The organism is Pseudotabrizicola sp. 4114, from assembly GCF_031457365.1.
GTDB lineage: Bacteria > Pseudomonadota > Alphaproteobacteria > Rhodobacterales > Rhodobacteraceae > Pseudotabrizicola.
This window is the reverse complement of the sequence record NZ_JAVDWP010000004.1, coordinates 339,405-395,423: the sequence shown is the minus strand read 5'-3', so window position 1 is coordinate 395,423 and position 56,019 is coordinate 339,405. Positions and strand designations below refer to the sequence as shown.

Annotated in this window: 54 protein-coding genes and 1 tRNA gene (2 of these 55 running past the window's edge); 38 read left to right on the top strand and 17 right to left on the bottom strand. The window is 63.8% G+C overall.

Annotation, left to right across the window (positions count from 1 at the left end; genetic code table 11):
- Positions 1–633: the 5' portion of a carotenoid 1,2-hydratase gene (crtC, locus tag J2X53_RS12135; RefSeq protein WP_349037744.1), read on the bottom strand. The gene continues 210 nt to the left of window position 1, outside the view; only the first 633 of its 843 coding nucleotides appear in the window; it begins with the start codon at positions 631–633; the stop codon falls past the left edge of the window.
- The gene (crtD, locus tag J2X53_RS12130) at positions 630–2,180 is read right to left on the bottom strand and encodes a 1-hydroxycarotenoid 3,4-desaturase CrtD (protein ID WP_349037743.1); all 1,551 of its coding nucleotides are present in this window, start codon (positions 2,178–2,180) and stop codon (positions 630–632) included. Before crtD ends, crtC begins: the two co-directional genes overlap by 4 nt.
- 125 nt (positions 2,181–2,305) lie before the next feature.
- Here crtD and J2X53_RS12125 point away from each other — a divergent pair, with 125 nt between their 5' ends.
- The 17 genes from J2X53_RS12125 to J2X53_RS12045 all read left to right on the top strand — a co-directional run bounded on the left by J2X53_RS12125 (position 2,306) and on the right by J2X53_RS12045 (position 18,711).
- On the top strand, positions 2,306–3,175 hold the full coding sequence (locus J2X53_RS12125) for a polyprenyl synthetase family protein (RefSeq protein ID WP_349037742.1): 870 nt from the start codon (positions 2,306–2,308) through the stop codon (positions 3,173–3,175).
- Positions 3,176–3,251: 76 nt separating this feature from the next.
- Positions 3,252–4,295 carry a methyltransferase gene (locus J2X53_RS12120; protein ID WP_349037860.1) on the top strand — a complete coding sequence of 348 codons (1,044 nt, stop codon included), beginning with the start codon at positions 3,252–3,254 and terminating at the stop codon, positions 4,293–4,295.
- A gap of 153 nt (positions 4,296–4,448) precedes the next feature.
- Positions 4,449–5,393 carry a chlorophyll synthesis pathway protein BchC gene (bchC, locus tag J2X53_RS12115; protein ID WP_349037741.1) on the top strand — a complete coding sequence of 315 codons (945 nt, stop codon included), beginning with the start codon at positions 4,449–4,451 and terminating at the stop codon, positions 5,391–5,393.
- Complete coding sequence (locus J2X53_RS12110) at positions 5,390–6,394, top strand: chlorophyllide a reductase iron protein subunit X (RefSeq protein WP_349037740.1); 1,005 nt, start codon at positions 5,390–5,392, stop codon at positions 6,392–6,394. Before bchC ends, J2X53_RS12110 begins: the two co-directional genes overlap by 4 nt.
- 63 nt (positions 6,395–6,457) lie before the next feature.
- The gene (gene bchY, locus J2X53_RS12105) at positions 6,458–7,978 is read left to right on the top strand and encodes a chlorophyllide a reductase subunit Y (RefSeq protein ID WP_349037739.1); all 1,521 of its coding nucleotides are present in this window, start codon (positions 6,458–6,460) and stop codon (positions 7,976–7,978) included.
- Positions 7,979–8,102: 124 nt separating this feature from the next.
- Positions 8,103–9,593 carry a chlorophyllide a reductase subunit Z gene (bchZ, locus tag J2X53_RS12100; RefSeq protein WP_349037738.1) on the top strand — a complete coding sequence of 497 codons (1,491 nt, stop codon included), beginning with the start codon at positions 8,103–8,105 and terminating at the stop codon, positions 9,591–9,593.
- Positions 9,586–9,798: a cytochrome PufQ gene (pufQ, locus tag J2X53_RS12095; RefSeq protein ID WP_349037737.1), complete on the top strand. Its 213-nt coding sequence runs from the start codon at positions 9,586–9,588 to the stop codon at positions 9,796–9,798. The genes bchZ and pufQ overlap by 8 nt, the downstream gene beginning before the upstream one ends.
- A gap of 160 nt (positions 9,799–9,958) precedes the next feature.
- Positions 9,959–10,108: a light-harvesting antenna LH1, beta subunit gene (pufB, locus tag J2X53_RS12090; protein ID WP_100198094.1), complete on the top strand. Its 150-nt coding sequence runs from the start codon at positions 9,959–9,961 to the stop codon at positions 10,106–10,108.
- 13 nt (positions 10,109–10,121) lie between these two features.
- Positions 10,122–10,298 (top strand): light-harvesting antenna LH1, alpha subunit, encoded by a 177-nt coding sequence (gene pufA / locus J2X53_RS12085; protein WP_349037736.1) that lies wholly within the window; start codon positions 10,122–10,124, stop codon positions 10,296–10,298.
- A 129-nt stretch (positions 10,299–10,427) separates the two neighbouring features.
- Positions 10,428–11,276: a photosynthetic reaction center subunit L gene (gene pufL / locus J2X53_RS12080; protein WP_349037735.1), complete on the top strand. Its 849-nt coding sequence runs from the start codon at positions 10,428–10,430 to the stop codon at positions 11,274–11,276.
- The gene (gene pufM / locus J2X53_RS12075) at positions 11,269–12,192 is read left to right on the top strand and encodes a photosynthetic reaction center subunit M (RefSeq protein WP_349037734.1); all 924 of its coding nucleotides are present in this window, start codon (positions 11,269–11,271) and stop codon (positions 12,190–12,192) included. Before pufL ends, pufM begins: the two co-directional genes overlap by 8 nt.
- 9 nt (positions 12,193–12,201) lie before the next feature.
- Positions 12,202–12,444: an RC-LH1 core complex protein PufX gene (gene pufX / locus J2X53_RS12070; RefSeq protein WP_118152686.1), complete on the top strand. Its 243-nt coding sequence runs from the start codon at positions 12,202–12,204 to the stop codon at positions 12,442–12,444.
- A gap of 195 nt (positions 12,445–12,639) precedes the next feature.
- Entirely contained in the window at positions 12,640–14,565 is a 1,926-nt protein-coding gene (dxs, locus tag J2X53_RS12065; RefSeq protein ID WP_349037733.1) for a 1-deoxy-D-xylulose-5-phosphate synthase, read from the top strand.
- A gap of 239 nt (positions 14,566–14,804) precedes the next feature.
- A complete protein-coding gene (locus J2X53_RS12060) occupies positions 14,805–15,470 on the top strand; it encodes a hypothetical protein (protein WP_349037732.1) in 666 nt (221 codons plus the stop codon).
- A 148-nt stretch (positions 15,471–15,618) separates the two neighbouring features.
- Complete coding sequence (locus tag J2X53_RS12055) at positions 15,619–16,272, top strand: protein-L-isoaspartate O-methyltransferase (RefSeq protein WP_349037731.1); 654 nt, start codon at positions 15,619–15,621, stop codon at positions 16,270–16,272.
- An 86-nt stretch (positions 16,273–16,358) separates the two neighbouring features.
- Positions 16,359–17,720: a TolC family outer membrane protein gene (locus J2X53_RS12050; RefSeq protein WP_349037730.1), complete on the top strand. Its 1,362-nt coding sequence runs from the start codon at positions 16,359–16,361 to the stop codon at positions 17,718–17,720.
- A 202-nt stretch (positions 17,721–17,922) separates the two neighbouring features.
- Positions 17,923–18,711: a hypothetical protein gene (locus J2X53_RS12045; protein WP_349037729.1), complete on the top strand. Its 789-nt coding sequence runs from the start codon at positions 17,923–17,925 to the stop codon at positions 18,709–18,711.
- A gap of 84 nt (positions 18,712–18,795) precedes the next feature.
- Here J2X53_RS12045 and J2X53_RS12040 read toward each other — a convergent pair whose 3' ends face one another.
- Positions 18,796–19,122: a DUF6280 family protein gene (locus J2X53_RS12040; RefSeq protein WP_103333163.1), complete on the bottom strand. Its 327-nt coding sequence runs from the start codon at positions 19,120–19,122 to the stop codon at positions 18,796–18,798.
- A gap of 216 nt (positions 19,123–19,338) precedes the next feature.
- On the opposite strand from J2X53_RS12040, the gene efp (J2X53_RS12035) reads away from it, so the two are divergent.
- Positions 19,339–19,902, top strand: a complete 564-nt coding sequence (gene efp, locus J2X53_RS12035; protein WP_349037728.1) for an elongation factor P — start codon at positions 19,339–19,341, stop codon at positions 19,900–19,902.
- A 112-nt stretch (positions 19,903–20,014) separates the two neighbouring features.
- On the opposite strand, the gene J2X53_RS12030 is transcribed toward efp (J2X53_RS12035), so the two are convergent.
- A complete protein-coding gene (locus tag J2X53_RS12030; protein ID WP_349037727.1) occupies positions 20,015–20,788 on the bottom strand; it encodes a folate-binding protein in 774 nt (257 codons plus the stop codon).
- 191 nt (positions 20,789–20,979) lie between these two features.
- On the opposite strand from J2X53_RS12030, the gene J2X53_RS12025 reads away from it, so the two are divergent.
- On the top strand, positions 20,980–22,221 hold the full coding sequence (locus J2X53_RS12025; RefSeq protein WP_349037726.1) for an aminotransferase class V-fold PLP-dependent enzyme: 1,242 nt from the start codon (positions 20,980–20,982) through the stop codon (positions 22,219–22,221).
- Between the two features lie 89 nt (positions 22,222–22,310).
- On the opposite strand, the gene J2X53_RS12020 is transcribed toward J2X53_RS12025, so the two are convergent.
- Positions 22,311–22,682, bottom strand: a complete 372-nt coding sequence (locus tag J2X53_RS12020; protein WP_349037725.1) for a DUF305 domain-containing protein — start codon at positions 22,680–22,682, stop codon at positions 22,311–22,313.
- A gap of 219 nt (positions 22,683–22,901) precedes the next feature.
- Here J2X53_RS12020 and J2X53_RS12015 point away from each other — a divergent pair, with 219 nt between their 5' ends.
- Positions 22,902–23,693 (top strand): gamma-glutamyl-gamma-aminobutyrate hydrolase family protein, encoded by a 792-nt coding sequence (locus tag J2X53_RS12015; RefSeq protein WP_349037724.1) that lies wholly within the window; start codon positions 22,902–22,904, stop codon positions 23,691–23,693.
- 83 nt (positions 23,694–23,776) lie between these two features.
- The gene (locus J2X53_RS12010) at positions 23,777–24,463 is read left to right on the top strand and encodes a D-lyxose/D-mannose family sugar isomerase (protein WP_349037859.1); all 687 of its coding nucleotides are present in this window, start codon (positions 23,777–23,779) and stop codon (positions 24,461–24,463) included.
- A gap of 70 nt (positions 24,464–24,533) precedes the next feature.
- On the opposite strand, the gene J2X53_RS12005 is transcribed toward J2X53_RS12010, so the two are convergent.
- The 3 genes from J2X53_RS12005 to kynU form a co-directional block, all read right to left on the bottom strand.
- Positions 24,534–25,622 (bottom strand): L,D-transpeptidase, encoded by a 1,089-nt coding sequence (locus J2X53_RS12005; protein WP_349037723.1) that lies wholly within the window; start codon positions 25,620–25,622, stop codon positions 24,534–24,536.
- 142 nt (positions 25,623–25,764) lie between these two features.
- Entirely contained in the window at positions 25,765–26,253 is a 489-nt protein-coding gene (locus J2X53_RS12000; RefSeq protein WP_349037722.1) for a GNAT family N-acetyltransferase, read from the bottom strand.
- Positions 26,250–27,446 (bottom strand): kynureninase, encoded by a 1,197-nt coding sequence (gene kynU, locus J2X53_RS11995; RefSeq protein ID WP_349037721.1) that lies wholly within the window; start codon positions 27,444–27,446, stop codon positions 26,250–26,252. The genes J2X53_RS12000 and kynU overlap by 4 nt, the downstream gene beginning before the upstream one ends.
- Positions 27,447–27,728: 282 nt before the next feature.
- On the opposite strand from kynU, the gene J2X53_RS11990 reads away from it, so the two are divergent.
- The 3 genes from J2X53_RS11990 (at position 27,729) to J2X53_RS11980 (ending at position 32,206) form a co-directional block, all read left to right on the top strand.
- Positions 27,729–29,306, top strand: coding sequence for a Re/Si-specific NAD(P)(+) transhydrogenase subunit alpha (locus tag J2X53_RS11990; RefSeq protein WP_349037720.1), 1,578 nt, complete (start codon positions 27,729–27,731; stop codon positions 29,304–29,306).
- 12 nt (positions 29,307–29,318) lie between these two features.
- Complete coding sequence (locus tag J2X53_RS11985) at positions 29,319–30,752, top strand: NAD(P)(+) transhydrogenase (Re/Si-specific) subunit beta (protein ID WP_349037719.1); 1,434 nt, start codon at positions 29,319–29,321, stop codon at positions 30,750–30,752.
- A gap of 170 nt (positions 30,753–30,922) precedes the next feature.
- Positions 30,923–32,206 carry a DUF3422 domain-containing protein gene (locus tag J2X53_RS11980; protein ID WP_349037718.1) on the top strand — a complete coding sequence of 428 codons (1,284 nt, stop codon included), beginning with the start codon at positions 30,923–30,925 and terminating at the stop codon, positions 32,204–32,206.
- A 196-nt stretch (positions 32,207–32,402) separates the two neighbouring features.
- Here the strand turns inward: J2X53_RS11980 and J2X53_RS11975 are convergent, their stop codons facing one another.
- The 6 genes from J2X53_RS11975 to J2X53_RS11950 form a co-directional block, all read right to left on the bottom strand.
- Positions 32,403–33,380: an ABC transporter substrate-binding protein gene (locus J2X53_RS11975; RefSeq protein ID WP_349037717.1), complete on the bottom strand. Its 978-nt coding sequence runs from the start codon at positions 33,378–33,380 to the stop codon at positions 32,403–32,405.
- Positions 33,381–33,426: 46 nt separating this feature from the next.
- Entirely contained in the window at positions 33,427–34,272 is an 846-nt protein-coding gene (locus tag J2X53_RS11970; RefSeq protein ID WP_349037716.1) for an ABC transporter permease, read from the bottom strand.
- Entirely contained in the window at positions 34,269–35,135 is an 867-nt protein-coding gene (locus tag J2X53_RS11965) for an ABC transporter permease (protein ID WP_349037715.1), read from the bottom strand. Before J2X53_RS11965 ends, J2X53_RS11970 begins: the two co-directional genes overlap by 4 nt.
- Before the next feature lie 96 nt (positions 35,136–35,231).
- On the bottom strand, positions 35,232–36,029 hold the full coding sequence (locus J2X53_RS11960; protein ID WP_349037714.1) for an ABC transporter ATP-binding protein: 798 nt from the start codon (positions 36,027–36,029) through the stop codon (positions 35,232–35,234).
- A gap of 5 nt (positions 36,030–36,034) precedes the next feature.
- Positions 36,035–37,489: a dihydropyrimidinase gene (gene hydA / locus J2X53_RS11955; RefSeq protein WP_349037713.1), complete on the bottom strand. Its 1,455-nt coding sequence runs from the start codon at positions 37,487–37,489 to the stop codon at positions 36,035–36,037.
- A 69-nt stretch (positions 37,490–37,558) separates the two neighbouring features.
- Positions 37,559–38,809, bottom strand: a complete 1,251-nt coding sequence (locus J2X53_RS11950; protein WP_349037712.1) for a Zn-dependent hydrolase — start codon at positions 38,807–38,809, stop codon at positions 37,559–37,561.
- A gap of 125 nt (positions 38,810–38,934) precedes the next feature.
- Here J2X53_RS11950 and J2X53_RS11945 point away from each other — a divergent pair, with 125 nt between their 5' ends.
- Entirely contained in the window at positions 38,935–39,582 is a 648-nt protein-coding gene (locus J2X53_RS11945) for a TetR/AcrR family transcriptional regulator (protein WP_349037711.1), read from the top strand.
- 88 nt (positions 39,583–39,670) lie between these two features.
- Here J2X53_RS11945 and epmA read toward each other — a convergent pair whose 3' ends face one another.
- A complete protein-coding gene (gene epmA, locus J2X53_RS11940) occupies positions 39,671–40,711 on the bottom strand; it encodes an EF-P lysine aminoacylase EpmA (RefSeq protein WP_349037710.1) in 1,041 nt (346 codons plus the stop codon).
- Positions 40,712–40,838: 127 nt separating this feature from the next.
- On the opposite strand from epmA, the gene efp (J2X53_RS11935) reads away from it, so the two are divergent.
- The gene (gene efp, locus J2X53_RS11935; RefSeq protein WP_118152855.1) at positions 40,839–41,405 is read left to right on the top strand and encodes an elongation factor P; all 567 of its coding nucleotides are present in this window, start codon (positions 40,839–40,841) and stop codon (positions 41,403–41,405) included.
- 86 nt (positions 41,406–41,491) lie between these two features.
- Here the strand turns inward: efp (J2X53_RS11935) and J2X53_RS11930 are convergent, their stop codons facing one another.
- On the bottom strand, positions 41,492–44,122 hold the full coding sequence (locus tag J2X53_RS11930) for a methyl-accepting chemotaxis protein (RefSeq protein ID WP_349037709.1): 2,631 nt from the start codon (positions 44,120–44,122) through the stop codon (positions 41,492–41,494).
- A gap of 54 nt (positions 44,123–44,176) precedes the next feature.
- The gene (locus J2X53_RS11925; RefSeq protein ID WP_349037708.1) at positions 44,177–44,749 is read right to left on the bottom strand and encodes a hypothetical protein; all 573 of its coding nucleotides are present in this window, start codon (positions 44,747–44,749) and stop codon (positions 44,177–44,179) included.
- 189 nt (positions 44,750–44,938) lie between these two features.
- On the opposite strand from J2X53_RS11925, the gene tgt reads away from it, so the two are divergent.
- The 12 genes from tgt to J2X53_RS11865 form a co-directional block, all read left to right on the top strand.
- Positions 44,939–46,069, top strand: a complete 1,131-nt coding sequence (gene tgt / locus J2X53_RS11920) for a tRNA guanosine(34) transglycosylase Tgt (RefSeq protein WP_349037707.1) — start codon at positions 44,939–44,941, stop codon at positions 46,067–46,069.
- 292 nt (positions 46,070–46,361) lie between these two features.
- The gene (locus J2X53_RS11915; protein ID WP_349037706.1) at positions 46,362–46,952 is read left to right on the top strand and encodes a hypothetical protein; all 591 of its coding nucleotides are present in this window, start codon (positions 46,362–46,364) and stop codon (positions 46,950–46,952) included.
- 224 nt (positions 46,953–47,176) lie between these two features.
- Positions 47,177–49,585 carry an endopeptidase La gene (lon, locus tag J2X53_RS11910; protein ID WP_349037705.1) on the top strand — a complete coding sequence of 803 codons (2,409 nt, stop codon included), beginning with the start codon at positions 47,177–47,179 and terminating at the stop codon, positions 49,583–49,585.
- Positions 49,586–49,768: 183 nt separating this feature from the next.
- Positions 49,769–50,173, top strand: coding sequence for an HU family DNA-binding protein (locus tag J2X53_RS11905; protein ID WP_349037704.1), 405 nt, complete (start codon positions 49,769–49,771; stop codon positions 50,171–50,173).
- Between the two features lie 13 nt (positions 50,174–50,186).
- Positions 50,187–50,261 (top strand) — tRNA-Val (locus tag J2X53_RS11900).
- A 53-nt stretch (positions 50,262–50,314) separates the two neighbouring features.
- Positions 50,315–51,916, top strand: a complete 1,602-nt coding sequence (locus tag J2X53_RS11895; protein WP_349037703.1) for a DUF6538 domain-containing protein — start codon at positions 50,315–50,317, stop codon at positions 51,914–51,916.
- A 77-nt stretch (positions 51,917–51,993) separates the two neighbouring features.
- Positions 51,994–53,205: a phage portal protein gene (locus tag J2X53_RS11890; protein ID WP_349037702.1), complete on the top strand. Its 1,212-nt coding sequence runs from the start codon at positions 51,994–51,996 to the stop codon at positions 53,203–53,205.
- Entirely contained in the window at positions 53,198–53,524 is a 327-nt protein-coding gene (locus J2X53_RS11885; protein WP_349037701.1) for a gene transfer agent family protein, read from the top strand. Before J2X53_RS11890 ends, J2X53_RS11885 begins: the two co-directional genes overlap by 8 nt.
- The gene (locus J2X53_RS11880) at positions 53,521–55,020 is read left to right on the top strand and encodes a phage major capsid protein (protein ID WP_349037700.1); all 1,500 of its coding nucleotides are present in this window, start codon (positions 53,521–53,523) and stop codon (positions 55,018–55,020) included. Before J2X53_RS11885 ends, J2X53_RS11880 begins: the two co-directional genes overlap by 4 nt.
- A gap of 10 nt (positions 55,021–55,030) precedes the next feature.
- Positions 55,031–55,633, top strand: coding sequence for a phage tail assembly chaperone (locus J2X53_RS11875; RefSeq protein ID WP_349037699.1), 603 nt, complete (start codon positions 55,031–55,033; stop codon positions 55,631–55,633).
- Complete coding sequence (locus J2X53_RS11870; protein ID WP_349037698.1) at positions 55,633–55,977, top strand: HNH endonuclease signature motif containing protein; 345 nt, start codon at positions 55,633–55,635, stop codon at positions 55,975–55,977. Before J2X53_RS11875 ends, J2X53_RS11870 begins: the two co-directional genes overlap by 1 nt.
- A protein-coding gene (locus J2X53_RS11865; RefSeq protein ID WP_349037697.1) for a hypothetical protein crosses the window boundary here: on the top strand, positions 55,967–56,019 show its beginning. The gene runs 673 nt beyond the window's last position; 53 of the gene's 726 nt are visible here — the first part of the coding sequence; the start codon lies at positions 55,967–55,969; its stop codon lies beyond the right edge, outside the window. Before J2X53_RS11870 ends, J2X53_RS11865 begins: the two co-directional genes overlap by 11 nt.

Genomic DNA, 56,019 nt, shown 5'->3' with positions numbered 1-56,019 from the left:
GGTTTCGCGGTTCACCTGCCACAGGCTGCGGGCAAAGCGGGTGCGGGGCGGGGCGGTGGTCTCGCGCACCGCGCCTGTGGCGTCGATCTCGACCGCAAGGTCGAGCGTGCTGCCGTCGCGGCGGGTGGCGTCGTAGATGCACAGCGCGCGGCCCTGCATCGGAAAGCGGCCCCAGGTCCAGAAATCGAAATCATCCTCCAGCGCGCGGCTGCCGGAATTGGCGTCGAAATAGCCGTGGCCCTGCCACTGGTGGCCCTGGGTCAGGTTCACCGAGATGTGGCAGGTCGGCGCAAAGGGGCGCCAGATATGGGCGGCGTCTGGGGTCAGCAACACCTCGGTCTGCGTGACCGCCTGCGGGGTCAGGATGATCTGGCCGCGCACCGGGGTGACCATCGGCGGCGCGCCCCATTCGTTGATGTCGATGATCAGCTGGCTGCCGGTCCAGTGCATGCGGCTGGGGCCGACTTCAAAGGTGTCGGCGCTGCGCCGCAAGCCACTGCGGCCCCGGTCGGTCATGGTAAAGCGACTGCCGGGGCCATAGGTGGCGACATTGATGCAGCAGTGATTCTCGGGGTCGCGGCGGCCTGACCAGCGATACCACGGCGAGAACACCGAGCCGATGAAGCCGATCACCGAGACGGCGCGCGTGCCGTCGGTGCTGACCCCGTCGATGTACCACCAGGCATAGCCATTTGGGGCAACGTGGACCCGGAAGTCCGGTCCTGCCAGATCGCCGCGACCGCGTGCCGGGCGGAGAGGGCTGCCATCGGCACCCCCGCCCCCGGATGCGCCCCGCCCCCTGCCAGTATCAGGCCCGGCAGGCGGGTCTGCGCTGTCGGACGCTGGAACGCCGCCAGCATTCCCTCGGGCGAGCGGCCGTAGATCGCGCCCAGTGACGCCGGGTACAGGCTGGCCAGTTGGCCGGGCGTGGTCAGGGCTGTGGCGGGCGGGTCCGGAGAGAAGGTCAGGCCGAACTCCTTCAGCCGGGGGAAGGTGCGCTGGCGGCATCGGGGTTCCTCATCTGGGGTGGGGGCAAGGTTGGGGGGGGCGTTCAGGATGATTTCAAACCGTTCAAGACCCGGCGGGGCGGTGGGGGTGCGGTCCTGCGCACAAAGGTAGAGCGTGGGCTTTTCGGGGGCGTGGCCCTGACCGATGGGGCCGAATTCCGCCTGCGGGTCATCGGTGAAAAAGACATTGTGATGGGTCAGATCAGCGCCATGGGGTTTGGCAGCAAAGGCCCAGACATGGGCCGAAAGGCTGCGCGGGGTGGTTTTGCTTTTTGGGATCGCGCGTTGCGCCTCGGGGCCAAGGTGGCCTTCGGTCAGGGCGGCTGGATCGCCATTGAAGACGCACATGTGGCAGGGCAGCAGATGGCCGCCTTCGGTCTCCACGCCTGAGACGCGGCCATTCCGGGTGACGATGCGGCGGGCGCTGGTAGCGTAGTGGAAGCGGACGCCCATGCTGGCGGCAAGGCCGGCGAGGGCGGCGGCGAGGCTGTGCATGCCGCCCTCGACCGCCCAGACGCCCTGCGCTTCGGCGCGCCAGATCAGGGCGAGCACGCCGGGGGCGTGGCGTGGGCGGCCGCCGACGTAAGTTGCGTAGCGGGCGAATAGCTGGATCAGGCGGGGGTCGCGGAAGTGCAGGCTCAGCAGGCGCTCCAGGGTCATGCCGGGCAGCAGCGCGGGCCAGAGCCGGGGCCGGGTCGCGGCGGCGCGGGCGATCTGCACCGGGTTCGGTCTGGCGGCGCGCATCACCGGGGCGTCGAAGGTGGTGAGCAGCGATTGCGCGAGTCGGTCAAAGCGGGCGAAGGCGGCGGCCTCCCGCGGGCCGGCAAAGGCGTGGATGGCGGCGATATTGGCCTCGGCCTCGGGGGAGAGGTCGAGCGTGGGGCTGCCCTGCCACCAGTGGCGGGCGAGGATGGGTTGCGCGATCAGGCGGATGTGATCGTCGAGGCGCTGACCGGCGAGCGCGAACAGGGCGTCAAACTCGCTGCGCATTGTCAGCACCGTGGGGCCGGTGTCGACCGGGCCGGCGGGCGAGGGCAGGGCACGCGCCTTGCCGCCGGGGGTGTCGGCGCGCTCGATCACGGTGACGGCCAGTCCCATGGCCCGGAGCCGGATGGCGGCGGCGAGGCCACCAAAGCCGGCGCCGATGATGACCACTGTGTCGTGCTGTTCCATGCCCGACATGATGGCGGGCTTGGGGCAGTTGTCCAGAGAGAATGACGTAAAGGTGTAAGTTTTAGTTTACACATGCGCTGTCCGCTGCCACGATGGCGACAAGAGGCGTCAGGAAAGGGCGGCAGATGGCACTGGACGTGCGGGTAGAGGCGGCGATGCTGCGGGCGATGGCTTTGGTGCAGTCGGGTGCGGCTCCGCCACGCCTTGGCGCGGCGCTGCCCTATGCGGTGTTTCCGGGCGGCGCGCGGATCAGGCCCACGATCCTGTTGTCGGTGGCCCTCGCCTGCGGCGATGACCGGCCCGGGCTGTCGGATGCGGCGGCGGTGGCGCTGGAACTGATCCATTGCGCCAGCCTTGTGCATGATGACCTGCCCGCGTTTGATGATGCCGATCTGCGGCGCGGCAAGGCGACGGTCCACCGGGCCTTTGGCGAGCCGCTGGCGGTGCTGGCGGGCGATTCGCTGATCGTGCTGGCGTTCGAGGTGCTGGCGCGTGCGGGGCGTGATTCGCCGGAGCGGGCCTTGCGGCTGGTGAGCGCTTTGGCGCAGCGCACGGGGATGCCGCATGGCATCTGTGCCGGGCAGGGTTGGGAGAGCGAGGCGCAGATTGATCTGGACGCCTATCACCGGGCCAAGACCGGGGCGCTGTTCATTGCCGCCACCCAGATGGGCGCGCTTGCGGCGGGGCAGGATGCCGAGCCGTGGGAGGAGTTGGGCGCGCGGATCGGGGCTGCGTTTCAGGTCGCGGATGACCTGAAAGACGCGCTGCTGGGGGTTGAGGAAACCGGCAAACCGGCGGGGCAGGATGCGGCGCATGGCCGCCCGTCCGCCGTGGCAGAGCTGGGGGTTTCGGGCGCGGTGGCGCATCTGCGCGACATCTTGGGCGGGGCGATTGCCTCGATCCCGGCCTGTCCGGGTGAGGCGATGCTGGCGCAGATGGTGCGGGCCTATGCCGAAAAGATGACCCCGGCGCGGCTGACCGCCGCAAGGGGGTAGGGACATGGCCGATGTGCCGCTGACCGGGCCGGAGCGCTTGCGCAAAGCCGGACCCGGCTGGCTGACCCGCATCGCCATGTCGCCGCGGTTTCATGCAATTGCTGAACGTATTCCCGGTCTTAGGCTTAAGTCGCGGGCCGAGGGGCGTGCGCTTTTCGATGTGGTGTCGGGCTTTGTGCAATCGCAGGCGCTGCTGGCGCTGGTGGAATTGCGGGTGCTGCACCGGCTGGTGGAGGCGCCTTTGACGACCGCCGCATTGGCCCAGGGGGCAGAGGTGCCGCCGGAGCGGATGGCGATTCTGTTGCAGGCCGGGGCGGCCATGAGGCTCGTGCGCCACGCGCGCGGCCTGTGGCATCTGACCCCGCGCGGCGGCGCGTTTCTGACCGTGCCTGGGCTGGAGGCGATGGTGCGGCACCATGATGTTTTGTACCGCGATCTGGCCGACCCGGTGGCGTTCTTCCGGGGGCAGACCCAGCCGGAGCTGGCGCAGTTCTGGCCCTATGTCTTTGGCGCGGGGGGGGCTGCGGACCCGGCCCTTGCCGCGCGCTACAGCCGGTTGATGAGCGACAGTCAGGCGCTGGTGGCGGCCGATACGCTGCGGCTGGTCAGCTTGAACGCTACGCGCCATCTGATGGATGTGGGCGGCGGCACTGGCGCATTTCTGCGCGCGGTGGCGGCGGCCTATCCGGGGCTGCGGCTCACGCTGTTTGACCTGCCCGCCGTGGTGGCGGGGGCGGCGGCGGTGCCCGGTCTGACCGTGCATCCGGGCAGTTTTCGTGACGATTCGCTGCCGCAGGGTGCGGATATGATCAGCCTGATTCGGGTGCTCTATGACCATTCCGACGACACGGTGGCGAAGCTGCTGGCGGCGGTCTTGCAGGCATTGCCGCCCGGCGGGCGGCTCTTGATCTCGGAACCGATGTCAGGCGGGGCGCGGCCTGACCCGGCGACGGATGTCTATTTCGCGATCTACACTCTGGCGATGCAGACTGGCCGGACCCGGTCAGCGGCAGAGATTTCGCGCCTGCTGGCGGCCGCAGGCTTTGCCGATATCCGGGTTTTGCCCGGCGCGCGACCCTATGTCACCTCGGTCGTGACCGCGCAAAAGCCTGCGGCGTAAGGCTGGCAGGGGCGTTTCCAACCCGCCCCACAGCTATCTGCCGAAAAAGTGTCCATTTAAATTGACACAGGCGAATGTAAGTTTAAACTTACACATAACGCAACGGCCCCAAAGGATCGCGACTCTGTGATCAAGGGGAGGGGAGGAGACCACGTGAGAACATCTGCCGTCATCCTGTCCGGGCCGCGCGATCTGGGGCTTGCGACTTTGGGCCTCTGCGCTCCGACGGTCGGGGATCTGGTGGTCGAGGTTTCGCATTCCGGCATTTCGACTGGCACGGAAAAGCTGTTCTGGTCCGGCACGATGCCGCCGTTCCCCGGCATGGGCTATCCGCTGGTACCCGGCTACGAGTCGTTTGGCGAGGTGGTGGAAGCCGCCCCGGAAAGCGGCTTTCGCATCGGTGAGCATGTGTTTGTGCCCGGGGCCAACTGTTTTCAGGACAATGTGCGCGGGCTGTTCGGCGGCGCGTCGCGTCATCTGGTCACCCCTGCGGCGCGTGTGGCGCGGCTGGACCGGAGCATGGGGGCCGAAGGCGCGTTGCTGGCACTGGCCGCCACCGCGCGGCATGCGCTGGCCGGGTTCAACACCGCGCTGCCCGATCTGATCGTGGGGCATGGCACGCTGGGCCGGTTGCTGGCGCGGCTGACCGTGGCGGCAGGCGCGCCTGCGCCGACAGTGTGGGAGACCAACCCGACGCGGCGCAGCGGCGCTGTCGGCTACGAGGTGTTCGACCCCGCCGACGATTCACGCCGCGATTACAAAGCGATTTACGATGCCAGCGGCGCCAAGGGCCTGCTGGATCAGCTGGTGATGCGGCTGGCCCGGGGCGGCGAAGTGGTGCTGGCCGGGTTTTACACCGAGCCGGTGAGCTTTGCCTTTCCGCCCGCCTTTATGAAAGAGGCGCGATTCCGGATTGCCAGCGAATGGACGGCCGATGACCTGACTGCCACCCGCGCCCTGATCGAGAGCGGTGCCTTGTCCCTGTCGGGTCTGATCACCCACACCCGCCCGGCATCGGATGCAACAGAGGCCTACAGAACGGCCTTTGAAGACGCATCCTGCCTGAAAATGATCCTAGACTGGAGCGGCCACGCATGACCCTGGATATCCCGAACCTCAAGGACTTTGACGCCCGTCTGCGCGACGAGGCGCATGAAGAGCCGACGCTGGAAATCCCGCAAGGGGAGCCGACCAAGAAGACGCAGATCATCGCGATCTATGGCAAGGGCGGCATCGGCAAATCCTTCACGCTGGCGAACCTGAGCCATATGATGGCCGAGATGGGCCAGCGGGTGCTGCTGATCGGCTGCGACCCGAAATCGGATACGACTTCGCTGCTGTTTGGTGGCAAGGCCTGCCCGACGATCATCGAGACCTCGACCCGCAAGAAACTGGCGGGCGAGGAGGTCAAGATCGGGGACGTTTGCTTCAAACGCGGCGGTGTGTTCGCGATGGAGCTGGGCGGGCCGGAGGTCGGTCGCGGTTGCGGCGGGCGCGGAATCATCCATGGCTTTGAATTGCTTGAGAAACTTGGGTTCCATGACTGGGACTTTGACTATGTGCTGCTGGATTTCCTCGGCGATGTGGTCTGCGGTGGCTTTGGTCTGCCGATCGCGCGGGACATGGCGCAAAAGGTGATCCTGGTCGCGTCGAACGACCTGCAATCACTCTATGTCGCCAACAATGTGTGCTCGGCGGTGGAGTATTTCCGCCGTCTTGGCGGCAATGTCGGCGTGGCGGGGCTGGTGATCAACAAGGATGACGGCACCGGCGAGGCGGCGGCCTTTGCAGCCGAGGTGAAAATTCCGGTGCTGGCGGCGATTCCGCAGGATGATGACCTGCGCAAGAAATCGGCCAATTATCAGATCGTTGGCAGCTATGAAAGCCAGTGGGGACCGATGTTTGCCGATCTGGCGACGGCTGTGGGCCTTGCCCCCCCGGTGCGTCCGGCACCGCTGACGCAGGACGGGCTCTTGGGACTGTTCAGCGCCGAGCATACGGGGGCAGATTTCGTGCTGACCCCCGCCACCGACGCCGACATGCGCGGCAAATACGCCGGGGTGAAAGCCTCGCTGGAAGTGGTGTATGACAATGTTTGATCTCGAAGCGCTGCGTCAGATGGAAGAAGCGTTGCGCGCGATGCAGCGCAAGGCGGGCCAGCAATGAGCGGGCTGCGCCATGTCAGTACTGATCCGGTACCATCGGTGGATGGCTTCGGCTGTCATGCCGGGGCGGATCAGATGGCGGCGGCGGCACGGGCGGCGGGCAATTCGGACCTGTTGAACCGTTACGCGAAGGATTACCCGCAAGGCCCTCATGACAAACCACAATCCATGTGCCCGGCCTTTGGCTCCCTGCGGGTGGGTTTGCGGATGCGGCGGGTGGCGACGGTGCTTTCGGGCTCCGCCTGCTGTGTGTATGGGCTGACATTTGTGTCCCACTTTTATGGTGCCCGCCGGTCGGTTGGTTATGTGCCCTTCAACTCTGAGACGCTTGTGACCGGCAAGCTCTTTGAGGACATCCGCGACGCTGTGCACGAGTTGGCCGACCCCGCGCGCTATGATGCGGTGGTGGTGACCAATCTGTGCGTGCCGACTGCGAGCGGCGTGCCGCTGCGGCTGTTGCCGAATGAAATCAACGGGGTGCGCATTGTCGGCATTGATGTGCCCGGCTTTGGCGTGCCGACCCATGCCGAGGCCAAGGATGTGCTGGCCGGCGCGATGCTGGCCTATGCGCGGGCCGAAATCATGGCGGGGCCGGTGGCCGCGCCCGCCTCGGGCCGGTCGGACCGCCCGACGGTGGCGCTGCTGGGCGAGATGTTTCCCGCCGATCCGATGATGATCGGCGCGATGCTGGCGCCGATGGGGCTGGCGGCGGGGCCGGTGGTGCCGTGCCGGGAATGGCGCGAGCTGTATGCCGCACTCGACTGCAAGGTCGTGGCCGCGATCCACCCGTTCTACACCGCTGCCGTGCGCGAGTTTCAGGCGGCGGGCCGTGCGGTGGTCGGATCGGGTCCGGTCGGGTTTGATGGTACGATGGACTGGTTGAAGAACATCGGCGAAGCCTATGATGTTTCATCAGAAAAGATCGTGGCGGCGCAGAATGCCTTTGGCGCTGCGATCAAGGCTGCACTGGCCGCGAACCCGATCAAGGGCCGGATCACGCTGTCGGGATATGAAGGATCGGAGTTGTTGGTGGCGCGCCTGCTGATCGAGAGCGGGGCCGAAGTGCCCTATGTCGGCACCGCCTGCGCACGCAATGAATGGAGCGAGGCGGATCGGGCCTGGCTGGCCGACAAGGGGGTGGCGGTGAAGTTCCGCGCCAGCCTGGAGGATGATTGCGCGGCAATGGCGGGGTTCCAGCCGGATCTGGCGATTGGCACAACGCCGGTGGTGCAAAAGGCGAAAGAGCTGGGGATTCCAGCGCTTTATTTCACGAACCTCATCTCGGCCCGCCCCCTGATGGGGCCTGCCGGAGCGGGATCGCTGGCGCAGGTGATCAATGCGGCGATGGGCAACAAGGCCCGGATGCTGGGGATGAAGACCTTCTTCGAAGGGGTCGGCTCGGGCGATACCGGCGGCATCTGGGAGGGCGCGCCAAACCTGCGGCCCGATTTCCGGGCGGCGCATCAGAAGAAGCTGGACAAGCTGGCGAAGGCCGCCAAGGCGGAGGAGATGATATGATCCGCCGCAACGATTTTTCTGCGAAAAATCTGAAGACCAAAGTTTCTGCGAAACTTTGGCGGGAATGTTCGCAGAACATTCGTGGGCTTGATCTTTCGCAGAAAGATCGTGGGGGGGCAGGGACATGCTGATCCAGGATCATGACCGCGCCGGCGGCTATTGGGGCGCAATCTATGCCTTCTGCGCCGTCAAGGGCTTGCAGGTGGTGATCGACGGCCCGGTGGGCTGCGAGAACCTGCCGGTCACTTCGGTGCTGCACTACACAGATGCTCTGCCGCCGCACGAATTGCCGATTGTGGTCACGGGCCTGGGTGAGGATGAGATGACCTCGGGCACCGAGTCCTCGATGGCGCGGGCGTGGAAGACGCTGGACCCGGCGCTGCCTGCGGTCGTCGTCACCGGCTCGATTGCCGAGATGATCGGCGGCGGCGTCACGCCTGCGGGCACCAATATCCAGCGGTTCTTGCCGCGCACCATTGATGAGGATCAATGGCAATGCGCCGACCGGGCGATGACCTGGATCTTCACCGAGTTCGGCATGACCAAGGGCCGGATGCCGCTGGAGAAAAAGCGCGCCGAGGGCGACGCCCCGCGCGTCAACATTCTGGGGCCGATGTATGGCACCTTCAACATGGCATCGGATCTGTACGAGATCCGCCGTCTGGCCGAGGGCATCGGGGCCGAGGTCAATATGGTGATGCCGCTGGGCGCGCATCTGGCCGAGATGCGCAATCTGGTGAATGCCGATGTGAACATCGTGATGTACCGCGAGTTTGGCCGGGGTCTGGCCGAGGTGCTGGGCAAGCCGTATCTGCAGGCGCCATTTGGCCTCGATTCGACCACCAAGTTCCTGCGCGCCCTGGGCGACCTCCTTGGGCTGGACCCGGAGCCGTTTATTGAGCGCGAGAAGCATTCGACGCTGAAGCCAGTCTGGGATCTGTGGCGGTCGGTCACGCAGGATTTCTTTGCCACTGCCAATTTCGCGATTGTCGCCAATGACACCTATGCGCGCGGCGTGCGGGCTTATCTTGAGGATGATCTGGGCCTGCCTTGTGCCTTTGCCGTGTCCCGCGTGGCGGGGTCAAAGACCAACAACGAGGCGGTGCGCGCACAGCTGAAGCAGCACCGACCGCTGATCGTGATGGGGTCGATCAACGAGAAGATGTATCTGGCCGAGCTGAAGGGCGGGCATGGACCTGCGCCGAGTTTCATCGCCGCGAGCTTTCCCGGCGCTGCGATCCGGCGCCATACCGGCACGCCGTTCATGGGCTATGCCGGTGCGGTCTGGATCTTGCAGGAGGTGTGTAACGGGCTGTTCGAGGCCTTGTTCCACATCCTGCCGCTGGGGTCCGAGATGGATTCGGCTGCGGCCACCCCCACCACGCTGCGGCGTGATTTCCCCTGGGATCTGGATGCGCAGGCCGCATTGGACCGTATCGTTTCCGAACATCCGGTGCTGACCCGGATCTCTGCCGCCAAATCCCTGCGGGATGCGGCGGAAAAGGCCGCGCTCGACCAGGGGGCCGAGCGGGTGATTGTCGAATTTGTCGAAGGATTGCGTGGGGATGCCCGCCAGTCCGTGAGCCGGGAAACCAAGGGAGGCACCCATGAGTGACCAGACCGCAGGCGGGCATGCGCACCGCACGCCGAAAGCCGAGTTCTACATCTATTTCACGATGATCTTTGTGGTCGCCGTACCCTTGTCCCTGGCGGCCTGGGTCTGGGCGGTGATCCGTCACCAGCGCCTGCCGGTGCATGGGCCGCTGGCCCGGGCCTGGCTGGAGGCCAAGGCGATCACGCCCGCGATTTTCCGGCCGTAACCCGGCCACGCAATTCCCTTCCGCCGCGCCCGTCGGGAGTCACCGCTTCGTTCTGCCGCCAACCATCGCGGCGGATCGGAAAACACGGGTTCGGCACTCCGCCGATCCGTGACCCCCGCCGCAGGGTATGCGGCGGCAGTCTCCAAATCCGGAGGATACTATGGCTGATAGAACCGACCTGAGCTTCACAGGTCTTACCGACGAACAGGCGCAGGAACTGCACTCTGTTTACATGAGCGGGCTCTGGCTCTTCACGGCAATCGCCGTGGTTGCCCACCTTGCCGTGTATATCTGGCGCCCTTGGTTCTGAGGAGGATCACACAATGTCGAAATTCTACAAAATCTGGCTGATCTTCGATCCCCGTCGCGTGTTTGTGGCACAGGGCGTTTTCCTGTTCCTGCTGGCGGCGATGATCCACCTCGTCCTGCTGTCGACCCCGTCCTACAACTGGCTCGACATCGCAGCGACGAAGTACAACCGCGTCGTGGTTGCGGAGTAATCCGTGACCCCCTTCACGGGCGGCCCGCTGGCCGGGTCGCCCGCGAAAACCACACTGAATGTCAAGTCGGCCTCCCATGGCGCATTCCGCCCATGACGGGACCGCCTCCATAAACGCGGAGAGGGAAGCATGGCACTGCTCAGCTTCGAACGAAAATACCGCGTGCCGGGCGGCACGCTTGTCGGCGGGAACCTGTTCGACTTCTGGGTCGGTCCTTTCTACGTCGGCTTCTTTGGTGTCGTGGGCTTTTTCTTTGCCGCCCTCGGCACGATCCTGATTTTTTACGGCGCGAGCCTGCAGGGGACATGGAACCCCTGGCTGATCTCGATCGCGCCGCCGCCGGTAGAGATGGGCCTTGCCGCGGCACCCCTGCGTGAGGGCGGGCTGTGGCAGGTGATCACGATCTGCGCCATCGGGGCCTTCACGGCCTGGGCGCTGCGCGAGGTGGAAATCTGCCGCAAGCTGGGCATGGGGTATCATGTGCCGGTCGCGTTCGGGGTGGCGATTTTCGCATACCTGACGCTGGTGGTGATCCGCCCGGTGCTGATGGGGGCCTGGGGCTATGCCTTTCCTTACGGGATCTTTACCCACCTCGACTGGGTGTCGAACACCGGCTACCAATATGGCAACTTTCACTACAATCCGGCGCATATGATCGCGGTGAGTTTCTTCTTCACCACGGCGCTTGCCCTGTCCTTGCACGGCGCGCTGATCCTGTCGGCGGCCAACCCTGAAAAGGGCAAGGAGATGCGGACGCCGGATCATGAAGACACCTATTTCCGCGATCTGATCGGCTATTCGGTCGGCACCTTGGGCATTCACCGCGTCGGGCTGTTGCTGGCGCTGAATGCCGGGTTCTGGTCGGCGATCTGTATCGTGATCTCGGGCACCATCTGGTTTGATCAGTGGGTGTTCTGGTGGGACTGGTGGCTGCAACTGCCGTGGTGGGCCGGAATTGAGGGAGGCATCAATGGCTGAGTATCAAAATATCTTCACGCAAGTGCAGGTCCGGGCCGAGCCTGAACTGGGGCTGGTCGAAGGTGTCGATCTGTTCAACCGCACCAAGACCGCCGGGTTTTCCAACCTGATGGGCTGGATCGGCAACGCGCAGCTGGGGCCGGTCTATCTGGGCACCATGGGCGTGATCTCTCTGGTCTCCGGTGCGATCTGGTTCTTCACCGTGGGCGCGTGGTTCTGGTATCAGGCGGGTCTGAACCCGGCTGTGTTCCTGCGCGACCTGTTCTGGTTCAGCCTTGAGCCACCGGCCGAGGAATATGGTCTGGGCTTTGCCCCGATTGCCGAAGGCGGGTTGTGGATCATCGCCAGCTTCTTTTTGCTGATCTCTGTCTGTGCCTGGTGGGTGCGGACCTATCTGCGGGCGCAAGCGCTGGGGATGGGCAAGCATGTGTCCTGGGCCTTTGCCTCGGCGATCTGGCTGTTTCTGGTGCTCGGTCTGATCCGGCCGATCCTGATGGGATCGTGGAGCCATGCTGTGCCTTATGGCATCTTCAGCCATCTGGACTGGACCAACCTGTTCAGCCTGACCTATGGCAACCTGTTCTATAACCCGTTCCATGCGCTTTCCATCGCGTTCCTGTACGGCTCGGCCCTGCTGTTTGCCATGCATGGCGCGACCATTCTGGCGGTCAGCCGTTTCGGCGGCGACCGCGAGCTGGAGCAGATCATCGACCGGGGCACGGCATCGGAACGGGCGGCGCTGTTCTGGCGCTGGACCATGGGCTTTAACGCCACGATGGAGGGGATTCACCGCTGGGCCTGGTGGTTTGCGGTGCTTGTCACGCTGACCGGCGGGATCGGCATTCTGTTGACCGGGACTGTGGTGGACAACTGGTTTGTCTGGGCACAGGAACACGGCTACGCGCCGCCACAGTGAGGGAGCATCATGTCTGACAAACCGTTCTACGAGACCGAGAGTCCGACCATCCGTCTGCGCACCTGGGTCTTTGGCCAGATGGTGTGGGGGGCCTTTCTGGCCGGGGTGTTTCTGCTGGGGATCGGGATCTTTATCGGCGCAATCTATGCCATCGGGCTGTTGTTGCCCGAGGAAAGCCGCCAGACCCCGGACCCGATGCCACGGTCCAGCCTTGAGCAGCCGTTGGCAGCGCCGGGGCACGATCTGGCCTGATGCTTTGCGCGGGCGGCGGTGTCGCCCGGGCCAACCTTATTCGGGCCAAGATGCCGGTCCGGATCCGGGGCGCAACCACAGCCCGGTTCCCTTCCTGTTGGCGACAGGGACCTGGTGCCGTGTGGAGCTGATCCATGCGGCACTTTTTTGCATTTGGCCCTCAGGGGTCGGACGACCGCTTTGGAGGAGGCGACGATGGGAGATTTCACCATTCACACCCCAGTTCTGGACCGCGTGTCCGGCCCCGCTGACCTCAAGGCGCTGTCTGACGCCGAGCTTGCGGCACTGGCCGGTGAGCTGCGGCGCGAGACGATTGAAGTGGTCAGCCGGACCGGCGGGCATCTGGGGTCGTCGCTGGGTGTGGTCGAGCTGACGGTGGCTATTCATGCGGTGTTCAACACGCCGCTGGACAAGCTGATCTGGGATGTCGGGCACCAGTGCTATCCGCACAAGATCTTGACCGGGCGGCGCGACCGGATGCTGACCCTGCGGCAGGCGGGGGGGCTTTCGGGCTTTACCAAGCGGTCGGAGTCGGAATTTGACCCCTTTGGTGCGGCGCATTCCAGCACCTCGATCAGCGCCAGCCTGGGCTTTGCTGTGGGGCGCGAGATGGGCATGCCGGTGGGCGATACGATTGCGGTGATCGGCGACGGCGCGATCACGGCGGGCATGGCTTATGAGGCGATGAACCATGCCGGGCATCTGAAAAGCCGGATGTTCGTGATCCTGAACGACAATGACATGAGCATCGCCCCCCCGGTCGGGGCCTTGCAGCGCTATCTGAATGACATTGCGGTCAAGGGGCCTCTGGCCACGCTGAAAGCGGTGGCCGAAGGGGTGGAGGCGCATCTGCCGGGTGCGGTGCGCGAAGGCGCGCGGCGGGCGCGTCAGATGGTGACGGGGATGCCGGGCGGCGGCACCTTGTTCGAAGAGTTCGGCTTTACCTACATCGGGCCGGTGGACGGGCATGACATGCCGTCGCTGCTGGCCACGTTGCGCGCGGCGCGGGCGCGGGCCACGGGGCCGGTGCTGATCCACGCCGTGACGGTCAAGGGCAAGGGCTATGCCCCGGCGGAAGGCGCGGATGACAAATATCACGGGGTGGCCAAGTTCGACGTGGCGACCGGCGCGCAGGTGAAAGCAAAGTCGAATGCGCCGAGTTATACGGCGGTGTTCGGGCAAAGGCTGACTGAGGAGGCGGCACGTGATCCGCGCATTGTGGGCATCACGGCGGCGATGCCGGGGGGCACCGGCCTTGACGTGATGGCGCGGCGGTTTCCGGCACGGGTGTTTGACGTGGGCATCGCCGAGCAGCACGGGGTGACCTTTGCCGCCGGGCTGGCGGCGAGCGGGATGAAACCGTTCTGCGCAATCTACTCCAGCTTTCTGCAACGCGGCTATGATCAGATCGTGCATGATGTCTGCCTGCAAAATCTGCCGGTGCGCTTTGCCATCGACCGGGCGGGTCTGGTCGGGCAGGACGGTGCGACCCATGCCGGGGCGTTTGATGTGGCGTTTCTGGCCAACCTGCCCAACATGACGGTGATGGCCTGCGGCGATGAGGCCGAGCTGTGCGACATGATCGCGACGGCGGTGGCGCATGATGCGGGGCCGATTGCGTTCCGCTATCCGCGCGGCGAGGGGCTGGGCGTAGAGATGCCCGAGCGTGGCCGGGTGCTGGAGATCGGCAAGGGCCGGGTGCTGCGGCGCGGGCGCGACGTGGCGCTGGTGTCGTTCGGCGCGCATCTGGGCGAGGTGCTGGCGGCGGCGGAGCTGCTGGAGGCCGAGGGCATCTCGGTCACGGTGGCCGATGCCCGCTTTGCCAAGCCGCTGGATGTGGGGCTGATCGAGCAGCTGATCGAGGATCACGCGGCGCTGATCACGGTGGAGCAGGGCAGCACCGGCGGCTTTGGCGCGCTGGTGCTGCACCATCTGGCCGGGGCAGGGCTGCTGGAGCGCGGCCGGGCGATCCGCACCATGGTGCTGCCGGACCGGTTCATTGATCAGGCGGCACCAGGGCAGATGTACGCCTGGGCCGGGTTGCAGGCCAGCGACATTGCGACAACGGCGCGCGGGGCGTTGCGGCGCGAGGTGGCGGGCAAGGGGCTGCGGCTGGTCTGAGGCGGTGCCTCTGGTTGGTGGCGGACGCGCGCCGCGCGGGAGTATTTTGAAAGCAGCAATGCGCAGGGGGGAGTCCTGAGCTGGCCGGGTCTTTGGCCGGGCCGGTTTTTCCCCCGGAATGGCTTGCAAAACTGAAGCGGGCGTTGGACAAGTTGCGCGACAGGGGCAGCCGGGCGCGCCGTGGGTTTGGCGCGCAGGATGTTCTCGCAGGCAGGAGGTCTGAGGTGCGGCAACGTTTCATGCAGGCAGTGCTTTGGGCGCTGATGCCCTTGGCGGGGCTGGCGGAACCGGTGACGGTCAACGTGACCGCGCTGCTGCCCGAGGGGGGGACGGCGGGTCCGGTGTCGTGGTCGGCGGTGCCGCTGGACCTGCCGGAAGAGGCGGATGTGCTGGAGGCGATGATCATGACGCCCGAGCCGGTGGACGGGCCGTGGCAGGTCGTGCTGGAGCCGGGGGAGTATCTGCTTTCCGGCTTTACCGAGGCAGAGCTGTTTGAAGCCAAGGCGCTGGTGACCGCGCAGACCACGCAGATCGCGGTGCCGGTGCTGGCGATCGAGCCTGCGGTGGCGCTGCGCTGCACCGAGCCGCGCTGTGATTACACCGACGCCAAAACCGGGCTGCGTGTGACCCTGCCGCAAGGCTGGGCGGTCGAGACGCCGTATCACGCCGATCTGGGCGAGGGTCAGCTGGCCGAAGAGGTCTCGGCGGTGTTTTTCGAGGATGTCGAGGGCGATGGCGGCGCGGTGTGGTTTCTGAACCCGGTGGACTGGATCACCGGCGACACCGGCCCCTGTCGTGCGGTGGCGCAGGGCAATCTGTGCAGCTTTGATCTGACACCGGCGGCAGAGGCGGCGTATTCGGTGATTGCGCCGTCTTTACAGATGGTTAACATGCCTGCGGAATAGGCGGCGCGGGCAGAAGGCACCGGGTCGCAACCGGAAAAGCGTGGGAAAAATGCTATACGGTTCCGGGTGGGACAGTCTGTGCCGTTGCCCCTGCCGGGGAGATGTGGCAAGACTTGACACAGCCGATCCAGACCCATGAGTTCAGCCCATGACCGATTTTTCTGCCCGCCGCGTGATGATGGTTGACACTCAGGTGCGCCCGTCTGACGTGACCAAGTTTCCGATCATCGAAGCCATGCTGAGCGTGCCGCGCGAGACCTTTGTGCCGCGCGACAAGCGCGAGGCGGCCTATATGGGGGAAAACCTGCTGCTGCGGCCGGGTCGGGTGGTGCTGGAACCGCGTACTTTGGCCAAATTGCTGGATTCGCTGGACATTCAGCCGGATGAGATGGTGCTGGATCTGGGCTGTGGCTTGGGCTATTCCGCCGCCGTGCTGGCGCGTCTGGCCGATGCGGTGGTCGCGGTCGAGGAAGATGAAGCGATGGCGACAGAGGCGCAGCATCTGCTGTCGCAGGCCTCGGTCGACAATGCGGCGGTGATCGTCGGGCCGCTGGCGGCAGGGGCTGCCAAGCATGGGCCCTATGACGTGATCACGGTGCAGGGCGGGGTGGAGGTTATTCCACCGGCGCTGCTGGACCAGCTGAAAGACGGCGGCCGGATCGCGGCGGTGTTTATGGAGGGCGCGCTGGGCGTGGCCCGGATCGGTTACAAGTCAGAGGGCAAGGTCAGCTGGCGGTTTGTGTTCAATGCTGCGGCGCCGGTGCTGCCGGGATTTGCCGCGACGGGTGGATTTACGCTCTGACGGTTTTGGTTTGACTTTGTTTCGACGACGGAAAGCGGTCCCCGGCGCGTAAAGAACCGGGGCGAAATGACAGGAGCAGTCTGGAAATGCGTGGATTCTTTGCAGCAGCGGCGGTTGCGGTCAGTGTTCTGGCGGCACCGGTTGCCCAGGCGGAGACGCTGACCGACGCTTTTATCGCGGCTTACCGCACCTCGAACCTGCTGGACAAGCAGGCGGCGACCTTGCGGGCGGCGGATGAAGATGTGGCGCAGGCGATGTCGACGCTGCGGCCGGTGGTCGATTTCGTGCTGGGCAGCGGCTATTCCCGCGCCCGTCAGGCCAGCAACGCCCCGGTGACCGAGGGGGTGCGCACGACCTTTGATCTGACGGCGCAGTTGGTGTTGCTGGATTTCGGACGCCGGGCGCTGCAGATCGAGATCGCCAAGGAATCGGTGCTGGCCACACGTGAATTGCTGCGCGGCGTGGAACAGGATGTGCTGTTTGCTGCGGTTGCGGCCTATGTCGATGTGCAGGTCAACCAGCAGCTGCTGTCGCTGCGCGACTCGAACGTGCGGCTGGTGACCCAGGAATTGCGCGCGGCGCAGGACCGGTTCGAGGTTGGCGAGATCACGCGGACCGATGTGTCGATTGCCGAGGCCCGGCTGGCGGCAGCGCGGGCCGGTTATGCGGCGGCTGAGGGCAATCTGATGGTCGCGCGTGAGGCGTTCAAGGCGGCGACCGGGGCCTATCCGCGCAATCTGGCGCGGCTGCCGACATCGCCGCGCCTGCCCGCCTCGATGGAGGCGGCGCGGACGGTGGCGCTGCGGACGCATCCGTCGCTTCTGGCAGCACAGCGCCGGGTCACAATCGGCGATCTGGCGGTGGAATTGCAAAAGGCGGCCTTCCGCCCGACGCTTTCGGCGCGGGCCGGGGTCGGGCTGAATGATGCGGGCGGTGATGACCAGAGCTTTGGCCTGTCGCTGAACCAGCGGGTGTATTCGGGCGGCAATCAGGCGTCGTTGCTGCGCCAGTCGATTGCCAACCGCGACGGCGCACGCGCCGATCTGGGGCAGGCCGGGGTGCAGATCGCGCAGGCGGTCGGCAATGCCTGGGCCGGGCTGGAGATTGCCAACGCGCAGGTGCAGGCCGGTGACCGGCAGATCCGCGCCGCGCAGACCGCGTTTGACGGCGTGCGCGAAGAGGCAAGCCTTGGCGCGCGCACCACGCTGGATGTGCTGAACGCCGAGCAGGAACTGCTGGACGCGCGGGTCACCCGGATTCAGGCCGAGGCGCAGCGCTATCTGGGCGTGTACCAGATTCTGCAGGCCATGGGCCTGTTGTCGGTCGAACATCTGCAGCTGGGCATCCCGACCTATGATCCGGCGGCCTATTACAACACGGTCAAGAACGCGCCGGTCCATTCGGCGCAGGGCAAAAAGCTGGACCGGATTCTGGAAAAGCTGAAGTAAGCGCGGCGCAGAAGCGGGCAGCGGCGGAAATGCGTTAACGCAGCATGCGTCCTTTTCTTGTGCTGCGGCCCGTGTGGGATTAGACTGGCGCAAAGAACCGGCAGGCGGCGTGTTGTGCGCCGTCACTCAAAGCCGGGCATGTGGCAGGATAGCGGGCTGGGTGACCGGCCTGAATACGGGCAGGGGCGTCATGTCGGAACCGATGAGCAATCATGAAATCGAGGACGTTCTGTCCTCTATCCGTCGTCTGGTGTCAGAAGATCTGCGCCCGGCACCGGCCTCTGCGCCAGAGCCGGCGGCGGAAAAGCTGCTGCTGACCCCGGCGCTGCGGGTGGTGACGGCGCAGGATGCGGTCCCACCTGAGCCTGAGGATGCTTTTTTCCCTGAGCCAGAGCCGCTGGCCCCGGTCGAAGATGTGGTGTCACGGCTGGGCGCTGCGGTAACCGAAGAAGAATGGGAATCGCCCTTTGGCGATCCCGAAGTCTGGCCGGGCACCCTGGCATCCGATGCCCCGCCGCGGGATGCGGCTGTCGGATCACGCCTGCAGGACACGGCGGCGCCGCCCGACTTTATGGAAGCGCCAAGAACCGGATTTGCCGAGGTCGAGGATCTGCCGCCGGAAACGGCAGAGGCAGAAAGTGTCGGCGCGGCAGCCGATGCGACTGTGACCGCTGCCCCGCATCGCCTGACCTTGCGAGAGGTGACCCCGCCGCCGCAGGACAACAGCTGGGAGGATGACGGCTGGGCCGACGAGGCCGAGGCGGCGGTGCGGGCCGATCTGGCGCAGGAGACCGAGGACGAGGTGATCTCGGGCCTCTATGACGCGCAGGCGGGCGGCATGGTGTTTGACGAAGAGGTGCTGCGCGATCTGGTGCGCGACCTGATCCGTGAAGAGCTGTCGGGCACTCTGGGCGAGCGGATCACCCGCAATGTGCGCAAACTGGTGCGGGCCGAGATCGCCCGTGCGATGGCGCTGCGCGAGTTCGAGTAACCCCGCCCCCTTAACCCTTGTACCGGAGCGGAAACGCAAAACGCGCCCCGTGGGGCGCGTTCTGGTTTCCGGCCAGCGGATGGATCAGGCGGCTTCGCCCATTTCCGATTCCAGCGCGTGGCGCCGTTCGGATTCTTCGCGGCTGAGCGCGACAGAGGTGCGCACACCTTTGGACACGAATTCCATCAGGCCCTTGACCACCCGTTCGTTCGGGTCGATCCCGGCACAGGACAACACCTCACGCCCGTCGCGCGAGCGTGCCCAACGTGCAATCTGTTCAGGCCCGTTGCCGTATTTTTTATCATCTGCGATGGCATCGTCCAGCGCAGCAAGCACCACGGCGGCAAAAAGCTTGCGCGCGCGTTGGCCTTGTTCGTAATTGAAAGCGGTGCTGTCAACGAAACCAGTCATTTTGGCAGTCCTTATTCTTGCTCTTGTCTTTCTCGGTGTCGGGCGAACCTAAACCTTTCGGAGCGATTCGGCACCACCCGTTTTGCAATCCTGTCATGCACGTGATGCATGGCTGACGCAAAGGAATACTGTATTTAGTCTGCTTGCCCGCGTTGGACTGCCCAGATATAGGTGTGGCGCTTTCGACTTCAACCTTTTGTCAAGGTTTTGCCACAAATGCCTAAAATCAACGGAAACGAAATCAAGCCCGGAATGGTGCTGGAGCATGAGGGTGGCCTGTGGGCTGCCGTAAAGGCAAACCATGTAAAGCCGGGAAAAGGCGGGGCTTTTGCCCAGGTCGAGCTGAAGAACCTGCGCGACGGCCGCAAGCTGAACGAGCGCTTCCGATCAGAGGACAAGATCGAAGAGGTCCGGCTGGAGAACAAGGATCAGCAGTTCTTGTACGAGACCGACGGGCGGCTGGTGTTCATGGATTCCGAGACCTATGAGCAGATCGAGCTGGATGCCGAGCTTCTGGGCGACCGGCGGCCCTTCCTGCAGGACGGCATGACCGCAACGGTGCGCTACTACGGCGACGAGGCGTTGGCGGTGACGCTGCCGCAAAAGGTGAAATGCCGGATCGTCGAGACCGAGCCGGTGGTCAAGGGCCAGACGGCGGCGAACAGCTTCAAGCCGGCGATCCTGGACAATGGCGTGCGGATCATGATCCCGCCGTTCATCGGGCAGGATGAAGAGATCCTCGTGCATACGGAACTGATGGAATATTCCGAACGCGCCTGACGGGGCGAATTTTCTGCGAAAATTCTGAGGAACGCGTTTTCTGCGAAAACGCCGGTTTACGGATCTTTCGCAGATAGATCGTGATGGAGATTATTCGCAGAGAAATCGTTGCTCAGGTGATGGGGGAAAGGCGGGCGCTGCCCGCCGTCATCTCCTGCATCCGGTCAAACCGCAGCCAGGCAATCGCCCGCCCGCCCGATTGGGTGAACAGGGTGCCCGCCTCCTTTTCGCCGGACAGGATGGGCGTGCCGACCGGGGCCGCGCCGTCGATGGCGACGGTAACAAGGCCCTTTTTCAACTCGGTCTTGTGCTTCATCCGCGCTGTCACCTCTTGTCCGACATAACAGCCCTTGCGGAAATCGACGCCATGCAGGCGCTCGAAGCCGGATTCGAGCAGGTAGCTGTCATTGGGCACCAGCTCGATCCCGGTTTCCGGAATGCACTGGGCAACGCGGATCGCGTCCCAGTCGATCACGGGGGCGGTGCCGGGCAGGCCATAGCCGCGCCAGCCAAGCGCCGGGTGGCGCGGGTCGGGCCAGGTGCCGGGCAGAGCGGCCCCGAGGCCACGGGTGACGGTCAGATCGGCGGGCGTGATCTGCACATCGGCGCGCAGGCGATACAGCGTCAGCCGGCGCAGCGTGTCGGCGGCGATGCTGGTCTTGATGTCGATCAGCAGGTGATCCGCGTCGCCGGGGCGGATCACGAAGAAATCGGCCAGATACTTGCCTTGCGCGGTCAAGAGGGCCGCCCAGAGGATGCCGGGCGCACGCTCAAGCGGCAGCATGTCATTGCTGATCAGGCCCTGCAGAAAGCTGACCCGGTCCGTGCCGGTGACGGTCCAGACCTGACGGTCGGGGGCGGTCTCGCCGAGGGGGGCGTCGGTCATGCGAGTCTCCTGCTTTGGGCGCGCGCGGCGGTGAGTGCGGGGTCCGGTCTTGCCGGGTCAGGCATCGCGCTGTGCCTGATCTAATGCCTAAGACCCTGCGGCTGCAATGGCGGGGCTGAAATTCAGCTGCCGGGCAATTGACCTTGGCTGTGACAGGGCCTAGCGATTGCTGCGTCTCCTTCTTTAGGTTCATGATGACGCAAGCAAACTCCCCCCGTCCGAATGTTTCCCGCGCCGATCTGTCGCGCGGGCGCAGCTATCTGGCCATTCCCGGCCCTTCGGTGATGCCCGACCGCGTGCTGAACGCGATGCACCGGGCAGCACCCAACATTTACGCGGGCGATCTGACCGAGATGGTGGCGGCGATGTGGCCCGATCTGCGCGCCGTGGCGGGCACCACGCAGCATGTGGCGGGCTTTATCGGCAACGGCCATGCCGGGTGGGAGGCGGCGAATGCCAATCTGTTCAGCCGGGGCGATCTTGTGCTGGTGGTGTCTACCGGCCGCTTCGGGATCGGCTGGGCCGAGAGCGCGCGGGCGATGGGGGTCGAGGTCGAGCTGATGGATTTCGGCACCTCAACGCCGGTCGACATGGCGCGGGTAGAGTCGCGGCTCAGGCAGGATTATCACGGCCGGATCAAGGCGGTGCTGACCACGCATGTCGACACCTCCAGCTCGATCCGCACCGATCTTGCCGCGTTGCGGGCGGCAATGGATGCGGCGGGGCATCCGGCGTTGCTCTGTGTCGATTGCATCGCGTCTCTGGGGTGCGATGAATATCACATGGATGCCTGGGGGATCGACCTGACGGTGGCGGCGAGCCAAAAGGGGCTGATGACCCCGCCGGGCATGTGTTTCGTATGGTTTTCCGAAAAAGCGCGGGAGGCGGGGGCCAAGGCCGATCTGCGCACGCCCTATTGGGACTGGCGCAAGCGGGCCGAGCCGGAGGAGTTCTGGCAATACTGGGCCGGAACCGCGCCGACGCATCACCTGTTCGGCCTGCGCGAGGCGCTGAGCATGCTGCATGAAGAGGGCATGGCCAATGTCTGGGCCCGGCATGAGGTGCTGGCCCGCACGGTCTGGGCCGCGTTCGACGCCTGGGGCGCGGGGCATCCGCGCATCGGGCTGAATGTGGCGGACCCGATGTATCGCTCGCGTGCGGTGACGGCGGCGCGCTTGGGCGCGCCGGATGCGACGCGGCTGCGCGAATGGACGGAAGCGCAGGCCGGGGTGACGCTGGGCATCGGTCTGGGCATGGCGCTGCCGTCGGACCCGGAATGGCACGGGTTTTTGCGGGTGGCGCATATGGGGCATGTGAATGCCCATATGACGCTTGGCGCGCTGGCGGTGATGCAGGCGGGGCTGATCGCGCTGGACATCCCGCACGGGCCGGGCGCGCTGGACGCCGCCGCGAAAGTGATCGCGGCGGGGTAGTGGGACGATTTTTCTGCGAAAAATCAGGGTGCGCCACATGTGTTGAGAGTGTGTGACGCGGGCCGGGAATTTTCGCAGAAAATTCGAGCTTATTGGCCCTGTGCTGCCAGCCACTCCGTCATCCAGGCGATTTCCGCCTCCTGGGCGACAATGACCGCTTCGGCCAGTTTGCGCACCTCGGGGTCGGTGCCGTGCTCCAGCACGATGCGCGCCATCTCGACCGCGCCCTGATGGTGCGGGATCATCCCGGCGATGAAATCGACATCGGCGTCGCCGGTCAGCGGGATGGTCATGGCGCTGTGCATGCGGGCATTGGCCTCGGCATAGGCGGCGCTGGAGGGGCTGTCCATGGTGTGCGCCGCACCGTGACCGGAGTGATCCATCTGAGCCAGTGCCGGGGCTGCGGCGAAGGCGATGAGGGGGGCGGTGAGGGTAAGCAGGGCGAAAAGCGGGGATTTCATCGGCGACTCCTGTGAATTTTGGCCAGTGTCGCAGCTTCCAGTGGCGGGAAGCCAAGTCACGGCCGCGTCATCTGCCGCGATTTTGTCCTTTCGCCGGGAAAGGGGGCTGTTCCGGGCTGTCGCCTCAGGTGCGGACTGGTTGTGCGCGGCTGCGGACTTGGCCTGCGGCGGCTTTGCGCCTATTGTCTGAGCATGCAAAATCATCCTGGCTGCCCGTCCATGACATTCTCCGCCACCCGCCGCCCGGTTGTGGGCATCATCGGCAACATGAGCCTGCTGAATGAGAGCTATCCGGTGCATGCCGGGGGCACGATGAATTCGGAAGCCGTGGCCGAGGTGTCGTGCTGTCTGCCGATCATCATCCCCTCGGACCCCCGGCTGGTGGTGGTCGAGGAACTGCTGGAGCTGTGCGACGGCTTTCTGCTGACCGGCGGGCGGCCCAATGTCCACCCCAGCGAGTATGGTGAGGATGAGACCCCGGCGCATGGCAGTTTTGACCGCTGCCGCGATGCGATCACCCTGCCTTTGGTGCGGGCCTGCGTGGAACGTGGCCAGCCGGTGTTCGGCATCTGCCGGGGCTTTCAGGAGGTGAACGTGGCCATGGGCGGCACGCTTTACCCCGAGATCCGCGATCTGCCGGGGCGGATGAACCACCGCATGCCGCCCGATGGCACGCTGGAGGAAAAGTTCGCCCTGCGCCATCCGGTGACATTCACCCCCGGCGGGGTGTTCCATCAGCTGATGGGGGCGACAGAGGTGATGACCAACACGCTGCACGGTCAGGGCATCAACCGCCCCGGCGCGCGCATCGTGATCGACGGCACCGCCCCGGACGGCACGCCCGAGGCGATCTATGTGCAGGGCGCGCCGGGGTTCACCCTGTCGGTGCAATGGCACCCGGAATGGAACGCGGCGGGCGACCCGGTGTCGCGGCCCTTGTTCGCGGCCTTCGGGCAGGCGGTGGCCGATTGGGCGGCGGGCAAACGCCCGGCGCTGATGCGCAGCGCGTGAGTGCTTGTTTGCGCTAACCGGGCAGGTATAGTCCCCGCCAGATGTGCAGGGAGGAAGCCGTGACCCAATCAGTGACCCATTCGATGAAACGCAGCCGGATCAATGACATCATGGCGGCGGCGGATGAGATGATCCGTCACCATGGCTTTGTGCTGCCACCCTTTGCCTATTGGACGCCGGATGAGTTCGCGGCGCACAAGGCGCAGGCGGGCCGGATCATCGGATCGCGCATGGGCTGGGACATCACCGATTACGGGCAGGGCCGGTTTGACCAGATGGGGCTGTTCCTGTTCACCCTGCGTAATGGCGACCTTGCCGATCTGCAGCGCGGCGGGGGCATGTGCTATGCCGAAAAGCTGCTGATCTCGCGGCAGGATCAGCTGTCGCCGATGCACACCCATGTCATCAAGGCCGAGGACATCATCAACCGGGGCGGGGCGACCTTGGTGGTCGAGCTCTTTGGCAGCGACGATCAGGGCCGCTTTGCCCGCGATCGGGGCGGCGTCGTGCGCTGTGACGGGATGACGCGTGCCTATGCGCCCGGCGACAAGCTGAAACTGGCCCCGGGGGAGAGTGTGACGCTGATGCCGGGCGACTGGCATGCGTTCTGGGGCGAGGGCGGCGATGTGCTGATCGGCGAGGTCTCAACGGTGAATGACGATCTGACCGACAACATCTTTGTCGAACCGATCGGGCGTTTTGCCGAGATCGAGGAAGATGTCGCCCCGACCCATCTGCTGGTCAGCGATTATGATCGCTGGCTGTCGTAGACCCGCACCCCGGCCATAAAAAAACGCGCGCATCCGGGGATGCGCGCGTTTTGCTTTGAGGGTCGTCGCCTTAGCCCTGCGGGCAGGTGCCGTTGACCAGCGGCACCGCACAGGCCGGGGGCGTGTCGGCCGCCGGGGCGGCCGGTGTCGCAGCGGCGGGCGCTGCCGGGGTGGACGGCGCGGCCGGGGCCACGGGGGCCGCCGGGGTCACGGGTGCGGTGACGGCGGGCGTGGCCGGAGCCGGTGTTGCCGGGGCTGCGGGCAGGCTGGGCGTGGTCGTGCCCGGTGCCGGTGTCACCGTCGCCGGCGTGGGCAGAGCGGGGCCGATGGCCGAAGGCACGGCGGGCGCGGTGTACATTGGCCCCATCACCGGCGCGGTGCCTGCCGCCGGGGTGGCCGTTGCATCAGCCTCATCCGTCGTGGCAACGGCGGCCTCTGGCGCTGGGGCCGGCTTTTTCTTTTTGGGCGCAGGCGGTGGCAGGCTCAGGCCCTTTGGGATCTGGCCGCTGGCGGTCAGCACGATCACCTTGGCCCCATCGGGCACGCGGTTATACAGGTCGATCACATCCTGATTGATCATGCGGATACAGCCGGACGAGGCGTTCTTGCCAATCGACCACCAGTCGGGGGTGCCGTGAATGCGGTAGCCGTAATCGACGCCATTGGTGGTCAGGTACAGCGCGCGCGAGCCAAGCGGGTTGGTCGGCCCGCCGGGCTGGCCGTTTTCCCATTTCGACAGCTCGGGCTTGCGCTCGATCATCTCTTTCGGCGGCGTCCAGGTCGGCCATTGGCGGCGGTTGGTCACCAGCGCCTGACCCGACCACTGAAACCCTGCAGCCCCGACGGCGATGCCGTAACGGATTGCCTTGTTATTGCCGGCGATGAAATACAGATGCTTGGTCGCCGGGTTGATGATCACCGTGCCGGGCGCTTCGGTCGAGGGGAAATCGACGATCTGACGCTGGAACTGCGCAGGCACCTTGGCCGGATCAATGGCGGGAATGTTGATGCCATTGTCCTTTGTTGCCAGATAGATCCCCTCTTGCGGGACCGAAACGGCGGGCACAGAGGCGGTCGAGGTGGTGGTGGTCGGCACACAGGCCGACAGTCCTGCCGTGAGGGTCATGGCAAGTATGGCCCGGAGCGCGAAAGATGACATTGTGGAAATCCTGTTAGAAATTCAGTGCCGGAGCGGCAAAGCCCCTGCGCTATCTGATCAAACTTAGCTGAGCTCGCAAGCGAGGTCAAAGCCCCTGCGCGGACAGTTGCCCAAACCGGGGGATGCTCTCGGAACTGTGATTTCAGGGGCGCGGATTGGCATCAGGGTGCAGCAGAATCTGCATCGCAAAGCGGCGCAGGGTGACCGGGCCGACCGGGTGATCCTGGGTTTGCTCCACACGCCAGCCCCGGCGCGCAAAGAACGGGAGGGCCAGCAGGCTGGCATGGGCGGTCAGCCGGGGCAGGGCGCGGCGCTGCGCCTCGGCCAGAATGGCATCATAAAGGGCGGCGGCATGGCCCTTGCCCCTGACTTCGGGCAGGACAAACGCCATGTCGAGATAGCCGTCATCGCACAGCGACATGAAGCCGGTGATCTGCCCGCCGCTTTCGCTGAGCAGACAGAACTGCCCCGCCAGCCGGTCAGGCTGGGCCGGGTCCACGCCCGGGTCGGGGGCCCATGCGGCACGTTGTGCGGCGGTGTAATGCCCGGCAGCCCCCTCATGCACCGCGCGGTAGAACACGGTTTTCACCGCCGCCCGGTCACCCGGCGCATAAGGCCGCAGCCGAATCATGTCACCTTGGCGCGGGCCTTGAATTCGGGCCGGTCCCAGGCGCGCATCGCCATGATCTCGCCGAGGATGACGACAGCGCCATGCACATCGGCGTCCGACGTATACAGCGGGGTGAAGCCAAAGCGCAGGATGTCGGGCGCGCGGAAATCACCGATCACACCGCGCGAAATCAGCGCCTGCATGATGGCATAGCCCTCGGGGTGGCGGAAACTGACCTGCGATCCGCGCTGTGCCGCATCACGCGGCGAGGCGAGGGTGAGGTCAGGGCAGGCGGCCTCGACCCCGGCGATGAACGCCTCGCACAGCGCGATCGACCGCGCGCGCAGATCGGTCATGTCGACCCGGTCCCAGATGTCGAGGCTGGCCTCAAGTGCTGCCATCTGCAGAATGGCGGGGGTGCCCACGCGCATCCGTTCGATCCCGGCACCGGGGCGGTAGCTCAGGTCAAAGGCAAACGGGGCCGCATGGCCCAGCCAGCCCGACAGCGCCGGGCGGGTGGTATCCTGATGGCGGGGGGCGACGTAGATAAAGGCCGGGCCGCCGGGGCCGGAGTTGAGGTATTTATAGGTGCAGCCGACCGCGAAATCCGCCCCACAGCCCGCCAGATCGACCGGCAGCGCGCCCGCCGAATGCGCCAGATCCCAGACCGCAATCGCGCCCTTGTCATGGGCCAGCGCGGTCAGCGCGACCATGTCATGCTTGCGCCCGGTGCGGTAATCCACCTCGGTCAGCATCAGGACCGCGACTTCATCGGTGATCGCCGACGCCACCTCTTCGGGGGCCACGGTAACAAGACGGTACTCGGGGCCAAGGGTGCGGCACAGCCCTTCGGCCATATAAAGATCAGACGGGAAATTGCCGGTATCAGACAGGATCACCCGGCGGGTCGGGGTCATGTCCAGCGCCGAGGCAAGCGCCTGATACACCTTGATCGACAGCGTATCGCCCAACACCACAGATCCGGGTTCCGCCCCGATCAGCCGCGCGATGCGGTTGCCCAGCCGGGTCGGCTGATCCATCCAGCCCGCAGCGTTCCAGCCCCGGATCAGCATCTGACCCCATTCGTCGGTGACGCAGGCGGCAACGCGGGCCGCCGCCGCATGCGGCAGGGGGCCGAGCGAATTGCCATCCAGATAGATCACCCCCTCGGGCAGGTGAAACTGGTCACGGGTGGCGGCAAAATCGGTCGGCATGGCGGTTCTCCGGTGTTGGCGCCGACAATGACGAAAGCAAAGCGTCGCGCAAGGGGGGCGGTGTCATTTCAGGCTGCGCTTTGCCGGGCCTGAAATGACACCGACCCACCCGGAATCTGCGCATCAGGCAGGCGCGGCGCGGGGCATCGTCGCAATCTGCGATAGAAATGCCGCAAATGTGTAGAAGTCTATGAAATAATCTTGCGCGGTGCTAATTGGATCGCAATACAGAGCCGGACTGCGCTTTGGCGCGGGACCAATCTGAGAAGCGGGGGAGAAACTGTGAAGATCGGGGCACCGAAAGAGCTATTCGAGGGCGAGAATCGCGTCGCCATGACGCCGGAATCGGCCATACAACTGATCAAGCTGGGCCATACCTGCGTGATCGAGACCGGCGCAGGCGCCAAGGCCGGATTTTCCGACGCCAGCTATCAAAAGGCCGGGGTTGAGGTCGTGGCCTCAGCGGCGGCGCTCTATGACGCGGCGGATGTCGTGGTCAAGGTGCGCGGCCCCGAGGCCGATGAGGCCCGGCTGCTGAAACCGGGTCAGACGCTGATCTCGTTCTTCTGGCCCGCGCAGAACCCTGATCTGCTGGCGCAGATTTCCGGGCAGGGTGCGACCGCCGTCGCCATGGACATGGTGCCGCGCATCAGCCGCGCGCAAAAGATGGACGCGCTGTCGTCGATGGCCAATATCGCGGGCTACCGTGCGGTGATCGAGGCCGGCAACAACTTTGGCCGGTTCTTCACCGGGCAGGTTACCGCAGCAGGCAAGGTGCCCCCGGCGAAAGTTCTGGTCGTGGGCGCGGGCGTGGCTGGTCTGGCCGCAATCGGCACGGCGACCTCGCTGGGCGCAATCGTGAACGCCTTTGACGTGCGGCCCGAAGTGGCCGAACAGATCGAATCGATGGGCGCGAATTTCGTCTTTCTGGAATTTGATGCCAGCGAATTGCCCGATGGTGCCGCGACCGGCGGCTATGCCGCCCCGTCCAGCCCCGCCTTTGCCGCCAAGCAGCTTGCGAAGTTCCGCGAGCTGGCGCCAGAGATGGACATCGTGATCACCACCGCCCTGATCCCGGGCCGGCCTGCGCCAAAGCTGTGGACGGCGGATATGGTCGAGATGATGAAGCCGGGATCGGTGATCATCGACCTTGCCGCCGAGCGTGGCGGCAACTGTGACCTGACGGTGCCCGATCAGAAGATCGTCACCGACAATGGCGTGACCATTGTCGGCTATACCGATTTCCCCAGCCGGATGGCAGCACAGGCATCAACACTTTATTCCAACAATATCCGTCACATGCTGGCCGATCTTACACCAAAGAAAGACGGTGTGATCGCGCATAACATGGAAGATGACGTGATCCGGGGCGCGACCGTGACCCATGCGGGCGCCGTCACCTATCCCCCACCACCGCCGAAAATCGCGGCGATTGCAGCGGCCAAGCCGAAACCGAAAGCCGTCGAGCTGACCCCGGCCGAAAAGCGCGCGCAGGAAGTGGCGGCGTTCAAGACCCAGACCCGCAATCAGGTGAGCCTGCTGGCGGTGGGGGCGGTGTTGCTGCTGGGCCTTGGTCTGGTGGCCCCGGCAAGCTTCATGCAGCACTTCATCGTCTTTGTGCTGGCGGTGTTCATCGGGTTCCAGGTGATCTGGAACGTGTCGCATTCCTTGCACACGCCCTTGATGGCCATCACCAATGCGATTTCGTCGATCATCATCCTTGGCGCACTGATGCAGATCGGATCGGGGTCGTACCTTGTGATCCTGCTGGCGGCGCTGTCGGTTTTCATGGCTGGAATCAACATCTTTGGTGGCTTTCTTGTCACCCGGCGCATGCTTGCCATGTTCCAGAAATCGTAAGGGGACCGGTCGATGGATTATGGATTTACGACGGCCGCCTATGTCGTTGCGGCTATTCTTTTCATCCTGTCGTTGGGGGGGCTTTCCGGGCAGGAAAGCGCCAAGCGCGCGGTCTGGTATGGCATCGTCGGCATGGGCCTCGCGATTGTCGCCACCCTGATGGGGCCGGGCGCGGGCAACTGGTTCGCCTCGCTGGTCATGATCGGCCTTGGCGGCGGGATCGGCTATGTGGTCGCACAGCGGGTGCAGATGACCGAGATGCCGCAGCTGGTGGCGGCGATGCACAGCCTTGTCGGTCTGGCGGCGGTCTTCGTCGGCTTCAACGCCGATCTGGAACTGACACGCGTGCTGGCGATGGAGCCATCGGCACGGGTGGGGCTGGAGGGCTTTGCCGCCCTTCTGGCCAAGAAAACCGCCGTTGAAATCTCGATCCTGCGGGTCGAGGTGTTTCTGGGCGTGTTCATTGGCGCGGTGACCTTTACCGGCTCGGTCGTGGCTTTTGGCAAGCTGGCAGGCAAGGTCAACACCACTGCGCAGAAACTGCCGGGCGGGCATCTGCTGAACGCAGGCGCGGCCATCGGCTCGGTCATTCTGGGCGTGATGTATTTCAACGATGCCGGGATCTGGACACTGGTGGCGATGACGCTCTTGGCGTTTTTCATCGGCTATCACCTGATCATGGGCATCGGCGGCGCCGATATGCCGGTGGTGGTGTCGATGCTGAACAGCTATTCTGGCTGGGCGGCGGCGGCGATCGGCTTCAGCCTCGGCAATGACCTGTTGATCGTGGTCGGCGCGCTGGTCGGCTCGTCCGGCGCGATCCTGAGCTATATCATGTGCAAGGCGATGAACCGCTCGTTCATCAGCGTGATCCTTGGTGGCTTTGGCGGCACCTCCGGCCCGCAAATGGAGGTCACCGGCGAGCAGATCGCGATTGACACCGAAGGTGTCGCGGCGGCGCTGAACGAGGCCGACAGCATCATCATCATTCCGGGCTATGGCATGGCGGTGGCGCAGGCGCAGCAATCGGTCAGCGAGCTGACCCGCAAACTGCGCGCCAAGGGCAAAAACGTGCGCTTTGCCATTCACCCGGTTGCCGGGCGTCTGCCGGGGCACATGAACGTGCTTTTGGCCGAGGCCAAGGTGCCCTATGACATCGTGCTCGAGATGGACGAGATCAACGAAGATTTCCCGTCAACCGACGTGGCCATCGTGATCGGCTCGAATGACATCGTGAACCCGGCCGCACAGGAAGACCCGAACAGCCCGATTGCCGGCATGCCGGTGCTGGAGTGCTGGAAGGCCAAGCAGGTGTTTGTCAGCAAGCGCGGGCAGGGCACCGGCTATTCGGGCATCGAGAACCCGCTGTTCTACAAGGACAACACGCGGATGTTCTATGGCGATGCGAAAAAGTCGCTCGATGCGCTGTTGCCGCTGATCGACTGACCGCCGCGATTTTTCTGCGAAAAATCCTCTCAAAGGCCCCGGCGACATGCCGGGGCCTTTGGCATTCGCGCAACAGCCGGGCTGCATACCCGTGTATTCCGGCAAATCGCTTTTCCCGAAGGCGCTGAGCGGCCTAAGTCATTCAAGACCTCTGGCTTTGAGTATGCTTCATGACCCATCTTGCCGACCACCCGCAGCGCTATACCATCGTCAACGAATTGCATGCCCGGCCGTTTCCGGCGCTGGAGGTGCCGGGAACGGCGGTCTATCTGGCAATCAAGGAGCCGGAGGATGCGGCCAACCGCGACCGGATGCGCGACCGGGCGCATCTGCTTGACTTGCTGGACCGCAACGGCGGCGCGCATCCGCAGCCTGACGCCACGCATTTCTTTGGCGAGATCGGCCGCAATCAGCTGAAATGGGAAAGCCATACCGAATTCGTGACCTATTCCGCCTTTGGCAAGGGCGTCTCGGCCCGCGCGTTTGACCCGGCAGAGGCATCGGTGTTTCCCGAAGACTGGCTGGCGCAGGCCCCGGGCAAGCGGCTGTGTTCGGTGCTGATCCGGATCGAGCATATGCCCGAGGACGAAAATGAAGCCTTGGCGCGGCTGGAGGACTGGTTCGTCGGCGAAAGCCTTGCGGTGTCAAAGGTGGTGGATGGGGCCGCGCTGGTGGCGGGGGATTTCCGCATTGATCCGGCCGGGCACATGCGCTTTGCGGTGTTCGTGCGCCCCGGCACCTCGCAGCGCCGGGTGGGGCGCATCGTGCAGCGGCTGTGCGAGGTGGAGACCTACCGCGCGATGTCGATGCTGGCGCTGGTACGGGTACGCCATCTGACCACCCGGCTGAACGCGCTGGACCCGCGGCTGTCGGGGCTGGTGACGGCACTCGACGGGGCCGACCGCAGCCCCGAGGTGATGCTGCACGACCTGCTGGCGATCTCGGCCGAACTGGAGAGCCTGTCGGTGAAATACACCTTCCGCTTCGGGGCGACGGCGGCCTATGAGGCGATCGTGAACCAGCGGATTCAGGTCATGCGTGAGATCCGGCTGAACGGCCGCCAGACCTTCGCCGAATTCATGATGCGCCGCTACGATCCGGCAATGCGCACAGTCAAATCGGCGGAAAGCCGGTTGCGCAGCATGGCCGAACGCGCGGCGCGGGCGGCGGAATTGCTCAGCACGCGGGTCGATGTGGACCGCTCCGCGCAGAACCAGAAACTGCTGGAATCGATGGACCGCCGCGCCGATGTGCAGCTGCGCCTGCAGCGCACGGTCGAGGGGCTGTCGACGGTGGCAATCAGCTATTACGCGATCAATCTGGCCAGCTATGCGATCTATCCGCTGACCGAAGGCATGGGGATCAGCAAGGGCCTCGGCCTTGCGGTGCTGACGCCGGTTGTGCTGGTGGCGGTCTGGCTGATGGTGCGGCGGATCCGCCATCATCTGGACTGAGGCGCCCGGCGGCACTGGTGATGCCTCCGGCGGGAGTATTTGGAAAAGCTGCAAATCACAGGGGCGTCCCTCTGTTGGCTTGCACCTTTGGGAAATACTCCGGGGGTCCGGGGGCTGGCCCCCGGTCCGCAGGGGCCACAGATGGCAACGCCCGGAGGTTTGCTCCGGGCGCTGGTGACATGGGTGACGGGCGTACTTATTGCAGCGCCTTGTCGCTGATGGCATGGGTCCAGGCGCCTTCGGGCGCTTTGGAGATCACCGGGTCAGAGCCGGGCGACAGCAGCGAGGCCACCGTGCGCTCATAATCAGCCGGATCAAGCGCGCCGTTGGAGCCTGCGGTCAGTTTCGCCACTTCGGACATCATGCGTTTCTGGTGGCTTTCGGTCTGCGCGCCGGTCTCGTCGTTTTCCAGCACGATCATCGCCGCCTCGTCGGAGTTTTCTTCGGCGTATTTCCAGCCTTTCATGCTGGCGCGGACGAATTTCACCATTTTCTCTTCAAACGCCGGGTCGGCGAGGTTTTCTTCGAGCACGTAAAGCCCGTCTTCCATCGTCGCCACGCCCTGATCCTGATACTTGAAGGTGATCAGATCGGATTCGGCGATACCGGCGTCGATGACCTGCCAGTATTCGTTATAGGTCATGGTCGAGATGCAGGCGGCCTGCTTTTGCAGCAGCGGATCGACGTTGAAGCCTTGTTTCAGCACGGTCACACCGCCGGGCGAGCCGTCGGTTTTCAGGTTCAGCTGGCTCATCCACGACAGGAACGGGTATTCGTTGCCAAAGAACCAGACGCCCAGCGTCTTGTCGGCGAAATCGGCAGGCGTGGTGATGCCGGACTCGGCCAGGCAGGTCAGCATCATGCCCGAGGATTTGAACGGCTGGGCGATGTTGACCAGCGGCAGGCCCTTTTCACGGGCCGCAAGCGCGGCGGGCATCCATTCGACGACCACATCGGCACCGCCCCCGGCGATGACCTGCGTCGGCGCAATATCGGGGCCGCCGGGCTTGATGGTGACGTTCAGGCCCTCGTCTTCGTAAAAGCCCTTGGCCTGCGCCACGTAATAGCCTGCGAACTGCGCCTGCGTCACCCATTTGAGCTGCAGGGTGACATCCTGCGCCTGCGCCCCGGTGGCGAATGTCGCCAGTGCCGCAGCGGTTAATAGTTTCTTCATGGTCGGACCTCCGTGTTGTGCCCCTCTCGCGGGGGCGTTGCTGGTGTTATTTTCGCTGAGACGGGTGCCAGAACGTCACGCGGGATTCGATGAACGCGATCAGCCCATAGAGCGCTGATCCCGACAGTGCCGCCACTGCAATTGTGGCCCAGACCATATCCAGCCCCAGTTTTCCCACCTCGGTCGAGATGCGAAAGCCCATGCCGACGATGGGGCTGCCGAAAAACTCGGCAACGATGGCCCCGATCAGGGCGAGGGTGGCGGCGATTTTCAAGCCGTTGAAGAAAAACGGCATCGCGGCGGGCAGACGCAGCTTCAGCAGGCGTTGGGTGTAGCTGGCGGAATAGGTGGCCATCAGGTCGCGGTGCAGCCGGTCGGTTGCCTGCAACCCGGCCACCATGTTGACCAGCAGCGGAAAGAACACCATCACCACCACCACCGCCGATTTGGACTGCCAGTCAAAGCCGAACCACATCACCAAGACCGGGGCGAGGCCGACGATGGGCAGAGCCGAGACGAAATTGCCCACCGGCAACAGCCCCTTTTGCAGAAAGGGCGAGCGGTCGATGGCAATGGCGGCGGCGAATGCCGCAAGCGCCCCGATGGCAAAGCCGGTCAGCGCGCCCTTGATCACGGTCTGTACGAAATCAGCCCAGAGGATCGGCAAGGACGAGGCGATCTTTGGCCCGATCACCGATGGCCCCGGCAGGATGATGGGCGAGACCGCAAAGCCGCGCACCAGCCCTTCCCACAGCACCAGCAGGGTGATGCCGAACAAGGCCGCCACGGTGATGCGGCCCGCACGTGTGGCCCCAAAGCGGCTGGCGGCCAGCCGCACATTCAGCCCCCAGGCCGCCAGCCAGAACAGGACAGCGCCAATCAGCCAGCTCATGCCGGCACCCCCATGCGGGCCTTTGCCATCCGCTCGATCAGCCCGACGATCAGGATCAACCCACCCGCCAGAATGGCGGCGGCAAACAGCGCGGCCCACATGATCAAAGGTTCGCCGAATTGCGACCCGATCAGCATGCGCGCGCCCAGACCCTCGATCGCGCCGGTCGGCAACTCACCCACGATGGTGCCGATCAGCGCGGCGGCAATCGCCACCTTCAGCGAGGCAAAGAAATAGGGCAGGGACGCGGGCAGCCGCAGTTTGCGAAACGTCTGCCCGTCGGACGCGCCATAGGTGGAAAGCAGGTCCAGCTGCATGTGGTCGGGGCTGCGCAGGCCCTTGACCATGCTGACCAGCACCGGAAAGAACGACAGGTAAGCCGAGATGATGGCCTTTGGCACCTCGCGGTTATCAATCCCGATCTGGTTCGACACTGTCAGGATCATTGGCGCCAGCGCCACGATGGGGATGGTCTGGCTGATGATGGCCCAGGGCATCACGCTCAGCTCCATCACCCGGAACCGGACGATGGCCATGGCGAGGGCGACCCCCAGCACGATGCCAAGCGCAAAGCCCATCATGGTGCCGCGAAAGGTGACATATCCGTGATACACCAAGGATCGTTTCGAGGTGACGGCCTGCGCGGTGACACCCTTCCACAACTCAGCCGCCACCTGATGCGGCGGCGGCAGCAGCGGGCGGGGTTGCGCCATGGTCTGCGGGATCACTTGCGTCAGCGTCACCGTGGTGCCTGCCCGCTGCGCCTGATCATAGACCCAGGTGGCATTCATCCAGATCGCGGCCAGATACCACAGCGCGAAAATCGCCGCCAACACGGTCAGTACCGGCATCGCCCTCGTCATGCGCGCCCCCCGAACCGACGCGCGGGCGCAGCCCGACGCTTGCCATACGTAAACCCGACGCGGGCCATACCGTCGCTGGCTGTGGTTTTTCGGGCCTCAGTCATCCTGATGCCCCGCCCGCAGCCCTTCACGCACCCGATGGGCAATCTCGATGAATTCGCGGCTGTCGCGAATATCCAGCGGCCTCTCCTTCGGCAGCGGGCTGTCGATGACATCGGTGATCCGGCCGGGGCGGGGCGACATCACCACGATCCTGGTCGACAGATAAACCGCCTCGGGGATCGAATGGGTGACAAAGCCGATGGTCTTGCCGGTGCGCGCCCAAAGCTTCAGCACCTCTTCATTCAGCCGGTCGCGCACGATTTCATCCAAAGCGCCAAAGGGTTCGTCCATCAGCAATATGTCGGCGTCAAAGGCCAAAGCCCGGGCGATGCTGGCACGCTGCTGCATCCCGCCCGACAGCTGCCAGGGGAACTTGCCGCCAAAGCCTGACAGCTCGACCAGATCCAGCACCCGCTCCACCCGCGCTTGCTGGTCCGCTTTTGAGAAGCCCATGATTTCCAACGGAAGTTTCACATTTCCGGCAATCGTGCGCCACGGATAAAGCCCCGCCGCCTGAAACACATAGCCATAGGCGCGGCGCATGCGTGCCTCATCCGGGGTCAGGCCGTTGACCGTCAGCGTGCCCCCCGTCGGATGCTCAAGCGCCGCGATACAGCGCAGAAAGGTGGTCTTGCCGCAGCCCGACGGGCCGATGAAGCTGACGAAATCGCCCTTGTTGATGGTCAGGCTCACGTCGCGCAGCGCATGCACCGGGCCGTCGCCGGTCTGAAAGGTCAGATCCAGATTGCGGGCCTCGATCACGGCCGGGCCACTGTGTGTGGTGTCCTTCATGCTGCCTAGACACCCGTCGCTGGAATGCCGGACCGCAGCACCGGGCGGGGCGCGGTCAGGTCTTTCCACTGGCTCAGCGCGCGGTTGACCGGGGGTCGGGCCTCGCGCGCGACGAACTGGCCATGGCCCTCATGGCTGGTCATGGCGCCTTCGGTTGCCGCGACATGGCCACGGGTCAGGGTGAACCGGGGCAGGCCCTTGACGGTCTGACCCTCGAACACATTGTAATCAATCGCGGATTGTTGCGCGCTGGCGGTGATGGTCTTTTCCTTTTCCGGGTCCCAGACGATCAGATCGGCATCCGCCCCCACCAGAACCGCGCCCTTTTTCGGATAGCAGTTCAGGATCTTGGCGATATTGGTGCTGGTCAGCGCCACGAATTCATTCGGCGTCAGCCGCCCGGTGCCCACGCCATGGGTCCAGAGCATCGGGAGACGATCCTCCAACCCCCCGGTCCCGTTGGGGATTTTCGAGAAATCCCCCTGACCGAAACGCTTCTGCTCGGTGGTAAAGGCGCAATGATCCGTCGCCACCACCGACAAAGAGCCAGACATCAGCCCGGCCCAGAGAGAGTCCTGATGCGCCTTGTTGCGGAACGGCGGCGACATCACCCGGCGCGCGGCATGGTCCCAGTCGGGATGGAAGTATTCGCTCTCATCCAGCGTCAGATGCTGGATCAAAGGCTCGCCAAACACCCGCTTGCCCTGCTGGCGCGCGCGCCGAATGGCCTCGTGGCTGTCCTCACACGACACATGCACCACGTACAGCGGCACGCCGGCCATATCGGCGATCATGATGGCCCGGTTGGTCGCCTCCCCCTCCACCTGCGGCGGGCGGGAATAGGCATGCGCCTCCGGCCCGGTGTTGCCCTCGGCCAGCAGTTTCGCGGTCAGTTCCGCCACCACATCGCCGTTTTCGGCATGGACCATGGCCAGCCCGCCTAATTCGCCGACCCGGCGAAAGCTGGCGAACAGCTCGTCATCATTGACCATCAGCGCGCCCTTGTAGGCGAGGAAGTGCTTGAAGCTGGTGATCCCGGCCTTGACGCTGTCTTCCATCCCCTCCCAGACCTTTTCCCCCCACCAGGTCACCGCCATGTGATAGGAATAGTCGCAGTGCGCGCGGGTGGATTTGTTGCTCCACACCTTGGCCGCATCCATCAGCCCCTGACCTTGCGCCGGCAGCACGAAATCCACCACCATCGTGGTGCCGCCCGCCAGTGCGGCGCGGGTGCCGGACTCGAAATCATCCGCCGAATAGGTGCCCATGAAGGGCATCTCGAGGTGCGTATGCGGATCAATCCCGCCGGGCATGACGTAGCAGCCGGTGGCATCCAGCACAGTATCGCCCGACAGCCCCGCGCCGATCCCGGTAATCACTCCGCCCTCGACCAGCACATCCGCCACATAGGACAGATCTGCCGTCACAACCGTTCCGCCCTTGATCACCACTGAGCCCATTGCACCGCTCCTTGCCTTTATCTTGGAAAAAATATCCCGGGGTCCGGGGCAGAGCCCCGGCGGTCAGCCTCAGGAAACCACTTCAGCCACTTCAAGCACCGCATGCAGCAGCACATCCGTGCCTGCCGCCGCCCATTCGGGGCTGATCTCTTCGCCTTCGTTGTGCGACAGGCCGTCGACACAGGGGCACATGATCATCACCGTGGGGGCGACCCGGTTGATCCAGCAGGCGTCGTGGCCTGCCCCCGAGACGATGTCCATATGCGAATAGCCCAGCGTTTCAGCGGCTTGCCGGACGGTCTTCACCAAGCCTGCATCAAATGTCACCGGGTCGAAGTGGCCGACATCCTCGATCTCGCAGCCAAGCCCCAGCTCTGCGGCCACCGCATGGGCGGCGCGGATCACCTCGGCCTTCATCGCGTCGAGCTTGGCCTGTTCGGGCGAGCGGATGTCCACCGTGAACACCACGCGGCCGGGGATCACGTTGCGCGAGTTGGGGAAGACCTTGACCTGACCCACCGCGCCTACGGCGTTTGGCTGGTGGCTCATGGCGATCTGATGCACCCGCTCGCTGATCCGCGCCATGCCAAGGCCCGCGTTGACCCGCATGGCCATCGGGGTCGATCCGGTGTGCGCATCCTTGCCGGTCAGCGTGATTTCCAGCCACCACAGACCCTGGCCGTGGGTGACGACACCAATCTCCTTGCCCTCCGCCTCCAGAATTGGGCCCTGTTCGATGTGCAGCTCCAACATCGCATGCATCTTGCGCGCGCCGACCACCTCATCCCCGACCCAGCCGATGCGCGCGAGCTCGTCGCCAAAGCGCAAGCCGTCCGGGTCTTTGCGGTCATAGGCGTAGTCCTGGCTGTGAATGCCCGCAAACACGCCCGACGCCAGCATCGCGGGCGCAAAACGGGCGCCTTCCTCATTGGTCCAGTTCGTCACCACGATCGGATGGCGGGTTTTGACGCCAAGGTCGTTCATCGTGCGCACCACCTCCAGCGCGCCCAGAACGCCGAGCACGCCGTCATATTTGCCGCCCGTGGGCTGGGTATCCAGATGGCTGCCCATATAGACCGGCAGCGCGCTGTCGTCGGTGCCGGGGCGGGTGGCGAACATGTTGCCCATGGTATCCACGCCCAGGGTCAGGCCTGCGGCCTTGCACCACCCGGCGAACCGGTGCCGCCCTTCGGAATCGGCATCGGTCAGGGTCTGGCGGTTGTTGCCCCCGGCGATGCCGGGGCCGATTTTGGCCATGTCCATCAGGCTGTCCCACAGCCGTTCGGAATTTATGCGGAGATTCTCTCCGGGTGCTGGCATCAGCTGGCTCTCCCTGTTTGCGCAGGTGTCTTTGCACCCTTGCCGCGACTCGTTTCCTGACCGTATGGTCAAGGGGAAGCGCACCACAACCTGACCATCCGGTCAACATAATTTCCGCAAGGCCGATGAACCAGACCGCACAAGTTTCACGCATATCCAAGGGCAAACGCACCGAAATCCGGCGCGAAAATGAGCGTGTGATCCTGGATGCAGCGGAAAAGGTGTTTGCCGAGGCCGGCTATGGCGGCGCGACGATGCAGCTGATTGCCGATATGGCGGGGCTGCCCAAGGCCAACCTGCATTATTATTTTCCGACCAAAGAGGCGCTGTATCGTCAGGTGGTGCGCAACATTTTCGAGATCTGGCTGCATGCTGCCGATACTTTTGATGAGGCCCCCGGCCCGGTCGAGGGGATCGGCGGCTATATCGAGGCCAAGATGGCGATTTCGCGCCGCCACCCGTTCGGCTCCAAGGTCTGGGCGTCGGAGGTGATGCATGGCGCGCCGGTGATTCAGGATTATCTGGAAACCACGCTGCGCGACTGGACCGCGGGGCGGATGGCGGTGATCCAGCGTTGGGTGGATGCGGGCAAGATGGCCCCGGTCGATCCGCGGCATCTGCTTTATATGCTCTGGGCGATGACCCAGCATTACGCCGATTTCGGCCATCAGATCGAGACCTTGAACGGTGGTCGCCCGCTATCGGATGCGCAATGGCACGAGGCGACCGAGACGGTCAAGGCAGTGATTTTGCGCGGGATCGGGGTAATTTAGACCGACCGGCACGCCCCCCACCCCCAGCCCCTCCCCACGAGAGGGAGGGGAGGCGCCTGATCGGACAGGACGGTGTTTGCGGCGGCGGTCAGCCCACCGGCACCCACAGCACATCGTCAATGCGCGGGGCGCCGGTGGCCAGCATGACCAGCCGGTCAAAGCCCAGGGCGCAGCCGCTGGCGGCGGGCATATCGGCGAGGGCGGCGAGGAAATCCTCATCCAGAGGGTAGCGGATGCCGTAAATCCGGGCCTTTTCATCCATCTCGGCGGCAAAGCGGCGGCGCTGCTCGGCCGGGTCGGTCAGCTCGCCAAAGCCGTTGGCGAGTTCCACCCCGCAGGCATAAAGCTCGAACCGCTCCGCCTCACGCGGGTCATCAGCGCAGGGCCGGGCGAGGGCCGCCTCGACCACCGGATAGCGGTCGAGGATCGTCGGGCGGCCATGGCCCAGATGCGGCTCCACCCGGTCCGACAGCAGGCGGCTGAAGATATCGGACCAGGTGTCATCTGTCGCCACGCGCAGGCTGACGGCGGTGGCCTGAGCGGCGAGCGCATCACGGTCGGCCCGGCCATCGGGCGACAGGGTGGCCAGCAGGTCGACGCCCGCGTGGCGCTGCATGGCTTCGGCCACCGACAGGCGCTCTGGCGTGGCGTCTGGATCGCAGGTCGCGTCGCGAAAGCGCAGCTGCGCCGCGCCGGCGGCCTGAGCGGCAAGCCGCAAAAAGGCCGCGCAATCCTGCATCAGCGTGCTGTACTCCTGCCCCACGCGGTACCATTCCAGCATAGTAAATTCCGGGCTGTGCAACGCCCCGCGTTCGCGGTTGCGCCAGACATGGGCAAAGGCGTGGATCCGCGTCTCGCCCGCCGCGAGCAGCTTTTTCATCGCGAATTCCGGGCTGGTGTGCAGATACATCGCGCGCGGCGCGCCATCATTGCCGATCGCCTCGGTCGCAAAGGCATGCAGATGCGTCTCATTCCCGGGGCTGATCTGCAGGCAGGCCGGATCGACCTCGGTAAAGCCATCTTTGGCCAGATGGGTGCGCAGGGCGGTTTGAATCCGGTTGCGGGCCAACAGCAGCGGGCGGCGGTCGGCATGACGTGTGGCGGACCACCATGAACTCGATTCCGGCATGATCCCGGATCCTCCGTCATTTTTGCGCAAGCTTGCGCTGGAAATTTCCGTTCAGATGCGTTAGGCGCGCATCAATTCGGTGCCGGGGCTTTCCTTCGGCCTCTCAAACCACAAGGAAAACCTGACCGTGAAAGTCATCGCATCCTCGCTGCGCAAGGGCAATGTTGTTGAAATGGATGGCAAGCTCTATGCCGTTCTGAAAGCTGAAAACTTCCACCCCGGCAAGGGCACGCCCACCACCAGTGTCGATATGCGCCGGATTTCGGACGGGGTGAAGGTGTCAGAGCGCTGGCGCACAACCGAGATGGTGGAAAAAGCCACGGTCGATGAGCGGGAATATGACTTCCTGTACGAAGATGGCGAAGGCTACCACTTCATGGAACCCGCCACGTTTGAGCAGATCACGGTGACGCCGGATGTCATCGGCGATGACAAGGTGTTTCTGACCGACGGGATCAAGGTCTATCTGCGCACCTTTGAAGGGGTGGCGATTGCGATCGAGCTGCCGCAGCGGGTGATTGTCGAGATCACCGAGACCGAGCCGGTGGTCAAAGGGCAGACCGCGTCTTCGTCCTACAAGCCTGCCATCTGTTCCAATGGGTTGCGGGTGATGGTGCCGCCGCATATCGGCGCGGGGACGCGGGTGGAGATCAATACCGAAGATTACTCTTATGTCGGTCGCGCCAAGGACTGAGCCTGCTTGGGCCAGTGTCACGTTGCGCGTGCTGGCTTGCTGAAAGGGAGGCCGGACCTGTTGCTCAGGTCCGGGCTTTTTTTTGCTCAGAACGCTTCCCAACCTTCTGCTGCCGGGGATTGCAGCGCCAGATTGTCACGAGTGGCGGAACGGGCAGGAGCATTGCGGGACGACTGAAATGTGCCGGGAGCAGGTTTGGCGGCGGGTTTTGGTGCCCCCCAGGATCTGGCGGTGCGGCTGGTCAACGGATCGGATGTCCGGTCATTGGCCCGGTCGTTTGCAGGATGCAGGGTGAATCGCTCTGTCGTTTCGGCCAGAGCAGTCGCGGCGCGGTTCAGGGATTGCGAGGCGGCAGAAGTTTCCTCGAACATCGCGGCATTCTGTTGGGTCACCTGATCCAGATGTTTGACGGCGGTGTTCAACTCGGCGATGCCGTTGGATTGTTCGCGGGCAGATCCTGCGATTTCCGATACCAGTCCATGGATTTCCCCCACCGCCGATTGGATGCCGGTCAGGCTGCGGCCCGCCTCGGCCACGAGGCTGACACCGCGCTTGACCTGATCGGAGGAGGCGGTGATCAGCCCGGCGATTTCGCGCGCAGCTTCGGACGAGCGCTGTGCCAGATCGCGTACCTCGGAGGCGACGACGGCAAAGCCACGACCCGCCTCACCGGCGCGGGCTGCCTCGACCCCGGCGTTGAGCGCCAGAAGGTTGGTCTGAAAGGCAATTTCGTCGATCACCGAGGTGATGCGCGAGATTTTGGACGAGCTCTGCTCGATCTCGCCCATGGCCGATACCGCTTCGCGCACGACGCGGCCCGAGGTTTCGGCATTCTGTTTGGCCACCTCAACCTTGGTATTGGCGTGATTGGCCACCTCGGCTGTGGACTTGACCGAGTTTGTCATCTGATCGAGTGCGGCCGAAGTTTCCTCCAGGGTGGCGGCCTGCTGTTCGGTGCGGCGGCTGAGATTGTCGGCTGCGTTGCTGATATCGCCGACTTCGCCGCGAATGGCTGCGGAACTGCTGACCACATCCGACATCGCAGCGCGCAGACGGTCGGTGGCTTCATTGAAGTCAGAGCGCAACCCCTCGTACCTTGTCTCAAACTGATCTTTCAGGGTGGCGGTAAGATCGCCGTTTGACAGCTGGGAGAGAGCGGCGCGGAGGGCATCGACCACCTTGGTCTGCGCCGTTTCCATTTCACGGCGCTTTTCGTCGGCGTCACGCTGCTCCATTTGCTGGCGGGTGACATCTGATGCGAGCAGAAGATAAGACTGCGCCATCCCTTTGTCATCCTTGACCGGCGTAAGACGCGCATCAAGCAGGGCCTGGCCGCCCGTGGGAAGTGCAAGACGGAGCACCCCCTCGACCGTGTCCCCCGACCGGATTGCAGACCACAGATCGCCCGAAGTCTGGGTGTCAAAGCTGAGCACAGAGCGGCAGTCCCGCCCTGCAATGGTGGCAGCGGATTGCGTGAACAGCGCAGCGAACCGGTCGTTCGCAGCTTCGATCTGGCCGTTTCTGGATATTTCTGCCCGCAACTGGCCGGCGTCAATGGCCGAAAGCACAGCGGCGTTGCGGCGGTCATGGGTGGTCATCCGCCATTCCAGCACATAGCCTGTCAGCACGCCCGCAGTGTCGGTGATCGCGGCCAAAGACACCTCGAACATTTCGCGGCCCCGGGAAAAGCCGATGCGTTTCTGCTGGCCCGCGCCCACCATTCCGGACAGCGCCCCAAGAGCCGGATCAAGGCCAGTGGCAGACCGTCCGATCAGCGCAGCACCAGAGCCAGCAGAGAGATGGCTGCTCATCAGGGATTGGGCCGCGCCATTGGCGAACAGGATGCGGAAGTCTGGATCGGTGATCATCAATGCGGCAGAGGCACCTTCGAAGGCCGACCCTTTGAACATGCCGATCCGGGTGATGTCGAGCGATGCCGCCAGATCTGACCGGAATCCTTCGAGGGCACGGGCGATATCGCCGATTTCGTCAAAGGACGTGCGCCCCGGCACCTCGACCGAGTATTCGCCTGCCGCCACTTTGCCGACTGCCGTGCTCAGCCGGCGCAGCGGGCGCGCGATGAACAGGCGGAACAGCAGGGCCGCGACGATCAGCATGATCGCAAAGATTGCGGACCCGAAGACAAGATTGTTGCGCATTCTGGAGCTGATTTCCGCCTGCAGCCGGGCATCGGACCAGCGGGTGACAATGACACCGACCAGCTGACTGTCAGCCCCGAAATAGACCGGATGCGCGGCGATCAGGCCGGTGGAGTCAAAAAGCAACTCTTCTTCGTGGCTGGGCTGCCGGCCCTGGGCAAGCCAGACCGCGGTCTGAGACACGAGGGCCTTGCCCAGAGTCAGAGTGTCGCCTGTCTGAATTGTACCGGGGCGGCTGGCCTGAGAGAACACGCTGCCATCCAGTCGCAAAGTCAGCACCTCTGACAGGTCGGTGCCGACCAGGTCGAACAGGTCCTGTTCGATAACCTGCGCGGCCTCTGGCTTGTTGAAGCGCAAGGCGCCGCCCGCGTTGTGGCCTGTCATGTTGGTGACTGTGCCGGCGGTGTCTTTCAGCGCGGTCCGCAACAGGGCTTCGGTATCGCTGTTGCCATGATAAACGGAGGCTGCGGCCACAACTGCCACGGTCAGCGCGGTGATGGCCGTCGCCTTGAGAAAGATGGAGCGCAGGTGGAACAGGGAGCGGGCTGGCAGGGTCATCGGGACAGTCCTTGGATGCGACAACTGGGAAAAGCGATGTCAGCGGGGCAATGGTCAGAGCTGTTCGGCATTCAGCCCGACGGTGACAGCACCAATGACGGTACCATCAGCGGGGTCAGCCAGCGAAAACGACACCTGAATCTGATAGATCTGCGCGCTTTCGTCGAACTCGATATCGCTGATGTGGATCGCGCCGGCCCCCTTGGGATAGGTTTCGCTGAATTTCGCTTCATCCCCCTGCCAATAGTCGGAGGTTGCCGCAGAGGCGGTGACATTCAGGCCGAGAGCATCCATGACAAAGACCTCGGTCATCTGCCCGGCAGAGGCTTCTACCTGGGCGCGCAAAAAATCGGATGGCGCGGAGGACAGCACGCTGTTGATGGTGGGCTGCACGGATTTGCCCAGCTCTGCCTTCCAGGCCTGATCCAGCCGGTCGATATCGGCCTGTGTCAGCGTGGTGTGGCGGGTGTTCTGTTCACGGACAGCGGCAATGATCGCCGGATCGGCGGCCCAGCCTGTCAGGGCCTGTGCCGCATAGGCCCTGGCCTTGGAGTCGGCGCCGCCGGTATCGGTGGCAAAGGCGGGCAGGGCACAGGTGCACAGCAGAATGAAGGCGACACGGCGCATAAAAACACTCCTCCGACAGAGCCCGGTCATGGGCGGTTGGAGGACAGTTAGCCTGTCTCCGATTGCCGTCTTCTTAACAGCCGCGGCGTTTTCTAAAATCCGCCCGATATTTCCCCAAGCCATCCGCCCCTTGGATTCCCGGCCGGATCGGGTATTCCGGCCCCTGATGATTGACAAAGGGCTGGGGTGATGGCGCAAAGGTTCGGATTCAGCGTGGCGGCAACGGATGGCACGGCGCGCAAAGGGGTGATCAGCACGCCGCGCGGCGAGATCCGTACCCCGGCGTTCATGCCGGTGGGCACAGCGGCGACGGTCAAGGCGATGCTGCCCGAGTCGGTGCGTGCGACCGGCGCCGATATTCTTCTGGGCAACACCTATCACCTGATGCTGCGTCCGACGGCAGAGCGGATCGCGCGTCTGGGGGGCTTGCACAGGTTCATGAACTGGGATCGGCCCATCCTGACCGACTCGGGCGGGTTTCAGGTGATGTCGCTGGCGTCGTTGCGCAAGCTGACTGAAGAGGGGGTGCGGTTTTCCAGCCATATCGACGGCTCCAAACACATGTTGAGCCCGGAGCGCAGCATGGAGATCCAGAAGCTGCTCGGCTCTGATATCGTGATGTGCTTCGACGAATGCCCGGCCTTGCCCGCCACCGATGCCGAGGTGGCAAAGTCGATGGCGCTGTCGATGCGCTGGGCGCAGCGGTCGCGCGATGCGTTTGGCGACCGGCCGGGCCATGCGCTGTTCGGGATCATGCAGGGCGGGGTGACCCGCGATCTGCGCGAGGAATCGGCCAAAGCCCTGACCGGGATCGGCTTTGACGGCTATGCCGTCGGCGGTCTGGCGGTGGGAGAGGGGCAGGAGGCGATGTTCGGCGTGCTGGACTATGCGCCGGGCTTCCTGCCCGAGGACAAGCCGCGCTATCTGATGGGGGTGGGCAAGCCCGATGACATCGTCGGCGCGGTGGAGCGCGGCATGGACATGATGGATTGCGTTTTGCCGTCGCGCTCTGGCCGCACCGGGCAGGCCTGGACCCGGCGGGGGCAGGTCAACATCAAGAACGCGCGCCACATGGATGACCCGCGCCCGCTGGATGAGCAGTGCTCCTGCCCGGCCTGCCGCAATTATTCGCGGGCCTATCTGCACCATGTCTTCAAGGCGCAGGAGATGATTTCGGGCATGCTGCTGACCTGGCACAACCTGCACTATTATCAGGAGCTGATGCAGGGCCTGCGCGATGCGATCGGCGCGGGGCGTCTGGCAGAGTTTGTCTCGGCGTTCCATGCGCAGCGGGCCGAAGGCGATATCGAACCGGTCTGAGCTTTGTTGCAAGAGGCCGATGTGGCCCGTCACGCTCCGCCTTTTATGGGCCGGGTGGGTTGGGTCATGCGCACAGAACGGGTACGGCCTGCATTGTCAATCTGTCAGAGTTGACAGATTTAGAGCGCCGATGGACCGCCAGATCCGGTCGTGCCGGGCCACGCTTTCGCCCGTTTTCGCAATTGTACCCCGCAGTACACAGAAAAATGACCCAAGTGTAAACTTCTGCGCGCATTTTTTGCAAAGCGCTGCTAATGTTATCGTGCAGCGCCCTGCAACGACGGATAAGAAGTTGAAATTCCTGCATTGCTTCTGTGTGGTCGACTCGTCGCTCCGCATTTTGTGGGTCGGGGGAGATTGGGATGATTTTGCCGCGCGCAACGGCGGCGGGGCCATTCTGGCCAATGACGTGCTGGCCACCCGGCTGACCGATTACATTTCCGATACGGCGACGGCTGATACCGTCGAGCAGATGGTGCAGGCGGTGATCGACACCAAGGGCACCCTGCGGATGGATTATCGCTGCGACGCCCCGCAAGAGCTGCGCCGCATCCGTCTGACGATCAAGCCGATGAAAGACCAGCGCGCGATCATGGTGCATGAATTGCGCGACGCGGTTCAGCTGGAGCCACCGATGGAGCCGTGGCATTTCGATCCGGCGGCGCGTGAGCTGAAATGCTCGGTCTGTGGCATGGTGCATCGGCCGGGCAAAAGCTGGCAAGACCCGACCCGGCCCGGAAACCGGCACCCGCAGCTGGTGAAATACACGGTCTGCCCGTCCTGCGTGACCCGGATTGATGCCGCGATTCATGGCATTTTCGACGGCGCCGAGGCCGGGGAGGTCGGGGAGCTGACCCTGAAGCCGGGCTTTAACCGGGTCTGAACAGATCGCGCCGGATACCGGATAAATCTGACCGGGATTGTGACTTGCCGCCACCCGCGGCAAAGCGCAGAATGGCGGCAATCGGATGGCCAGTCCCGGCCGAAAGGTTGCGCTGGTTGACACCCCTTGATCGACTCCCCAGATAGAGGGGCCAAAGAGGGGAAGGTCGGGATGCTGCCGATGCTCGGGGCCGTGACCTTCCTGCCGTGATAAGGATACGCGACATGAGCGAGCAATTTTCGACCAGCTACCCGGTTCTGCCTTTGCGCGACATCGTGGTCTTTCCGCATATGATTGTGCCGTTGTTCGTCGGCCGTGAAAAATCGGTGCGGGCGCTGGAAGAAGTGATGCAGGATGACAAGCAGATCCTGCTGTCCAGCCAGATCGACCCGACCGTGGATGATCCGGGCACCGACGGGATCTACCGTGTCGGGGTGCTGGCCAATGTGCTGCAATTGCTGAAACTTCCCGACGGCACCGTCAAGGTGCTGGTCGAGGGCAAGACCCGGGTGAAGATCACCGAATTCGTCGAGAACCCCAGCTTTTTCGAAGCCGGGGCGGCGCCGTTGACCGAATCCGCCGGCGATGCGTCGGTGGTCGAGGCGATGCTGCGCGCCGTCGCCGACGAGTTTGAACGCTACGCCAAGATCAAGAAGAACATCCCCGAAGAGGCGCTGTCGGCCGTGTCGGAAACGCGCGAGCCTGCGCGTCTGGCTGACCTTGTGTCGGGGCATCTGGGCGTGGAAGTGGCCCAGAAACAGGCGCTGCTGGAAACGCTGGACGTGTCCGAGCGTCTGGAAAAGGTCTATGGCCACATGCAGGGCGAGATGAGCGTGCTGCAGGTCGAGAAGAAGATCAAATCGCGCGTCAAGACCCAGATGGAAAAGACCCAGCGCGAATATTACCTGAACGAACAGATGAAGGCGATTCAGCGCGAGCTGGGCGATGGCGAAGAGGGCCAGAACGAGATCGCCGAGCTGGAGGCGCGGATCGCGGCCACCAAACTGTCGAAAGAGGCCCGTGAAAAGGCCGATGCTGAGGTCAAGAAGCTCAAGTCCATGAGCCCGATGAGCGCCGAGGCGACGGTGGTGCGCAACTATCTGGATTGGCTGCTGGGCGTGCCATGGGGTGTGAAATCGCGGGTCAAGAAAGACCTGGGTGCGGCCCAAAAGGTGCTGGATGCCGATCACCATGGGCTGGACAAGGTCAAGGAACGCATTGTCGAATATCTGGCGGTGCAGGCGCGCTCGACCAAGCTGAAGGGGCCGATCCTGTGCCTCGTCGGCCCTCCGGGTGTGGGCAAAACCTCACTTGGCCGGTCGGTGGCCAAGGCGACGGGGCGCGAGTTCATCCGCATCTCCTTGGGCGGTGTGCGCGACGAGTCGGAAATCCGCGGTCACCGCCGGACCTATATCGGCTCGATGCCGGGCAAGATCATCCAGAGCCTGAAAAAGGCAAAGACCAACAACCCGTTGATCCTGCTGGATGAAATCGACAAGATGGGCCAGGACTTCCGGGGCGACCCGGCAAGCGCCCTGCTGGAGGTGTTGGACCCGGAACAGAACGGCACATTCGTTGACCACTATCTGGAGGTGGAATACGATCTGTCGAACGTGATGTTCATCACCACGGCCAACAGCTACAACATGCCGGGCCCGCTGATGGACCGGATGGAGATCATCCCGCTGGCGGGCTACACCGAAGACGAAAAACGCGAGATTGCGCGGCAGCATCTGTTGCCAAAGCAGATTGCCGCCAATGGGTTGAAAAAGGGTGAATTCGCGATTGATGACGCGGCCCTGACCCATGTGATCCGCTACTACACCCGCGAAGCCGGGGTGCGGAGCCTGGAGCGGGAGATTGCAAAACTCGCGCGGAAAGCCGTGACCGAGATCCTGAAGGGCAAGACCAAGGCCGTGTCGGTCGATGAGGCCAAGGTCGAGGACTATCTGGGCGTGCAGCGGCACCGCTATGGTCTGGCGGAGCTGGAGGATCAGGTTGGCGTGGTGACCGGTCTGGCCTGGACCTCGGTGGGCGGCGATCTGCTGCACATCGAAGCGCTGAAACTGCCGGGCAAGGGCCGGATGAAGACGACAGGCAAACTGGGCGATGTGATGAAGGAATCCATCGACGCGGCGGCCTCTTACGTCCGCTCGATCAGCCCGCAGATCGGGGTGAAACCACCGAAGTTCGAGACGATGGACATTCACGTTCACGTCCCGGACGGGGCAACGCCAAAAGATGGCCCGTCGGCGGGTCTGGCAATGGTGACCTCGATCGTCTCGGTTCTGACCGGGATCCCGGTGCGCCGCGACATCGCCATGACCGGCGAAGTCAGCTTGCGCGGCAATGCGATGCCGATTGGCGGTTTGAAAGAGAAACTGCTGGCGGCGCTGCGGGGCGGAATCAAGACGGTTTTGATCCCGCAGGAGAACGAAAAGGATCTGGCCGAGATCCCGGACAATGTGAAACAGGGGTTGAAGATCATCCCTGTCACCCATGTCCGCGAGGTGCTGGCCGCAGCTCTGGTGCGCCAGCCGGAGCCGATTGAATGGGACGAAGCGGCTGAAGAAGCCGCCGCTGCGGCCCGCCGCGCCGGGGATGCGACCCCGCCCTGGCAAACCGCGCATTAAGCGCAGACCCAGGATGCAAGCTATTGAAAGCGCCCCCGTTTCGGGGGCGCTTTTTTTGGATGCAGAGGCGCGTAGTGATCGCGTGCGGTGGGCCTTGTTTGACGCAATTGTCAGTGACATTGTCGCGAAATCGTGACTAATCTGCGCGATACGCCGCCCATCATCGACACAAGGGAGTTGTCCATGTCCAGCAAGCCCACACCTAAACCTGGTCCAAAGGGCATTCCCGCCCCCAAACCCAAGGTCGTGGCAGAACCCGCAGCCGAACTGCCGGAGGCGGTCGCCGTTGAGGCGGGGTCAGAGCGTGCGGTTGCGCTGAAACTGCGTGAGCTGGTCGGGCGGGTGGTCGAGGTGACCGGCGGCAAGAAAAAGGGCGTGAAAGAGATCGTCGAGGCCACGCTGACCGCTTTGGGCGATGCGCTTGCCAAAGGCGAAGAGCTGAATCTGCCCGGGGTGGGCAAGGTGCGGGTGGCAAAATCGGTGGACCGCGAGGGCCGGTCGATGATGACGCTCAAGGTGCGCGGCACCGGCACGCCCAAGGCAAAAGAGCCGAAAGAGGCTCTTGCAGACGCCGAAGAAGCCGTCTAAGACACGCTCCATCGGGCGATTAGCTCAGCGGTAGAGCGCTTCGTTCACATCGAAGATGTCAGCGGTTCAAATCCGTTATCGCCCACCATGAATTCCCCAGCAAAATAAAGAAACGCCTTGTTTTGCTGGGGTTATTCCGCTTTGCTGTTACAAATCATGTTACAAAACAGGTCTGTGATGGCTGGCGCACAACGTTATCTCCTGAACCGCGATGGACGATTCTTTGCCCGGCTGGTGGTGCCGAAAGATCTGCGCGCTGTCGTGGGCAAGTCTGAGCTTCGGGCACCTCTTGGCCCTGATCGTCGGACGGCCATAAAGCTGCTGCCCGGCGCGGTGGCGCAGCTACAGCACCAGATCGCCCAAGCTGAGCGCACCGCATCCCCGGCAAATCTTTCAGCCGCCCCGGCCCGCTATCCGCTGGCCCCTGAGCAGATCGCATTGAGCCACTATCACGAGCGCCTTACCTTCGATGATGAGTTGCGGAATGACGTTCGATATTCTTTTGGCTCTATAGACGACATGCACGTGCAGAGCCTGCGCGATGCCATGGCGGGCAGGTTGAACGACGAAGAATTGTCAGGGCTGATAGGATCAAGCATAGAGCGCTTTCGCAGGGCCGGGAACCTGACTGCACAGATCGGTTCGGATGAATGGCGCCAGATCGCCCGCGCCCTGTGTGCGGCAGAGTATGAAGCGTTGTCCCGCGTGGCAGAGCGCGATGAAGGCGACTTCACCGGCCAGCCGGAACACCCGGTGATAGTGAACGCGAAGCCGCCAGAAGATCAGCCCGCCCCGGTGAGCCTGTCTAAGCTATGGGATGATTACATAAAGGCGCGCACAACGGCAGGCTTCATGAAGGATGGCGGAAAGCGGATGCGCCCTGTCGTAGCCAGCTTGCGAAAGTTCCTTGGGCACAATGACGCGCGGCAAGTCACCAAGAAAAACCTGCTGGACTGGCGAGACACTTTGCTTGCCACGCTTTCCGCGAAGACGGTTTCCGACATGTATCTGTCTGCCGTGCGGTCCCTGTTTCAATGGGCGCACGACAATGAGCGCCTGCCTGAGAACCCAGCCGCCGCTGTGAAACAGGACAAGCCAAAGAAACAACGCCCCCGCGAAGCTGGCTATACCGACACGGAAGCCAGTAAGATTTTGAAGCTGTCCCGGTCCTATCAGCCGAATGCCGATCAGTTCGGATACGTGCGGGAGACTCCCGTGTCTGTGAGTGCAAAGCGATGGGTTCCGCTCCTGTGCGCGTTTAGCGGTGCCCGCGTGTCTGAGATCACCCAGCTTCGCAAAGAGGATATCCGGCAAGAGGGCGACCGCTGGATAATGCGTATTACACCCGATGCAGGCACGATGAAGGCAGGGCACTACCGCGATGTTCCGCTGCACCGGCAAGTGATCGAGGAAGGCTTTATTAAGTTCGTGGAAGAGGCAGGGCAGGGGCCGCTGTTCCACAACGGCAAAGACCCCGCCACGTTCGCAGCCAAAGCCGTTCGGATGACAAATCAAGTCGGGACATGGCTTGTCGATAGCGGTCTTGTCCCGGACGGATTGCAGCCAAACTACGCATGGCGGCACCGCTTCAAAACCCAAGCGCGAGATATGGGCGCTGATATTCGTGTCGTGGATGGAATTCAGGGACACGCCGGGCGCAGTGCATCCGATGGATATGGTGATGTGAGCATCACGGCAAAACTGCGGGTGATAGATGCGCTGCCGTCTTACGTGATAACATAACAAATCGCTTGCCGTAACGCGCTATATGTGGCATTTTCGCCACTGTAGCGAGTGTCCTTGTTTTCTGGTGCGGCGTAGTGAGTTCTTTGTTTTCCCGGTTCAAGACTGCTTTGGGCGGGAAGGGTGAGGCGAAAGCCTTTGCTCTTTCCGACCCCGAAGCTTTTGCCCTGTTCGCTGGTGCGCCATCTGTCACAGGGCAGCATGTCGGACCTTTGACCGCGATGCAGGTTCCGGCGGTGATGTGCGCTGTTTCCCTGATCAGCGAAACCGTAGGCACCTTGCCTGCAAAGCTCTTCGATCGCGAGTCCCGCCAAGCCCTGACTGAGCATCCGGCCTACAGCCTGATGCACGGTGAGGCGAATGACTGGACCAGCGCCGAAGCCCTGCGCACAGCCCTGACCGCCGATGCCCTTTTGAACGACAAGGGCGGCTTTGCGGTGGTGGTGCGCAACGGTGCCGGTGAGCCGATGGAACTGCACCGCGTTCCGCCGTCTTCTGTCAGTGTTCTTGCCGAACCCGATGGTGAGCCGTTCTATACCGTCCAGACCGATCGGGGGCAGGTGCGCTACGGCTTCCGCGATGTGGTGCATGTCCAATCCTTCGGGGGCCGTGCGCCGATCACGCTGGCTAAGAACGCCATTGCCCTTGCCGCCGCCTTTGAAAGCCACATCGGCAAGGTCTTTGCCAATGGTGCGCAACCCGGCGGCATCATCACTTCCCCCAAGCGCTTGGATGAGGTCGCAAAGCAGAACCTCAAGACGGCTTGGACAGATACCCATTCCGGCCCCAAGGCCGGTGGTGTGGCGCTGCTTGATGAAGGGATGCTTTATCAGGCCGTCACCATGACCCTGACCGATGCGCAGTTTGCCGAGAACCGCCTTGAGCAGATCCGCGAGATCGCCCGCGCGTTCCGGGTGCCCCCGACAATGCTGTTTGAGCTATCGCGCGGCACTTGGTCCAACACCGAAGAGATGGCGCGGCAGTTCCTGCAAGTGACTTTGCAGCCATGGCTTCGCTCTTGGGAATGGTCCTATTCCCGGTGCCTGCTGACCCCGGATGAACGCCGCGACGTTTACGCGGAATTCGTGATCGATGATCTGCTTTCCACCAGTCATGCCGCCCGTGCCGCTGCCTATGGGCAGTATCGCAGCATGGGGGCGATGACCGCCAATGAGGTGCGCGGTGGCCTGAATCTGCCGCCGCTGGCTGGTGGTGACGTTCTGGAAAACCCCTACACCACGACCAGCGCAAAGCCTGACCCGGCATCCGAGGAAGCCCCAAATGAATGACCTGATTAACCACCGCGCGTTCCTGGGGGAAGGTGAGCATGACTTCTGCCTGACAGATGCAATGATCACCGAACTTGAGCACCAGACCGGCACCGGCATTGGTGCCCTGCAAATGCAGATGATGCAGCTACAGTTCAAAGCTGACCATCTGGCCCTGATCATCCGCCTTGGGCTGATCGGTGCGGATATGAACCCTGAGAATGCACACCGCCTTGTCGAAGCCTATGTGCGCAACCGGCCTTTGGGTGAGGTGTTCCCGCTGGCGCTGGATATCCTTGATGCCCGCTGGAACGGGAAAGCCCAAGAGGTGGCAGCATGACCGAACATATTGAGTTCAAGGCGCAGCTTGCCGTCACCGATGCGGGCGAGATCACCGGCCTTGCGTGGCCTTTTGGTTCCGCTGACCGCGTGGGTGATGTGATCGAAAAGGGTGCATTCACTGCGCCTGCATCGCTGCCCATGCTGTTCGCCCATGATCAGACCCAAGTGATCGGCGTCTGGAATGAGATCGGTGAAACTGCCGATGGTCTGACCGTCAAGGGCAAGCTCTTGGTGGAGGACGTGGAACGCGCCCGCGAAGTGCGCGCCATGATCCGCGCCGGTGCTGTGTCCGGCCTGTCGATTGGCTTTGTCGCCAAATCTGCAAAGCGCAATGCTAAGGGCCGCACGATCAGCGCCCTTGAGTTGCACGAAATCTCTGTTGTCGCGGTCCCGGCACATCCGGGCGCACAGATCACCTCTGTTAAAACCATTGTAACGAGTGAGACCCAAATGGAACTTGAAGATACCCAAACCCCGGCCAATGCGCCGACCATCGACACCAAGGCTTTCGATGACATGAAAGCCCGTCTGGACAAGCTGGAAGCCAAGGGCAACCGCCCCGGCATTCCCGCGATTGTTCAAGGTGCTGCCAATACCAAAGCCTTTGTCAGCTTCCTGCAAGGTGCTGAATTTGACAAAAAGGCGCTGACCGTCGCCGCTGATGCCCCGGCCTATGTGCTGGCACCGGAAGAAACGTCCGGCGAGTTCATCCGCAATCTGGTGGAATTCAGCCCGATCCGCGCCATCGCTGATGTGCGCACGACCGGCAGCCACACGATCCTTCTGCCCAAACGCACCGGCATCACGAATGCCGTCTGGGTGGGCGAGACGACCGCCCGCACGGGGTCCGAGCCGACCTTTGATCAGTCCGAGATTGCGGTCAAGGAACTGGCAACCTTTGTGGACCTGTCGCTGCGCATGCTGGAAGATTCCGGCAACGTCGAAGCCGAAGTGCGCCTTGCGCTGGCTGAAGACTTCGGCGCGAAAGAGGCGAAGTCGTTTGTGAACGGCACCACGGCTTTTGAACCGCAGGGCTACATGATCGCCCCCGGCATCGCAGTGACCAACAACGGCCATGCAACGGTTCTGTCTGCTGATGCCCTGATCCGGCTGATGTATGCCATGCCCGCGACCTATCGCAACCGGGGTTCGTGGGTGATGAATGGCACGACCCTTGCCGTGATCCGCACCCTGAAAGACGGCGCAGGCAACTACCTGTGGCAGCCGTCCTATCAGGCAGGCCAGCCGGAAACGATCCTTGGCCGTCCTGTCGTGGAAGCGCTGGACATGCCGAACATCGCCGCCGCCGCCACACCGATCATCTTCGGTGACTTCAAAGCGGGCTATCGCATCTATGACCGGGTGGAACTGGACGTGCTGCCTGATCTGCTGACACAGCGCACGGTTGGTCTTGCCCGCTTCCATGCCCGCCGCCGGGTGGGTGCAGGCGTGGTGCGCAGCGATGTGTTCCGCAAGCTGTCGATGGCAGCCTGAGCCTGATGCCATGCTTGCCGGCGAGGATATCAGGCTTGCGCACGGTTCTTATACCGTGCGCCTGCGCCCGACCTTGCGGGCAGCAACGCGCCTTGAGCGCCTGCACAACGGATACGGCCCGCTGTTCGATCGGCTGGCCGCGTTCCACATCGGCACGGTGCATGAGATCATCCGCACCGCAGCGACTGACCCCGATCAGGCAGACCGCTTCCTTGCAAGCTTCAGCGCAGCGCCGCTACAGCACCTTGCAGAGATCACCCAAGCCCCGCTTGCAGACCTGATCACCGGCTTCCTGCCGAAGTCATCCAAGGGTGACACAGGACAGGGCAGGGCGGTGCCATGGCACGATGCCTATGCGCAACTCTTTCGGTTCGGCACCGGCTGGCTGCAATGGACGCCGCAACAGACATGGGCGGCAACCCCTGATGAGATCCTTGAGGCTGTCGAAGGCCATATCGGCAAGCTCAAAGCCATCCACGGTGCCGCCGATGATGATGACGCGGAACACACCCAGGACGATTATACCGCCGATCGGCTGCACCAGATCGCAGAACAAGGCTTCGATCCCGAGTTTGATCGGGAAGGGCTGCATGCCCTGAAAGTGAAGCTCTGATGCCCCGCCCACCACATTTATGTTCCTGTGGCAAGCTGGTGCCGCATGGTGCCCTGTGCGCCTGTCAGATCGCCGGAAACCGCGCCCGCAATGCACGGCATGACGCCAAGCGCCCAAGTGCCCGCCAGCGCGGCTATAACCACGAATGGGAGAAAGCGCGCAAAGCCTTCCTGACCTGTCATCCGCACTGCGCAATGTGCCGCGCGCCCGCGACGGTGGTGGATCACATCATTCCGCATAAGGGTGATGATGCCCTGTTCTGGGATCGTCGGAACTGGCAGCCCCTGTGCAAGCCCTGCCACGATCGCCACAAGCAACGGCAAGAGCGCGGCCATGTCCGTTGAACCCGCCTATAAGCGCACCCATGGCAAATACCCGGAGCAAGA

What these genes read in the sequence shown, in the direction of transcription:
- crtD (WP_349037743.1), bottom strand. Translation starts at nt 2,180, where the DNA reads ATGGAACAGCACGACACAGTGGTCATCATCGGCGCCGGCTTTGGTGGC.
- J2X53_RS12125 (WP_349037742.1), top strand. Translation starts at nt 2,306, where the DNA reads ATGGCACTGGACGTGCGGGTAGAGGCGGCGATGCTGCGGGCGATGGCT.
- J2X53_RS12120 (WP_349037860.1), top strand. Translation starts at nt 3,252, where the DNA reads ATGTCGCCGCGGTTTCATGCAATTGCTGAACGTATTCCCGGTCTTAGG.
- J2X53_RS12110 (WP_349037740.1), top strand. Translation starts at nt 5,390, where the DNA reads ATGACCCTGGATATCCCGAACCTCAAGGACTTTGACGCCCGTCTGCGC.
- bchY (WP_349037739.1), top strand. Translation starts at nt 6,458, where the DNA reads ATGAGCGGGCTGCGCCATGTCAGTACTGATCCGGTACCATCGGTGGAT.
- bchZ (WP_349037738.1), top strand. Translation starts at nt 8,103, where the DNA reads ATGCTGATCCAGGATCATGACCGCGCCGGCGGCTATTGGGGCGCAATC.
- pufQ (WP_349037737.1), top strand. Translation starts at nt 9,586, where the DNA reads ATGAGTGACCAGACCGCAGGCGGGCATGCGCACCGCACGCCGAAAGCC.
- pufB (WP_100198094.1), top strand. Translation starts at nt 9,959, where the DNA reads ATGGCTGATAGAACCGACCTGAGCTTCACAGGTCTTACCGACGAACAG.
- pufA (WP_349037736.1), top strand. Translation starts at nt 10,122, where the DNA reads ATGTCGAAATTCTACAAAATCTGGCTGATCTTCGATCCCCGTCGCGTG.
- pufL (WP_349037735.1), top strand. Translation starts at nt 10,428, where the DNA reads ATGGCACTGCTCAGCTTCGAACGAAAATACCGCGTGCCGGGCGGCACG.
- pufM (WP_349037734.1), top strand. Translation starts at nt 11,269, where the DNA reads ATGGCTGAGTATCAAAATATCTTCACGCAAGTGCAGGTCCGGGCCGAG.
- pufX (WP_118152686.1), top strand. Translation starts at nt 12,202, where the DNA reads ATGTCTGACAAACCGTTCTACGAGACCGAGAGTCCGACCATCCGTCTG.
- dxs (WP_349037733.1), top strand. Translation starts at nt 12,640, where the DNA reads ATGGGAGATTTCACCATTCACACCCCAGTTCTGGACCGCGTGTCCGGC.
- J2X53_RS12060 (WP_349037732.1), top strand. Translation starts at nt 14,805, where the DNA reads ATGCAGGCAGTGCTTTGGGCGCTGATGCCCTTGGCGGGGCTGGCGGAA.
- J2X53_RS12055 (WP_349037731.1), top strand. Translation starts at nt 15,619, where the DNA reads ATGACCGATTTTTCTGCCCGCCGCGTGATGATGGTTGACACTCAGGTG.
- J2X53_RS12050 (WP_349037730.1), top strand. Translation starts at nt 16,359, where the DNA reads ATGCGTGGATTCTTTGCAGCAGCGGCGGTTGCGGTCAGTGTTCTGGCG.
- J2X53_RS12045 (WP_349037729.1), top strand. Translation starts at nt 17,923, where the DNA reads ATGAGCAATCATGAAATCGAGGACGTTCTGTCCTCTATCCGTCGTCTG.
- J2X53_RS12040 (WP_103333163.1), bottom strand. Translation starts at nt 19,122, where the DNA reads ATGACTGGTTTCGTTGACAGCACCGCTTTCAATTACGAACAAGGCCAA.
- efp (WP_349037728.1), top strand. Translation starts at nt 19,339, where the DNA reads ATGCCTAAAATCAACGGAAACGAAATCAAGCCCGGAATGGTGCTGGAG.
- J2X53_RS12030 (WP_349037727.1), bottom strand. Translation starts at nt 20,788, where the DNA reads ATGACCGACGCCCCCCTCGGCGAGACCGCCCCCGACCGTCAGGTCTGG.
- J2X53_RS12025 (WP_349037726.1), top strand. Translation starts at nt 20,980, where the DNA reads ATGATGACGCAAGCAAACTCCCCCCGTCCGAATGTTTCCCGCGCCGAT.
- J2X53_RS12020 (WP_349037725.1), bottom strand. Translation starts at nt 22,682, where the DNA reads ATGAAATCCCCGCTTTTCGCCCTGCTTACCCTCACCGCCCCCCTCATC.
- J2X53_RS12015 (WP_349037724.1), top strand. Translation starts at nt 22,902, where the DNA reads ATGACATTCTCCGCCACCCGCCGCCCGGTTGTGGGCATCATCGGCAAC.
- J2X53_RS12010 (WP_349037859.1), top strand. Translation starts at nt 23,777, where the DNA reads ATGAAACGCAGCCGGATCAATGACATCATGGCGGCGGCGGATGAGATG.
- J2X53_RS12005 (WP_349037723.1), bottom strand. Translation starts at nt 25,622, where the DNA reads ATGTCATCTTTCGCGCTCCGGGCCATACTTGCCATGACCCTCACGGCA.
- J2X53_RS12000 (WP_349037722.1), bottom strand. Translation starts at nt 26,253, where the DNA reads ATGATTCGGCTGCGGCCTTATGCGCCGGGTGACCGGGCGGCGGTGAAA.
- kynU (WP_349037721.1), bottom strand. Translation starts at nt 27,446, where the DNA reads ATGCCGACCGATTTTGCCGCCACCCGTGACCAGTTTCACCTGCCCGAG.
- J2X53_RS11985 (WP_349037719.1), top strand. Translation starts at nt 29,319, where the DNA reads ATGGATTATGGATTTACGACGGCCGCCTATGTCGTTGCGGCTATTCTT.
- J2X53_RS11980 (WP_349037718.1), top strand. Translation starts at nt 30,923, where the DNA reads ATGACCCATCTTGCCGACCACCCGCAGCGCTATACCATCGTCAACGAA.
- J2X53_RS11975 (WP_349037717.1), bottom strand. Translation starts at nt 33,380, where the DNA reads ATGAAGAAACTATTAACCGCTGCGGCACTGGCGACATTCGCCACCGGG.
- J2X53_RS11970 (WP_349037716.1), bottom strand. Translation starts at nt 34,272, where the DNA reads ATGAGCTGGCTGATTGGCGCTGTCCTGTTCTGGCTGGCGGCCTGGGGG.
- J2X53_RS11965 (WP_349037715.1), bottom strand. Translation starts at nt 35,135, where the DNA reads ATGACGAGGGCGATGCCGGTACTGACCGTGTTGGCGGCGATTTTCGCG.
- J2X53_RS11960 (WP_349037714.1), bottom strand. Translation starts at nt 36,029, where the DNA reads ATGAAGGACACCACACACAGTGGCCCGGCCGTGATCGAGGCCCGCAAT.
- hydA (WP_349037713.1), bottom strand. Translation starts at nt 37,489, where the DNA reads ATGGGCTCAGTGGTGATCAAGGGCGGAACGGTTGTGACGGCAGATCTG.
- J2X53_RS11950 (WP_349037712.1), bottom strand. Translation starts at nt 38,809, where the DNA reads ATGCCAGCACCCGGAGAGAATCTCCGCATAAATTCCGAACGGCTGTGG.
- J2X53_RS11945 (WP_349037711.1), top strand. Translation starts at nt 38,935, where the DNA reads ATGAACCAGACCGCACAAGTTTCACGCATATCCAAGGGCAAACGCACC.
- epmA (WP_349037710.1), bottom strand. Translation starts at nt 40,711, where the DNA reads ATGCCGGAATCGAGTTCATGGTGGTCCGCCACACGTCATGCCGACCGC.
- J2X53_RS11930 (WP_349037709.1), bottom strand. Translation starts at nt 44,122, where the DNA reads ATGACCCTGCCAGCCCGCTCCCTGTTCCACCTGCGCTCCATCTTTCTC.
- J2X53_RS11925 (WP_349037708.1), bottom strand. Translation starts at nt 44,749, where the DNA reads ATGCGCCGTGTCGCCTTCATTCTGCTGTGCACCTGTGCCCTGCCCGCC.
- tgt (WP_349037707.1), top strand. Translation starts at nt 44,939, where the DNA reads ATGGCGCAAAGGTTCGGATTCAGCGTGGCGGCAACGGATGGCACGGCG.
- lon (WP_349037705.1), top strand. Translation starts at nt 47,177, where the DNA reads ATGAGCGAGCAATTTTCGACCAGCTACCCGGTTCTGCCTTTGCGCGAC.
- J2X53_RS11905 (WP_349037704.1), top strand. Translation starts at nt 49,769, where the DNA reads ATGTCCAGCAAGCCCACACCTAAACCTGGTCCAAAGGGCATTCCCGCC.
- J2X53_RS11885 (WP_349037701.1), top strand. Translation starts at nt 53,198, where the DNA reads ATGAATGACCTGATTAACCACCGCGCGTTCCTGGGGGAAGGTGAGCAT.
- J2X53_RS11880 (WP_349037700.1), top strand. Translation starts at nt 53,521, where the DNA reads ATGACCGAACATATTGAGTTCAAGGCGCAGCTTGCCGTCACCGATGCG.
- J2X53_RS11875 (WP_349037699.1), top strand. Translation starts at nt 55,031, where the DNA reads ATGCTTGCCGGCGAGGATATCAGGCTTGCGCACGGTTCTTATACCGTG.
- J2X53_RS11870 (WP_349037698.1), top strand. Translation starts at nt 55,633, where the DNA reads ATGCCCCGCCCACCACATTTATGTTCCTGTGGCAAGCTGGTGCCGCAT.